53 protein-coding genes (2 of these 53 only partly in view) are annotated in these 56,319 nt (G+C 70.8%); 24 read left to right on the forward strand and 29 right to left on the reverse strand.

The annotated features are described in order from the left end of the window. Nucleotides 1-1,142: the 5' portion of a S9 family peptidase gene (locus LXN57_RS32965; protein ID WP_251802111.1), read on the reverse strand. The gene continues 889 nt to the left of window position 1, outside the view; only the first 1,142 of its 2,031 coding nucleotides appear in the window; the start codon lies at nt 1,140-1,142; its stop codon lies beyond the left edge, outside the window. 59 nt (nt 1,143-1,201) lie between these two features. Between LXN57_RS32965 and LXN57_RS32970 the strand changes: the two genes are divergently transcribed. Continuing rightward, complete coding sequence (locus LXN57_RS32970) at nt 1,202-2,122, forward strand: aldo/keto reductase (protein ID WP_251802112.1); 921 nt, start codon at nt 1,202-1,204, stop codon at nt 2,120-2,122. On the opposite strand, the gene LXN57_RS32975 is transcribed toward LXN57_RS32970, so the two are convergent. Next, nucleotides 2,119-4,092, reverse strand: coding sequence for a S9 family peptidase (locus LXN57_RS32975; protein ID WP_251802113.1), 1,974 nt, complete (start codon nt 4,090-4,092; stop codon nt 2,119-2,121). The two genes, LXN57_RS32970 and LXN57_RS32975, sit on opposite strands and share 4 nt — an antisense overlap. A 157-nt stretch (nt 4,093-4,249) precedes the next feature. On the opposite strand from LXN57_RS32975, the gene LXN57_RS32980 reads away from it, so the two are divergent. Continuing rightward, nucleotides 4,250-4,828 (forward strand): DUF4352 domain-containing protein, encoded by a 579-nt coding sequence (locus LXN57_RS32980; protein ID WP_251802115.1) that lies wholly within the window; start codon nt 4,250-4,252, stop codon nt 4,826-4,828. Here LXN57_RS32980 and LXN57_RS32985 read toward each other — a convergent pair. After that, the gene (locus tag LXN57_RS32985) at nt 4,815-5,333 is read right to left on the reverse strand and encodes an HAD family hydrolase (RefSeq protein ID WP_251802116.1); all 519 of its coding nucleotides are present in this window, start codon (nt 5,331-5,333) and stop codon (nt 4,815-4,817) included. The two genes, LXN57_RS32980 and LXN57_RS32985, sit on opposite strands and share 14 nt — an antisense overlap. Before the next feature lie 72 nt (nt 5,334-5,405). On the opposite strand from LXN57_RS32985, the gene LXN57_RS32990 reads away from it, so the two are divergent. From LXN57_RS32990 to LXN57_RS33000, 3 genes are read left to right on the forward strand one after another with little or no spacing between them, the layout of a single operon-like run. Continuing rightward, nucleotides 5,406-6,086 (forward strand): response regulator transcription factor, encoded by a 681-nt coding sequence (locus LXN57_RS32990; protein WP_251802118.1) that lies wholly within the window; start codon nt 5,406-5,408, stop codon nt 6,084-6,086. Further along, nucleotides 6,079-7,407, forward strand: coding sequence for a HAMP domain-containing sensor histidine kinase (locus tag LXN57_RS32995; RefSeq protein ID WP_251802120.1), 1,329 nt, complete (start codon nt 6,079-6,081; stop codon nt 7,405-7,407). Before LXN57_RS32990 ends, LXN57_RS32995 begins: the two co-directional genes overlap by 8 nt. Before the next feature lie 35 nt (nt 7,408-7,442). Next, complete coding sequence (locus LXN57_RS33000; protein ID WP_251802121.1) at nt 7,443-7,877, forward strand: hypothetical protein; 435 nt, start codon at nt 7,443-7,445, stop codon at nt 7,875-7,877. A gap of 37 nt (nt 7,878-7,914) precedes the next feature. On the opposite strand, the gene LXN57_RS33005 is transcribed toward LXN57_RS33000, so the two are convergent. Continuing rightward, nucleotides 7,915-9,630, reverse strand: a complete 1,716-nt coding sequence (locus tag LXN57_RS33005; RefSeq protein WP_251802122.1) for an MOSC and FAD-binding oxidoreductase domain-containing protein — start codon at nt 9,628-9,630, stop codon at nt 7,915-7,917. Between the two features lie 44 nt (nt 9,631-9,674). Beyond that, a complete protein-coding gene (locus LXN57_RS33010) occupies nt 9,675-10,421 on the reverse strand; it encodes a class I SAM-dependent methyltransferase (protein WP_251802123.1) in 747 nt (248 codons plus the stop codon). Nucleotides 10,422-10,534: 113 nt separating this feature from the next. Here LXN57_RS33010 and LXN57_RS33015 point away from each other — a divergent pair, with 113 nt between their 5' ends. After that, nucleotides 10,535-11,047 (forward strand): hypothetical protein, encoded by a 513-nt coding sequence (locus LXN57_RS33015; RefSeq protein WP_251802126.1) that lies wholly within the window; start codon nt 10,535-10,537, stop codon nt 11,045-11,047. 206 nt (nt 11,048-11,253) lie between these two features. Here the strand turns inward: LXN57_RS33015 and LXN57_RS33020 are convergent, their stop codons facing one another. From LXN57_RS33020 to LXN57_RS33040, 5 genes are all read right to left on the reverse strand, one after another. After that, on the reverse strand, nt 11,254-12,750 hold the full coding sequence (locus tag LXN57_RS33020) for an ATP-binding protein (protein WP_251802127.1): 1,497 nt from the start codon (nt 12,748-12,750) through the stop codon (nt 11,254-11,256). Between the two features lie 14 nt (nt 12,751-12,764). Further along, nucleotides 12,765-13,766, reverse strand: a complete 1,002-nt coding sequence (locus tag LXN57_RS33025; RefSeq protein ID WP_251802128.1) for an NAD(P)H-dependent glycerol-3-phosphate dehydrogenase — start codon at nt 13,764-13,766, stop codon at nt 12,765-12,767. An 83-nt stretch (nt 13,767-13,849) separates the two neighbouring features. Continuing rightward, the gene (locus LXN57_RS33030) at nt 13,850-15,820 is read right to left on the reverse strand and encodes an ABC transporter permease (protein ID WP_251802130.1); all 1,971 of its coding nucleotides are present in this window, start codon (nt 15,818-15,820) and stop codon (nt 13,850-13,852) included. A 26-nt stretch (nt 15,821-15,846) separates the two neighbouring features. After that, on the reverse strand, nt 15,847-17,277 hold the full coding sequence (locus LXN57_RS33035; RefSeq protein WP_251802131.1) for an extracellular solute-binding protein: 1,431 nt from the start codon (nt 17,275-17,277) through the stop codon (nt 15,847-15,849). A gap of 139 nt (nt 17,278-17,416) precedes the next feature. Further along, a complete protein-coding gene (locus LXN57_RS33040) occupies nt 17,417-18,187 on the reverse strand; it encodes an IclR family transcriptional regulator (protein ID WP_251802132.1) in 771 nt (256 codons plus the stop codon). A 76-nt stretch (nt 18,188-18,263) separates the two neighbouring features. Here LXN57_RS33040 and LXN57_RS33045 point away from each other — a divergent pair, with 76 nt between their 5' ends. The 3 genes from LXN57_RS33045 (at nt 18,264) to LXN57_RS33055 (ending at nt 21,138) form a co-directional block, all read left to right on the forward strand. Beyond that, nucleotides 18,264-19,103 (forward strand): fumarylacetoacetate hydrolase family protein, encoded by an 840-nt coding sequence (locus LXN57_RS33045; RefSeq protein WP_251802133.1) that lies wholly within the window; start codon nt 18,264-18,266, stop codon nt 19,101-19,103. A gap of 84 nt (nt 19,104-19,187) precedes the next feature. Beyond that, the gene (locus LXN57_RS33050) at nt 19,188-20,369 is read left to right on the forward strand and encodes an SGNH/GDSL hydrolase family protein (RefSeq protein ID WP_251802135.1); all 1,182 of its coding nucleotides are present in this window, start codon (nt 19,188-19,190) and stop codon (nt 20,367-20,369) included. Nucleotides 20,370-20,460: 91 nt separating this feature from the next. After that, a complete protein-coding gene (locus LXN57_RS33055; RefSeq protein ID WP_251802137.1) occupies nt 20,461-21,138 on the forward strand; it encodes a DUF899 domain-containing protein in 678 nt (225 codons plus the stop codon). Nucleotides 21,139-21,177: 39 nt separating this feature from the next. Here LXN57_RS33055 and LXN57_RS33060 read toward each other — a convergent pair whose 3' ends face one another. The 7 genes from LXN57_RS33060 to LXN57_RS33090 all read right to left on the reverse strand — a co-directional run bounded on the left by LXN57_RS33060 (nt 21,178) and on the right by LXN57_RS33090 (nt 29,060). Beyond that, complete coding sequence (locus LXN57_RS33060; RefSeq protein ID WP_251802228.1) at nt 21,178-22,920, reverse strand: putative glycosyltransferase family protein; 1,743 nt, start codon at nt 22,918-22,920, stop codon at nt 21,178-21,180. Nucleotides 22,921-23,188: 268 nt separating this feature from the next. Beyond that, nucleotides 23,189-24,058, reverse strand: a complete 870-nt coding sequence (locus tag LXN57_RS33065) for a DUF1963 domain-containing protein (protein ID WP_251802139.1) — start codon at nt 24,056-24,058, stop codon at nt 23,189-23,191. A gap of 36 nt (nt 24,059-24,094) precedes the next feature. Continuing rightward, nucleotides 24,095-25,480 (reverse strand): S28 family serine protease, encoded by a 1,386-nt coding sequence (locus LXN57_RS33070; protein WP_251802140.1) that lies wholly within the window; start codon nt 25,478-25,480, stop codon nt 24,095-24,097. Nucleotides 25,481-25,489: 9 nt separating this feature from the next. Beyond that, nucleotides 25,490-26,512, reverse strand: coding sequence for a 4-hydroxy-2-oxovalerate aldolase (dmpG, locus tag LXN57_RS33075; RefSeq protein WP_251802142.1), 1,023 nt, complete (start codon nt 26,510-26,512; stop codon nt 25,490-25,492). A gap of 64 nt (nt 26,513-26,576) precedes the next feature. Next, complete coding sequence (locus LXN57_RS33080; RefSeq protein ID WP_251802143.1) at nt 26,577-27,497, reverse strand: acetaldehyde dehydrogenase (acetylating); 921 nt, start codon at nt 27,495-27,497, stop codon at nt 26,577-26,579. After that, on the reverse strand, nt 27,497-28,267 hold the full coding sequence (locus LXN57_RS33085; protein WP_251802144.1) for a 2-keto-4-pentenoate hydratase: 771 nt from the start codon (nt 28,265-28,267) through the stop codon (nt 27,497-27,499). Before LXN57_RS33085 ends, LXN57_RS33080 begins: the two co-directional genes overlap by 1 nt. Nucleotides 28,268-28,316: 49 nt before the next feature. Continuing rightward, nucleotides 28,317-29,060, reverse strand: a complete 744-nt coding sequence (locus LXN57_RS33090; protein WP_251802146.1) for an IclR family transcriptional regulator — start codon at nt 29,058-29,060, stop codon at nt 28,317-28,319. A 24-nt stretch (nt 29,061-29,084) separates the two neighbouring features. Here LXN57_RS33090 and LXN57_RS33095 point away from each other — a divergent pair, with 24 nt between their 5' ends. From LXN57_RS33095 to LXN57_RS33115, 5 genes are all read left to right on the forward strand, one after another. Then, nucleotides 29,085-29,495 carry a TIGR03618 family F420-dependent PPOX class oxidoreductase gene (locus tag LXN57_RS33095; protein WP_251802147.1) on the forward strand — a complete coding sequence of 137 codons (411 nt, stop codon included), beginning with the start codon at nt 29,085-29,087 and terminating at the stop codon, nt 29,493-29,495. A gap of 48 nt (nt 29,496-29,543) precedes the next feature. Continuing rightward, nucleotides 29,544-30,698, forward strand: coding sequence for a sensor histidine kinase (locus LXN57_RS33100; RefSeq protein WP_251802148.1), 1,155 nt, complete (start codon nt 29,544-29,546; stop codon nt 30,696-30,698). A gap of 8 nt (nt 30,699-30,706) precedes the next feature. Next, nucleotides 30,707-31,357, forward strand: coding sequence for a response regulator (locus tag LXN57_RS33105; protein WP_251802229.1), 651 nt, complete (start codon nt 30,707-30,709; stop codon nt 31,355-31,357). A gap of 126 nt (nt 31,358-31,483) precedes the next feature. Next, the gene (locus tag LXN57_RS33110) at nt 31,484-32,188 is read left to right on the forward strand and encodes an ABC transporter ATP-binding protein (protein ID WP_251802149.1); all 705 of its coding nucleotides are present in this window, start codon (nt 31,484-31,486) and stop codon (nt 32,186-32,188) included. A gap of 5 nt (nt 32,189-32,193) precedes the next feature. Then, nucleotides 32,194-34,578 (forward strand): FtsX-like permease family protein, encoded by a 2,385-nt coding sequence (locus LXN57_RS33115; protein WP_251802230.1) that lies wholly within the window; start codon nt 32,194-32,196, stop codon nt 34,576-34,578. A 287-nt stretch (nt 34,579-34,865) separates the two neighbouring features. On the opposite strand, the gene LXN57_RS33120 is transcribed toward LXN57_RS33115, so the two are convergent. Next, complete coding sequence (locus LXN57_RS33120; protein WP_251802150.1) at nt 34,866-36,815, reverse strand: GAF domain-containing protein; 1,950 nt, start codon at nt 36,813-36,815, stop codon at nt 34,866-34,868. A 266-nt stretch (nt 36,816-37,081) separates the two neighbouring features. After that, nucleotides 37,082-37,447 (reverse strand): glycosyl hydrolase, encoded by a 366-nt coding sequence (locus tag LXN57_RS33125; protein ID WP_251802151.1) that lies wholly within the window; start codon nt 37,445-37,447, stop codon nt 37,082-37,084. A 346-nt stretch (nt 37,448-37,793) separates the two neighbouring features. Here LXN57_RS33125 and LXN57_RS33130 point away from each other — a divergent pair, with 346 nt between their 5' ends. Then, nucleotides 37,794-38,003, forward strand: coding sequence for a dodecin (locus LXN57_RS33130; protein ID WP_251802152.1), 210 nt, complete (start codon nt 37,794-37,796; stop codon nt 38,001-38,003). 74 nt (nt 38,004-38,077) lie between these two features. Here the strand turns inward: LXN57_RS33130 and yidC are convergent, their stop codons facing one another. Then, nucleotides 38,078-38,857: a membrane protein insertase YidC gene (gene yidC / locus LXN57_RS33135; RefSeq protein WP_251802153.1), complete on the reverse strand. Its 780-nt coding sequence runs from the start codon at nt 38,855-38,857 to the stop codon at nt 38,078-38,080. A gap of 78 nt (nt 38,858-38,935) precedes the next feature. Continuing rightward, nucleotides 38,936-39,193, reverse strand: coding sequence for a DUF6412 domain-containing protein (locus LXN57_RS33140; RefSeq protein ID WP_251802154.1), 258 nt, complete (start codon nt 39,191-39,193; stop codon nt 38,936-38,938). Between the two features lie 72 nt (nt 39,194-39,265). Here LXN57_RS33140 and LXN57_RS33145 point away from each other — a divergent pair, with 72 nt between their 5' ends. Together LXN57_RS33145 and LXN57_RS33150 are read left to right on the forward strand one after the other, a co-directional pair. Continuing rightward, the gene (locus LXN57_RS33145; protein WP_251802155.1) at nt 39,266-40,408 is read left to right on the forward strand and encodes an endonuclease; all 1,143 of its coding nucleotides are present in this window, start codon (nt 39,266-39,268) and stop codon (nt 40,406-40,408) included. 112 nt (nt 40,409-40,520) lie between these two features. Continuing rightward, nucleotides 40,521-41,711, forward strand: a complete 1,191-nt coding sequence (locus tag LXN57_RS33150) for an epoxide hydrolase family protein (RefSeq protein ID WP_251802156.1) — start codon at nt 40,521-40,523, stop codon at nt 41,709-41,711. Between the two features lie 68 nt (nt 41,712-41,779). On the opposite strand, the gene LXN57_RS33155 is transcribed toward LXN57_RS33150, so the two are convergent. Further along, nucleotides 41,780-43,306 (reverse strand): beta-N-acetylhexosaminidase, encoded by a 1,527-nt coding sequence (locus tag LXN57_RS33155; RefSeq protein WP_251802157.1) that lies wholly within the window; start codon nt 43,304-43,306, stop codon nt 41,780-41,782. A gap of 99 nt (nt 43,307-43,405) precedes the next feature. Between LXN57_RS33155 and LXN57_RS33160 the strand changes: the two genes are divergently transcribed. Further along, complete coding sequence (locus LXN57_RS33160) at nt 43,406-43,912, forward strand: hypothetical protein (protein WP_251802158.1); 507 nt, start codon at nt 43,406-43,408, stop codon at nt 43,910-43,912. A gap of 203 nt (nt 43,913-44,115) precedes the next feature. Here LXN57_RS33160 and LXN57_RS33165 read toward each other — a convergent pair whose 3' ends face one another. After that, on the reverse strand, nt 44,116-45,927 hold the full coding sequence (locus LXN57_RS33165) for an immune inhibitor A domain-containing protein (RefSeq protein WP_251802159.1): 1,812 nt from the start codon (nt 45,925-45,927) through the stop codon (nt 44,116-44,118). 127 nt (nt 45,928-46,054) lie between these two features. Between LXN57_RS33165 and LXN57_RS33170 the strand changes: the two genes are divergently transcribed. From LXN57_RS33170 to LXN57_RS33180, 3 genes are all read left to right on the forward strand, one after another. After that, the gene (locus LXN57_RS33170) at nt 46,055-48,403 is read left to right on the forward strand and encodes a hypothetical protein (protein ID WP_251802160.1); all 2,349 of its coding nucleotides are present in this window, start codon (nt 46,055-46,057) and stop codon (nt 48,401-48,403) included. Nucleotides 48,404-48,486: 83 nt separating this feature from the next. Further along, complete coding sequence (locus tag LXN57_RS33175) at nt 48,487-48,846, forward strand: hypothetical protein (RefSeq protein ID WP_251802161.1); 360 nt, start codon at nt 48,487-48,489, stop codon at nt 48,844-48,846. A 291-nt stretch (nt 48,847-49,137) separates the two neighbouring features. Beyond that, nucleotides 49,138-49,368 (forward strand): hypothetical protein, encoded by a 231-nt coding sequence (locus tag LXN57_RS33180; RefSeq protein ID WP_251802162.1) that lies wholly within the window; start codon nt 49,138-49,140, stop codon nt 49,366-49,368. Between the two features lie 22 nt (nt 49,369-49,390). Here the strand turns inward: LXN57_RS33180 and LXN57_RS33185 are convergent, their stop codons facing one another. From LXN57_RS33185 to LXN57_RS33195, 3 genes are all read right to left on the reverse strand, one after another. Further along, a complete protein-coding gene (locus LXN57_RS33185; protein WP_251802163.1) occupies nt 49,391-50,293 on the reverse strand; it encodes a DUF5996 family protein in 903 nt (300 codons plus the stop codon). Between the two features lie 245 nt (nt 50,294-50,538). Further along, the gene (locus LXN57_RS33190) at nt 50,539-51,282 is read right to left on the reverse strand and encodes a hypothetical protein (RefSeq protein WP_251802164.1); all 744 of its coding nucleotides are present in this window, start codon (nt 51,280-51,282) and stop codon (nt 50,539-50,541) included. A 174-nt stretch (nt 51,283-51,456) separates the two neighbouring features. Next, nucleotides 51,457-52,014 carry a hypothetical protein gene (locus LXN57_RS33195; RefSeq protein ID WP_251802165.1) on the reverse strand — a complete coding sequence of 186 codons (558 nt, stop codon included), beginning with the start codon at nt 52,012-52,014 and terminating at the stop codon, nt 51,457-51,459. Between the two features lie 94 nt (nt 52,015-52,108). Between LXN57_RS33195 and LXN57_RS33200 the strand changes: the two genes are divergently transcribed. Both LXN57_RS33200 and LXN57_RS33205 read left to right on the forward strand, forming a co-directional pair. Continuing rightward, a complete protein-coding gene (locus LXN57_RS33200; RefSeq protein WP_251802166.1) occupies nt 52,109-52,951 on the forward strand; it encodes a phosphatidylinositol-specific phospholipase C/glycerophosphodiester phosphodiesterase family protein in 843 nt (280 codons plus the stop codon). Between the two features lie 381 nt (nt 52,952-53,332). Beyond that, on the forward strand, nt 53,333-54,079 hold the full coding sequence (locus LXN57_RS33205; protein WP_251802167.1) for a DUF6082 family protein: 747 nt from the start codon (nt 53,333-53,335) through the stop codon (nt 54,077-54,079). Here LXN57_RS33205 and LXN57_RS33210 read toward each other — a convergent pair. The 3 genes from LXN57_RS33210 to LXN57_RS33220 form a co-directional block, all read right to left on the reverse strand. Continuing rightward, nucleotides 54,030-54,341, reverse strand: a complete 312-nt coding sequence (locus LXN57_RS33210; RefSeq protein WP_251802168.1) for a hypothetical protein — start codon at nt 54,339-54,341, stop codon at nt 54,030-54,032. The two genes, LXN57_RS33205 and LXN57_RS33210, sit on opposite strands and share 50 nt — an antisense overlap. An 86-nt stretch (nt 54,342-54,427) precedes the next feature. Continuing rightward, a complete protein-coding gene (locus LXN57_RS33215) occupies nt 54,428-55,111 on the reverse strand; it encodes an SDR family NAD(P)-dependent oxidoreductase (protein WP_251802169.1) in 684 nt (227 codons plus the stop codon). Nucleotides 55,112-55,114: 3 nt separating this feature from the next. Next, nucleotides 55,115-55,861 carry an SAM-dependent methyltransferase gene (locus LXN57_RS33220; protein WP_251802170.1) on the reverse strand — a complete coding sequence of 249 codons (747 nt, stop codon included), beginning with the start codon at nt 55,859-55,861 and terminating at the stop codon, nt 55,115-55,117. Between the two features lie 55 nt (nt 55,862-55,916). On the opposite strand from LXN57_RS33220, the gene LXN57_RS33225 reads away from it, so the two are divergent. After that, a protein-coding gene (locus LXN57_RS33225) for an SAM-dependent methyltransferase (RefSeq protein WP_251802171.1) crosses the window boundary here: on the forward strand, nt 55,917-56,319 show its beginning. It continues 413 nt past the right edge of the window; only the first 403 of its 816 coding nucleotides appear in the window; it begins with the start codon at nt 55,917-55,919; the stop codon falls past the right edge of the window.

The following is a 56,319-nucleotide window of genomic DNA, read 5'->3' on the forward strand; positions in this document are numbered from 1 at the left end:
GCGTAGACCCAGCGCCCGTCCGGCGACACGTGCGGATCGGTGTACGCGGCGTCGTCGGCAGTGAGCCGGGTGACCTCGCCGGTCGTGGCCTCCACCCGCCACAGCGGGCAGCGGCCGTTGTCGTCGGCCGCCACGATCAGCGCAGTGCCGTCCGGCGTCCAGCGCGGGCTGTGCGGCCACCGGTCCCAGTCAGTCGTCAGCGACGTGACCGGTCCACCGTCGAGCGGCGCCAGCGCCAGCCGGATGCCGCCCGGGTCGTCCGCTGAGGACCACTGCCGTACGACGAAAGCCACCCGGGCGCCGTCGGGTGACACCCGCGGCGACACGTAGTCGTAGCCGGGGTCGTCGGCGAGCATCCGCCGCTCGCCGGTCGCGACGTCGATGACTGCCAAGGCCGAGCGCTGCGCCCCGCCCGGCGCCGCCACCTGCCAGGCGGCGACCACCTTGCGCCCGTCCGGCGTGACCTCCCAGTCCCCTCCGGTGTCCAGCGCCCGCCCGACATGACCGGTCACGTCCCGCAGAACGTCGCCGTCGCTGAGCGACAGGACGCCGTCGTCGAGCGACCCGGCGACCAGGCGCGGCCTGTCCGGCCCGAGGTCGTGGTCCCAGAACCGCACCGGGAACTCCTCGTGCAGGATCGCCGAGACCCCCGCCGCCTTGCGCCGCTCCCGTCCGGAGTCGCCGGCGGAAAGCACCGCCGAGCCCGCCACGAGCGTCCCCGCCGGGCTGACCCGCACCCCATGAATCCCGCCGGGCAACTTCGCCAGGACGTACGCCTCACCGCCGGCCACCGGCTGCAGCCACAACGCGGCCGTGCCGTCGTCGTCCGCCGCGGTCCACGACAGTTCGGAAGGCGCAGGCGCGGAAGAGTCGGGCGGCGCGGGCCGGGCCGAGGTGAAGAGCAGATCGCCGGCCGGGGTGAAGCCGGCGCCCGACTCGCCCTTGTCGCTGCGCGTCAGCTGCCGGGCCGGGCGCTGACCGGCCGGGTCGACCTCCCACAGCCCGGTGCGAAAGCGGATGCCCTCGCGGTCGGGCGTTCCCACGCCGACGACCAGCCGGCGCCCGTCGGGCGAGAGCCACAGCCCGGCCAGTCGCGGCAGACGAACGTACGCGTCGGGGTCGTGAAAGGCATCGGCGCTCATCCACGTCTTTGTATCACCGACTTGACTTCGAGCGCGCTCGAAGGACCATCATCGCCGGCATGACGGAGATCGTGCTGGGGGCCATGCTGTTCGGAACGCGGATCGGCGAGCGGGAGTCGTTCGCGGTGCTCGACCGGTTCGTCGAGGGCGGCGGCCGGTGGATCGACACCGCGAACAACTACGCGTTCTGGCTGCACCCGTCCGGGTTCGGTGGCCAGAGCGAGCAGGTGATCGGCCGCTGGCTGGCCGCGCGGCCGGGTGTGCGCGACCGGGTGCTGATCAGCACGAAGGTGGGCGCCGAGCCGACCGATCCGGCTCGCGGCCTGGACGCCATGGAGGGGCTGTCGGCGCCGGTCATCCGCTCGGCGCTGACGGGCAGCCTGCAACGGCTGGGCACCGACCGCGTCGACTTGTACTGGGCACACGTCGAGGATCGCTCGGTGCCGCTCGCCGAGACCGCCGGCGCCTTCAGCGACCTGGTCGCCGAGGGCCTCGCCGCGCGGCTGGGCGCCTCGAACACCCCCGCGTGGCGCGTCGAGCAGGCGCACGGCCTTGCCGAGCACAGCTGGACGGCGTTGCAGCTGCGCCATTCCTACGTTCAGCCGCGGCCGGGCGCCGCCCTCGAGTCGTCGGCGCACCGGCAGGTGTTTCCGGAGACCCTCGACTACGTGCGGACGGCCGGCCTGGACCTGTGGGCGTACTCCACGCTGATCAACGGCGGGTACGGCCGCCCGGACCGGCCGCTCGAGGAGGCGTACGCGCACCCCGGCACCGACCGGCGGCTCGCCGCGCTCACCGAGGTCGCCGCCGAGCTCGGCGCCACCGCGAACCAGGTGGTGCTGGCCTGGCTGCTGGGCGGCGACCCGCCGGTGTGGCCGATCGTGGGCGCCAGCACGCCGGAACGCCTCGACGAGGTGCTGGCCGCCCGCGACCTGAAACTCGACCCCGGGCAGCGCCGCCGCCTCGACGAGGCCAGTTAGCCGAGCAGTTCCGGCCGCTGCCACTTCTCGCCGAGCACGTGGTGGCCGAGGAACGCGAGCACCGTCTCGTACCAGACCTTGGCGTTGCCGGGCTTGAGGATCCAGTGGTTCTCGTCGGGGTAGTACAGGAACTTGTGCCTGCCCTCGGATCGCAACAGCAGGTCCCACCACAGGCGCAGGCCCTCGCCGATCGGCACGCGGTAGTCCTTGTCGCCGTGGATGACCAGCATGGGCGTGGTGACGGCGTCGGCGAAGCGGTTCGGCGAGTGCTCGGCCAACCGCTCCGGCGTCAGCTCGCGCAGCCAGTAGAAGGCCAGGTCGGTCGTGGTCATCATCTGGTCGAGGGCCCACAGTGAAGCGTGCGTCACGATCGCGTCGAAGCGGTCGGTGTGCCCGGCCACCCAGTTCGCCATGTAGCCGCCGAACGAGCCACCCATGGCGGCGGTGCGCGTGGCGTCCAGATCCGGGCGCTCGAGCGCGGCGTCGGTGATCGTCATGAGGTCGGTGTACGGCTTGTCGCCCCACGTTCCCCAGCCGCGCTTGATGAAGTCGAGCCCGTAGCCGGTGGACAGGGCCGGGTCGGGCATCAGGACGGCGTAGCCGCGCGCCACCAGCAGCCACGGGTTCCACCGCCACGACCAGGTGTTGTACGAGCTCAACGGTCCACCGTGGATCCACAGCACCAGGGGCGCCGGTTCGCCGGTGCCGGGCGGCAACGCGAGCCACGCGCGCAGCGGGCTGCCGTCGGCGGCTTGCGCCGTCACTTCCTCCAGACGGCCCGGTACGTCGAGAGTGGGGGCCGGGCTGGGCAGAAGCTCGATCTCGTAGGTGGACAGAGACACCCGCACGGGGTGCGGCGCGCTGCTGACAGTGCTTCGCAACGCGTACACGTAACGCCCGTCCGGCGACATCCGAGGGTCGGTGTAGACGCCGTCGTCGTCCGTCAGGCGTGTCACCGCGCCGGTCGCCGCGTCCACGCGCCACAGCGGGGAACGGCCGTTGTCGTCGGCCGCCACGACCAGCGCGGCCCCGTCCGCCGTCCATCGTGGACTGTGCGGCCAGCGGTCCCAGTCCGCGGCCAGAGCCTTCACCGGCCCGCCCGCCACCGGAACCAGGGCCAGCCAGATGTCGCCCGGGTCGTCCGCGGAGGACTTCCGCCGTACGAGCATCGCCACCCGCGACCCGTCCGGCGACACCCGCGGCGAGTTGTAGCCGTTCGCGTCGTCGCCCGCGATCTGCCGGCGTTCCCCGGACGCCAGGTCGATGACCACGACCGTCGACCGCTCCGACCCGCCGCCCTCGGACACGAGCCACGTCGCGACCACGCTGCGGCCGTCGGGCGTCAGTTCCCAGTCCCCCTCGGTGTCCAGCGCCCGCCCGGCATGCCCGGAAACATCGGTCAGCTCGGGATCGGGCAGCGATCCGGCGAACAGCCGCGGCCGGTCCGGCCCGAGGTCGTGATCCCAGTACCGCACCGGGTAGCCCTCGTGCAGGATCGCCGAGACCCCGGCCTTCTTGCGCCGCTCGCGCCCCGCGTCGTCACCCGAGGGCAGCACCGCGGACCCGGCCACCAGCGTCCCGTCCGGTCCGGCCTGCACACCGTGCACACCGCCGGGCAGCTTGGCGATCACCCGCGCGTCCCCGCCGGCGGCCGGCAGCAGCCACAGCGCCGCCTTCGCGTCCTTGTCGTCGTCGCCGTCGTGCCCGGGCCGGGCCGAGGTGAACAGCAGGTCGCCGTCCGGTGTGAACGCGGCCGCCGACTCCCCTTTGACGCTGCGGGTCAGACGCCGGGCGGGCTGCTCCCCCGCCGGGTCGACCTGCCACAAAGCGGTGGAGTAGCGGGCATTGTCCTTGTCCGGCGTGCCCACGCCGACGACCAGCCGGCGCCCGTCGGGCGAGAGCCACAACCCGGCCAGTCGCGGCACCCGGACGTACGCGTCGAGATCGGTGAAAGGATCGGCTGCGCTCATCGGGCCTTTCTATCACCGACAGCGGCCCGGCCGGGTACCACTCGATCGAGGTGGCGTGGCGGGGTGACGGCTGACGCCAATCGGACGAATCGGTGGCCAGACCGCGCCCGGTGACTCACAGTGAGTGGGTAGACACACCGGCGCGTGGAGTGATCCGATGCCGCACGACCCTCGACCTCGATTCCGGCTCAACCCGCTGCTCGCTGCCCTCTTCGCGGTCATCGCGGTGGTCGCGCTGTTCCTCACCGGCGTCGCCGCGCAGCAACTCGGCAGCGGGGAGCCGGTCGCCGCAGCCGAGCCGACCAGGACTGCGCCCACGACCCGGCCCGCCCAGCCCGGCCTCGGCGACAAGGTCCGCGACGGCAAGTTCGAGTTCGTCGTCTCGCGCCTCGACTGCTCCCGCGCCACGGTCGGCCCCGAGCATCTCACCCGCACCGCCGAGGGCAGGTACTGCGTGATCAGCCTGTCGGTCCGCAACATCTCGGACGCCGCCCGCTACTTCCTGGGTCAGGCCCAGAAGGCGTACGACGCCACCGGCACCGCCTACGGCGACGACACCATCGCCGGGGTCTACGCCAACCGCGACACCCAGACGTTCCTCGAGAAGCTCGACCCCGGCGAGCGGGTGACCGGCAAGCTCGTCTTCGACGTGCCCCGGACGGTCAAGCTGACGACCCTGGAGCTGCACGACTCCCCGCTCTCCGGCGGCGTGCAGGTCGCTCTCACGCGGGCGTGAGAAGGCCGAGGCTCTCCAACGTCCGGGCGAAGCCGTCGTCCTCGACGGACGCGGTCCGGTGGGTCGCTGCCGCCAGGACCTCGGCCGGGGCATCGGCCATGGCGGCGATCGGCCCCCGATGGGTGTTCGGTCGCATGACCTGGTAGGCCGCGTTCATGCGCCACTGGCGGTTGTCGAAGGCCGCCATCGCGGCCGCGGGCAACTCGCGGGTCAGGAAGCCGATCAGATCGGTCATCGTGTCGCGCGGCAACCGCTCGCACCAGGCGGGAGTCGCAGCGCCGGGCACCCAGCCGACGGCGCCGCTGCAACAGACGGCGAAGGCCAGGTGCGGCGCCAGTTCTTCCAGCGCGGTCACCCCGGCGGGCGTGCGGGCGGTGGCGGCCAGCAAGGGCACGCCTCGCTCGGCGAGGGTGCGCGCGGCCAGCAGCGTCGCGTCGCTGACCGTGCCGTCAGCTCGAACGACCGTGCCGTCGAGATCCGTCACTACCGCATCGAACGCCGCCACCGCTGGACAGTAGCGCGAGGCCCATACGTTCCCCGAACATCGCGGACCGCTTCGAGCGGGCAGAATGGGCCGGTGACGGAGAAAGGGCTGGTGCTGGTCGTCGAGGACGAGCGGCCCATCGCCGACCTGCTGCGGCTCTATCTGAGCCGGGACGGTTTCGGGGTGAACGTCGAGCACGACGGCGCCGCGGGGCTGGCGGCGGCCCGGCGGATGCGGCCGGTGGCCTGCGTGCTCGACATCGGGCTGCCGTCGATGGAGGGCACCGAGATCTGCCGGCGGCTGCGCGAGGACGGGGACTGGACACCGGTCGTGTTCCTGACCGCGCGCGACGACGAGGTCGACCGGATCCTCGGGCTCGAGCTGGGCGGCGACGACTATCTGACCAAGCCGTTCAGCCCGCGCGAGCTGGTGGCCCGCGTGCGGGCGCTGCTGCGGCGCGCGGCCGGTCCCGGTGAGGGCGAGCGCGTACGCACCCTGGGCCCGGTCTCGCTCGACCCGGCGCGCCGCTCGGTGACCGTCGCCGACCGGCCGCTCGTGCTCACGCCCACCGAGTTCGACCTGCTGGGGCACCTGCTGCGCCGCCCCGGCCGGGTCTTCACCCGCGAGGAGCTGCTGGCCGGCGTGTGGGGTTACGCGTCGCACGCCGGCACCCGCACCGTCGACGTGCACGTCGCCCAGCTGCGCGCCAAGCTCGGCGACGCGGCCGGTCTGATCCGCACCGTCCGCGGCGTCGGGTACACCGCCGATGCTTAGGACGCTGACCGGGCGGGCCGTCCTGGTCACGGCGGCCACCGCGGTGATCTCGGTGATCGTGACCGCGCTGGTGGCGCTGCCCATCGCCGTACGCTCGGCCAACAACGCGGGCCGGGCCGACCTGGCCGACAAGTCGGCGATCGCGGTCGAGCTGCTCACCACCGAGCGGTTCGCGGCGCGGCAGCGGATCGTGGCGCGGCTGCGGGACGACGGCATCTCGGTCTATCTGGTCCGCCGCGGCGTCGCCGACCGGCCGGGCCTGCCGCCGCGGGTGCTCGAGCAGATCGCGGCCGGCTCGACGGTGGACACCCGCGGCGTGGTCGGGGGTGAGTCCGTGTTCATCGCGGGGCGGCCGTTGAGCGGCAACGACGCCGGGGTCGTGCTGACCCGGGCCGCGTCCTCGGGAACGATCGCGCGGGTGCTCGGCGGGGTGTGGGTGGCCCTGCTGGCCGGTCTGGCCGGCGGGATCGGCGCGGGCGCGCTGCTGGCCCGGTTCATCGCCCGTCCGTTGCGGCAGGCGGCGCTCGCGGCCGGGCGGATGTCGGCCGGGGACCGGTCGGTGCGACTGGCCGTGCGCCCGCCGGTCGAGGCGGCCGAGCTGGCGACCGCCCTCAATCAGCTGGGTGCGGCCCTGCAACGCAGCGAGGGCCGGGAGCGTGAGTTCCTGCTGTCGGTCTCGCACGAGCTGCGTACGCCGCTGGCCACGATCCGCGGCTATGCCGAGGCTCTGGCCGACGGAGTTGTCGAGGGGCCCGAGGGTGGCGACACGATCCTGCGCGAGGCCCAGCGGCTCGACCGGCTCATCTCCGACCTGCTCGCCCTGTCCCGGCTGGAGGCCGGTGATCTGCCGGTCACCGTCGTCGCCGTGGACCTCAACGAGCTGGTCGACGCGGCGGCGCAGGCCTGGCGGCCCCGCTACGGGCCGCAGTTGAGCGCCGAGCTGCCGGCCGAGCCGGTGCTGGTCGACACCGACCCCGACCGGATCCGGCAGGTCATCGACGGCCTGTGCGAGAACGCGCTGCGGGTCGTTCCGGCCGGGACGCCGCTGGTGCTGGCGGTCCGCGCGGGCGAGCAGGGCGGCGTGGTCGAGGTGCGTGACGGCGGGCCCGGCTTCACCGACGAGGACCTCGGGGTGGCCTTCGAGCGGGGCGCGCTGCGGCAGCGTTACCGCCACGAACGCCCGACCGGCAGCGGGCTCGGCCTGGCTCTGGCCGCGCGCCTGGTGACCCGGCTGGGCGGCACGATCGCGGCCGGGCACGCCCCCGAGGGCGGCGCGATGTTCACGGTGACGCTGCCTTACACAGCCCGAACAAAACCCTGACCCGTTCCGCGTACGCCGGGTCGAGGCTTCCAGTCATGACACGTACCCGCATGACATTGACCCTGACCGCTCTGGGCGTGACCGGCGTGGTGGCCGCGGTCGCCGTCGGGGCGGCCGTCGCCACCCCGGCCGACGCCGCCGACGACACGTACGCCCTGGCCGCGCTCGAGGGTGACCAGCAGGCCGGCGCCAAGCCGGCCCGGGCCTACCTGCGCAAGAACACCCTGCACGGCGAGGTCGTCGTGACCGGCAAACAGGGCACCCGCACCCTCGTCGTGCAGCGCGGCACGGTCACCGCCACCGACGACAAGACCCTGAGCGTGAAGTCCACCGACGGCTTCACCCTGACCTGGACCAAGGGCGACAAGTTGCGGCTGCGCGGCACCCTGAAGACCGGCGCCGAGGTCGGCGTGGCCGGCGCCGAGGACGGCAGCGCGACCGTCGCCCGCCTGGTCGTCGTCAAGCCTTGAGGGCGTCCAGGTCGCGGACAGGAGAGAAGGGGACGATCTACAGGTCCAGCACGATGTCGCCCTCCGGGCGGGTCGAGCAGATCAGCACGTTGCCCTCGGCCGGCGGGTCGACCGGGTCGGTGGTGTAGGTGACCTCGCCCGACAACAGGCCGGATTCGCAGTTGTGGCAGACGCCGACACGGCACGACCAGCGGACCGGGACGTCGCACGCCTCGGCCAGGTCGAGCAGGCTGGCCGATTCCCGCGGCCAGGGCACGGTCAGGTCGCTGCGGGCGAAGGACACCGCGGGGCCGGTGCCCGGCTCGCCCGCCGGCGGGTGCGGTGGGCGGGTGGGCTTCGCCTCGATGCCGGGGGTCAGGCCGGGCGCCGCACCGAAGATCTCGGTGTGGACGCGGCAGCCGGCGAGAGCGGCGGTCACGTCGCTGAGGAAGCCGGCGGGGCCGCACACGTAGGCGTCGCCGTCCTGCGGCAGGTTCAGGGCGTGCAGCGAGCCGGCCGACAAGCGGCCGGCGAAGTCGTAATCGCCGGGCTCCTGCGGGCGCGGGTGGCTGAAGCAGACGTACGAGTGGGCGTTCGGCAACCGGGCCAGCAGGGCCCTCGCCTCGGCCGCGAAGGGCTGCTCCCCGCCGTTGCGCGCGGCCTGCACCCACCACACCTCCCGGGTCGACGCCTGGTCGGCCAGCGCGTGCAGTATGGCCAGCACCGGGGTCGCCCCGACGCCGGCGCTGACCAGCAGGACCGGCCCGTCGCCCGGGGTCAGCACGAACGTGCCGCGGGGTGCGGCCGCGTCGATCAGGTCGCCCGAGCGGACGCCGGTGTGCAGGTAGGCGCTGGCCCGGCCGTGCGGCTCCTGCTTGACGCTGATGCGGTATTCGGGGCCGCCCGGCGCGCCGGAGAGCGAGTAGCTGCGTACCAGGCCGGACTTCAACCGTACGGTGAGGAACTGGCCCGGCAGGGCCGCGGGCAACGCCGTGCCGTCCGGGTCGGCCAGCCGGATCGAGGCGATCGTCGAACTCTCCGGTTCGACAGCGGTCACCCGCAGCGGCCGGAACCCGGCCCAGGCCGGCGGGGGCGAGGCCGCGACCAGACCCGCGTTGCCGCTCGAGGACGCCGGCTCGTCGAGCATCGCCCGGAACGAGCCCTGCCAGCCCGGGCTGAGCGCGGGGATGCGCAACGCCTGCTCGATCCGCTCCCGGGAATGGCCGGGCAGGTAGAGCAGAGCGTCGACCTCGGCCACGGTGAGCGCTTCGGGACCGTCGGCGACCTTGACGATGTCGTCGCCCGCGCGCACCTCGCCCTCGCTCAGCACCCGGAAGTAGAAGCCGGGCCGGTGGTGCTGCACGAGCAGGGCCGGCATCCGCGGATCGTCCATCCGGATGCCGACGCGATAGCAGGTGACCCGGGGCTGGGTCACCTCGAACAGCGCGCCACCGATCCGGTAGCGGTCGCCCACCCGCACCTCGTCGTCGGCCAGCCCGTCGACCGTGAAGTTCTCGCCGAACTGTCCCGGCACAAAATCGTCCCGGCTCAGAAACTGCTGCCAATACCGGTACGAGTCGAGCTGATACACGAACACGGCCCGCATCTCACCGCCGTGCCCGCCCAGATCCCCCTGCCCGTCCCCGTCGAGGTTGAGACGACGCGCCATGACCGCCCCGTCGACCGGCGCCTTCCAGATCCCGGTGTGCACAGTGCGCCCGCGCCACAGCACATCCTTGGGCAATCCGACATTGACCGAGCGAAGCGTCGCCATCCCCTCATGTTCCCACCCGGTCGAGGCACCGGCGCCGCCTTGGTTCAGGGCGCGCCGGCGGTGGCGAACACGCGGCGAAGCGAGTCGAACGTCGCCAGCGAGCGCCGTCCCTCGGCCTGGAGCGACCTCACCGCCGGGTCCGAGGCATCCGCCGCCACCGCGTCTTCCCACATCGCTCGCTCAACCTCGCGCCATTCGGGCTTCTCTTGCACCTCCACCCCGAGGAAGCCGGCCTTCGTCAGGTCTCGCCGCAGATCCACCGCACGAATCCGCGGCGGGACGCGCTCGTCCGACGGGTCGATGGCTTCCCAGCAGGTCATGGCGAGTCGACCGCCGGGCCTCAGCAGCCGGCGGAACTCGAGCAGCGCGGCGAGCGGTGGTTCGGCGAATTGCACGGCGTCCACACACATCAGGCCGTCCGCGGCGGCCGTGGGCAGGCCCGTCGCCAGAAGAGTCCCCGTCTGGAACTGGCCCCGCCCGGCGGGCAGCCGGCGTGCGCCGTTCTGTTTCGCGCGTTCGATGGCCACGGCTGAGAAATCCACCCCGGCCACGCGTGCGCCGGTCCGTCGGGCGACCTCGACGCCGTACCCGCCCCGCCCGCAGGCGATGTCGAACAGCAGGCCACCCGGCGCCAGGCGCAATTCCCGGGTCAGCTCGCCGATGCCCGGCCAGGAAAGGGTGCCCGCGTCCCCCAGTTCCGCCGGCAACCCCATGGCACGGGCGATGATCGCGTCCCGAGCGGGCGAGGCCATGTCCGCGTACCACTGATCGAAATACGCGCTGTCAGACATGGTGGCACCGTACCGGGTCCGTGCCGGCGCCAGCCCTGGCCGGCCTGGGCATCGGCACGACGTTCGCCGTGCAGCCCTTGTGGTGACGCCCCGGCGCGAGGACTCTGTGGACGGTGTGGACGACTGAGAAATGGCGCGCGGTCCTGCTCGACTTCCTCGAGAGGGCGGGCTGGTCGGCCGGTGAGATCTTCTTCGCGACGCTGCTCGCCGGGGGCACGGCCGTCTCGGTGGCCACCCTTCCCTGGGCGTACGCCCTGACGCTGGCCTTCAGCGCGGCGGTCTCCTCGGTCATCCTCACGGCGCTGCAATACCTGGCCAAGAGGACCGACCTGACTTTCTGGCCCGACCTGATCGTGCGCATGGGCAAGACATTCCTGGGTTCACTGGCCGCCTCGGTCGCGGCCGCCACCGTCTTCGACATCACCGCGTTCGACTGGGGCACAGCCCTCAACGTCGCCACCGTGACGACGCTGGCCGCGCTCGGCAAGGGCCTGCTGGCCCGCCAGCAACCGGCGCCGGCGGCCACCCCGCCCGAGCCCACCGCCGACGCCCCGCCCGCACCCGAGCCACGCCTGACCCCGTCCACGTTGCCCACCGACAAGTACGTCGCCGCGGTCACCCACTGACCGGGCCCGTCCCACCGCGTCAGCTCGGGAACGCGTCGAGCGGGAAGTTCTCCCGCTCCACCCCTTCGACCGCCCAGGCGCACAGGCCGACCACGAGCGCCAGCAGGACGCCGGGATCCACGCGATCCTCGACTCCCAGCCCGACATGTCGGTGGTCGGCGAGGCCGAGAACGGCCTCATCACTCCGGGCCGCCGCCCCCGACGGGTCAGGCCGACCACGCCTGGACTATGTCGTCGGGTCCCCAGACCAGATCCACCGCTCCGACAGGAAGGTCGGCTCCCGAGCGGCTGACGACGACGAGGCCGCTGACGCCGGGTTCGAATCCCGGAATCAGCGGAGCGTGCCGTTGCAGATCGTCCAGGTGGCGCCGGTCGAAGGGCCCGTCCTGCCATTTGAACGAACCGGCGAACGCGATACGGGATGCGATCGGGGCACGATCGGCTCCGACCAGGTCGATCTCCGGGTTGGCTTGCCGGTTCCACCAGCCGCCGACTTCCCACGTGTCGCTCCACGGCAGTCGCCCGTCGCCCGCGGCGATGGCGAGCGCATCGCGGATGATCGGTTCCACAGCGTTCCCGCGCCACGACGACCAGCGGGCCTCGAGCGTGGTGCGGGCAGCTGCCGTCCGGTCGCGGAGGACCAGTTGATGGACGTCGCGCAGGATGGCCAGGTACAGCCGCAGGTTGCTGTCGGCGATCCGGTACTGGGCCAGTTTGCTGGGCTTCGTGGACAGCGGCCGGTCGACGGCGAGGATCTGCTTGTCGTCGACGAGACGGTGCAGCAAGGGGGAGAGCGTGCCCGAGCTGACCGGCCCCGCACGGTCACCGGCGGCCGCAGCGATGTTGCTGAATGTGCGGCCACCGGTCCCACCGACCGCTTCCAGAACGCGCTTCGCGGTGTCAGGGGCGGGGAACTCGGATGCCAAGGACTGCTCGGGAACGGTGAACAACGCCGAGGTCTTGTTGGCGATCTCCGCAGTCAGGAAATCGCCCGGGAGGGCTCCTGGCGACCATTCCAGACAGATGCCCGGTAATCCACCGGTGATCAGGTGGGCATCGATGGCGTCCGCACCGCTCAGTCCGGTCACGGCAGCAGTTTCAGCAAGATTGAAGGGACCGAGGATCATGTTGGCGGCCCGGCCGTAGAACGGCCGGTCGTATTCGGTGAAACGCTGCATCATATGCAGGTCGCTGCCGAGCAACAGCAGCAGAACGGGCTTTCGGGAAAGGAGCCGGTCCCAGGTGACCTGCAGATGCCCGCCGAAGGTCGCGTCCTGCTCAGAGATCCAGGGCATCTCGTCGAGCACAACTATGCTCGGGGTGTCGGGAAGCACTCCGGCCAGGACGCGCAGCATGTCTCCCCAGCTGCCTGACGGGGGCTGAGACGGTAAGAGGTCGCGGCCGGCCGGGGTGAGCAGCGGCGAATCGCGCAGGGCGCCGAGGAATTGACCGGCGGACTCAGTGCTCGACGCGCCTTTGACGGCGGTGTAGAAGCAATAGGGCAGACCCGAGCGGTCGCAGAGTTCTTGGACAAGTCGCGACTTTCCGACCTGCCGGCGCCCGCGGATGGCGACGGAACGGCCCTCGCCCGTTCGCTGGATGCGCTCGAGGTTCTTGGTCAGCAGATCGAGTTCCGCACGCCGGCCCACGAACATCGGCGCCCCCGAAGCTAGATCGCATCTTACTTCGGGCCAGTCTGCCAAAACCTGATCGGGGATCAGCCGGGCTCGGACTCGTGGCCGGCCGGGTGGGTGCGCAGCAGGCCGTCGTAGGCGTGTTCGGCGGTGATGTCGCCGGTGATGACGCGGTGGATCGTGCGGGTGATGGGCATGGCCAGGTCGAAGCGGTCGGCCAGCTGGACCGCGGCGTGCACGGTCTTGACGCCCTCGGCGACCTGGCCCATCTCGGCGAGGATGTCGTCCAGGCTGCGCCCGCGGCCGAGTTGCTCGCCGACGTACCGGTTGCGGCTGTGCGGACTGATGCACGTCGCCACCAGGTCGCCCATCCCGGCCAGGCCGGCCAGCGTGCTCGGCTCGCCGCCCATCGCGACCGCCAGCGTGCTCAGCTCGGCGAGCCCGCGGCTGATCACCCCGGCCCGGGTGTTGTCGCCGACGCCGAGGCCCTGGGCGATGCCGGTGGCGATCGCCACGACGTTCTTCAGGGCCCCGCCGATCTCGCAGCCGATCACGTCGTGGTTGGTGTACACGCGAAGCAGGCCGCGGCGGAACACCCGCTGGATCTCCGCGGCGACGGTGAGGTCCTCCGTGGCGATGACGGTGGCCGCCGCCATGCCCGCCATGATTTCCTTGGCCAGATTGGGCCCGGTGAGGGCGGCGGCCGGATGGCCCGGCAGCACGTCCTTGATCACTTCGGTCATCCGCAGCAGCGAGTCGCGCTCGAGTCCCTTGCTGAGGCTCACGACCGGGATCCACGGATGCAGGTTCGGCCGCACCTGCTCCAGAGTGGCGCGGAACGCTCCCGTGGGCACGCCGACCACGAGCAACTCGGCGTGCGCGGCCGCCTCGGCGAGGTCGGCGGTGGCCCGAAGCCGGTCCGGGAGCGGAAACCCTTCCAGGTACCGATCGTTGGTGTGCTTGGCGTTGATCTCGTCCGCCGCGGCCGCGCTGCGCGCCCAGATCAGCGATTCGTGGTCCCGCCGGGTCAGGACGGACGCGACCGTCGTACCCCAAGAACCCGCGCCCAGCACGGTGATCCGCATGGTTTCCCTCTTCCGGCCTGCCCAGCGTGAGGCCACCGGGTGCGAGTCGAGAATACGGTGGCCGGCCCCCTGGTGGGTGCCGGTCAGCCCTTCACGGCGCCCGCGGTGAGGCCCTCGGTCAGGAAGCGCTGGCCGAACGCGTACATGACGACGACCGGGATGCTGACGAGCAGCGACGCCGCGGCGAGCTGACCCTGGGGCACGACATCCCCGGCGATCATGGACTGCATCCCCACGGGCAGCGTCTTGAACTCGTCCTTGGTGATGAAGACGAAGGCGAACAGGAACTCGTTCCAGGCGTTGGTCAGGGTGAACAGCGCGACCGCCAGCAGGCCCGGCTTGGCCAGGGGCAGCACGACCCGACCGAACGCCTGGACGCGGGAGCAGCCGTCGACCAGCGCGGCCTCCTCCAACTCGGCCGGGATCGACGAGAAGTAGCCGGCCAGCAGCCAGGTGGCGAACGGGATGGTGAAGGTCGGGTACGTCACCACGAGCGACCACAACGAGTCGGTGAGCCGCACCTCGATGAGCAGCTGGTACAGCGGGATGAACAGCAGCGCCCCGGGCATCACGTAGGTGAGCAGCACCGTGACGGTGAAACCCTGCGCCCCGCGGAAACGTAGGCGGGCCAAGGCGTACCCGGCCAGCACCGCGCAGATCAGAGCGACCACAGTGGACGCTGCGGACACCAGGATGGTGTTGAGGTACCAGCGCCCGAAGGGCTGGTTGGTGAACAGGGCGGTGAACTGCTCGAGGGTCCACGGGGTCGGCCACAGGTCGTTGACGCGGGTGACGACCTGACCCTCGGTCTTGAAGGCCGTGACGGCGATCCAGTACATCGGGCCCAGCACGAACGCCAGCAATCCGAACGTCGCGACACTGCGGCCCACATTGGACACCGCCGACGACGTACGGCGTCCACCCCGCGCCTGAATCCCGGAGACCACGCGACCGACCCCGGCCGCGATCAGCAGGAGCACGCCGAGCAGCACGGCCGCCTTCCAGAAGATCTGCGGCGAAGCCCAGGCCAGCGCGATGGTGACCAGCGTCGTGAAGACCCACGGCAGCGCCTTGCGCAGGGCTCCGGGTGGTCGGTAGGGCCGGTTGACCAGATCCGGCCGCAGCAGCCGGACCAGATAGAACACCAGCCCGCCGATGATCGGCAGCATGACCAGCGTGACCGCCGCCCCGGCGCCGAACTGGAGCTGCAGGATGGCCTTGGAGTAGGCGACGAGCACGTAGGGCGCCGTCACGTCGCCCGGCCCGCCCTGGGTCAGCAGCCAGATGAGGTCGAAGTTGTTGAACGTCCAGATCGACGACAGGGTCACGGTCACCGTGATCACGTGCCGCAGTCCGGGCAGCGTCACGTGCACGAACCGCTGCCAGGCCGAGGCGCCGTCGATCGTCGCCGCCTCGTACTGGTCGCTCGGGATGGCCTTGAGGCCGGCGAGGAAGCAGATCGTGAAGAACGGCACGCCCTTCCAGACGTTGACCAGGATCACCGACGGCATCGCCAGCGACGTGTCGGACAACCAGCCCGCGGGCCAGCTGTCGATCAGGTGCGCCGACGCCAGCAGCTGTCCGATGCCCGAGGCGCCGAGCAGCGTGTTGACGCTGCCGAAAATCGGGTCGAGCAGCGAGCGCCAGCTGAAGGCCGTCACGACCGTCGGCACCACCCACGGCACGAGCAGCAGCCCGGTCAGCAGGGCCCGGCCACGACGCTGGTTGTGCAGCAGCAGAGCCGCCGCCAGCCCGAGCACGACCTTGAAGATCTCCGCGTACGTGGTGAAGACGAACGAGTTGATGACACCCGTACGGAACTGGTCGTCGCCGATCAGCGCGGAATAGTTGTCCAGGCCGACGAACACGCTCTCGGAGCCGTGCCGTTCCGTGGTGCTGGTGATGATCGACCGGCCGATCGGCAGGAGCACGAGCACCCCGACGAGGACGGCCGTCGGCGCCAGGAACAGCGTCGACAGCCGCCAGTCACGTCCCAGCCGCCGCTGGGCCGGCGTGAGGGAGCCCGGCCCCGGCGGCGGGGACGCCCGCTTCACCGGAGCCGGACCTTGGCGAACCGTCCTCACTGGGGCAGGCCCTGCTGGCTGAAGATCTGCACCATCTTGTCGTGGGCGGCCTTCACGGCCTGCGCGGGCGCTGTTCCCTGCACGACCTGCTGCATCATGTCGGTGAGGACGTAGGCCGCGACGACGGCTTGCTGCCCGGCGCTGGCCTTCTGCGGGAACTCCAGGCCGTTCTTGGTCTTCAGCGGCAGCGGCTGCTGCGACAGCGTGCGCACCATGCCGAATGCCGGGTCACCGCTGGTGAAGTACGGGTCGGCGTCCCACACCTTCTCCCAGGCCGGCATGACCAGGCCGGGCGCCTCCTTCGACACCCCGACCAGGGCCGGCGCGGTGATCAGGTATTGCGCCAGCAGCTTCGCCAGCGGGGCGTTCTTGGCGCCCTTGAAGACGGTGAAGCCCTGCGACTGGCCGAGTAGCAGCGACTTGTCCGTGGCGGGCCCGATGCAGTCGGAGAAGACGTGCGTGTTCTCGTAGACCGGGTTCTTCTTGGTCTTGGAGTCGGCGTAGACGCTGAAACTGTTGCGGGTATAGCCGAGCACGCCGGCCAGCCAGTTCTCGTTGTTGGTGGTGTCGGTCCAGCTGGCCACGCCGGGCGGCAGCATCGACTTGTACTTGGGGTTGGTGTAGATGTCGCCCAGGAACGCCACCGCCTGCACCGTCTCGGGCGAGTCGAAGGTGACCTTCCGGCCGTCGTTGGCGGCGATCGCCCCGCCGTACGAGTTGATCAGCGCCTCGATCATGCCGTTGCCGTCACCGGACCGGTTGACCGTCATGCCCCAGCCGTACCGGCGCTTGCCCGGGTCGGAGATCGCCAGGCACAGGTCGCGCAGTTCCTCCCAGGTGTAGACGTCCTTGGGCGCGATGCCCTTCTCCTGCATCCAGTCCTTGCGCAGGAACGACCCGATCCCGATGAAGTGGTAGGGAATCGCGTACCACTTGCCGTCGAAGACGCAGAAGTTCTTGGCCTCCGCGCAGGGCTCGCCGTACTTGGCCGTCAGCGCCTCGACGACGTCCGTCACGTCCTCGAGGTCGCCCAGCGCATGGAACTGCGCGATGAACCGCGAGTCGGTCATGAAGGCCATGTCACGCGCCACGCCGCCCTTGACCTCGGCGTCGATCTTGGCGACCACGTCCCCCGCGTCGGCCTGGACCAGACTGTTCTCGATCTTCGAGCCGGTCGCCTCGGCGAACTTCTTGATCGAGCTGTCGAGCGCGTCGTTGGCCGCCGTCGAGTACAGCTTCTGCGACAGCAGCCCCATCGAGGTGCCCTTCAACGACGCCGCGGCGTCGAGCAGATCCTTCGGAACCTCCGGCTGCACGGAGGTGGACGATGAGGAGGTGCCGCCGCAAGCGGCCAGGCCGGCCGCGCCGAGCACCCCTACACCCATTCCCAGAAAATCGCGCCGGGTCCGCAAAATGTTGCCCCCCACAGTGTCGCCTCCTTGACTCGCGCCGTTCGAAATACCGAACTCTGTTCGAGATATCGTATGGAGTGGACGCGACGCTAGAGCAGGACCGTGAGGGGTGTCAATGTTTCGAAGCGGTTTCTGGCCCGGAGCGGCAAGCGGGCTATCGGGGCGGCGCCGACCAGCCCATCCGGGCCGACAGCGTGGCCGCCCCCTCGCGGACGAGCTCGGTCCACTCCACATGGGCCTGCGGGGTCCAGCGGATGATCGGGGCCGAGACGCTCATCCCGGCGATGACGACGCCGCGGTGGTCACGGATCCCCGCGGCGACGCAGCGCATCGCCGTGTCGGACTCGCCGGCGTCGACGGCGACACCCTCGGCCCGTACGCGCTCGAGTTGCTCGCGCAGGCGGTCGGGGTCGGTGATGCTCTCCGGCGTCATGCCCGGCAGCACGCCCTTCGACAGCACGGCGTCCAGGGTCGCCCGGTCCAGGTCCGACAGCAGCACCTTGCCGACCGCCGTGCAGTGGGCCGGCAGCCGCCGCCCGACCGCCGAGACCATCCGGACGGGGTGGGTGCTGTCGACCTTGACGAGGTAGATGACGTCGGCGCCGTCGAGCACGGCCACGTGAACCGCCTCGTTGCAGGCGGCAGCCACGTCCCGCGTGACGGACTGCGCCTCGCGGACCAGATCGAGCCGGCCGGCGAACGCTGCGCCGAGCTGAAAAAGCGGCATACCGAGCCGGTACTGCACCGGCTGACCGGGCATAGAGATCAGATAAGACCGGTCGACGAGCGTGACCAGCAGCTCGTGGACGGTGGTGCGGGGCAGGTCGAGCCGCTCCATCACGTCGCGGGCCGACAGCTGGGGGCGCTCGAGAAACAGTTCGAGGATGTCGAGCGCGCGGACGACCGCCGGTACTGCACGAGGCATTCCCAGAGCGTAGCCGCGCCGTCCGGGCGTCCCCGTTCCGGCCTGTTTGCGCACCTCACACACCTAGGATGGTCAGATGTCGATGTCCCTGTACCGCCTGCGGAACGGCAACGAGTCGCGCTGGGCGGTGCGCGCCGACGGCGAATGGCGTGAGCTCGGCATCACCCTCGCCGACCTGCTCGCCCGACCGCTCGACGAGGCCCGATCCGCGCTCGAGGCAGCCGCCCGCGTCATACCCGGCGGGGACGCCCTCCCGCCCATCGACCACCAGGAGGTGTGGGCGGCCGGCGTCACGTACCTGCGCAGCCGCGACGGCCGCAAGGAGGAGTCCGGGCACGGCTCCCTCTACGACGACGTCTACGACAGCGACCGCCCCGAGCTCTTCCTCAAGTCCAGCCCGTGGCGGGTGGTCGGCGACGGCGACGCCGTCGGCATCCGCGCCGACTCCGGCTGGGACGTCCCCGAGGCCGAGATCGGCCTGGTGCTCAACTCGGCCGGCGAGATCTTCGGCTACACCCTCGGCAACGACATGAGCAGCCGCTCGATCGAGGGCGACAACCCGCTCTACCTGCCCCAGGCGAAGATCTACGACCGCTCCTGCGCCCTGGGCCCGGCCATCGTGCCGAGCTGGGCCATCCCTCCCGGCCCGTTCGAGATCGGGCTGCGAATCCTGCGCGAGGGCAAGGAGGCCTACGCCGGCACGACCTCGACGTCGTCGATGGCCCGCAGCTTCGAAGACCTGGCCGGCTGGCTGTTCCGGGCGCTGACCTTCCCGGCCGGCGCGGTGCTGCTGACCGGAACCGGCGTCGTCCCGGACGCCGGCTTCACCACCCAACCGGGCGACACCATCGAGATCACGTCCCCGGCCCTGGGAACCCTGACCAACCCCGTCATCGCCGTCGGAAAGGACGGCTGACGCGGCGTCTGAAACGAGGCAAGGCACCCGTGCTGCACCCGCGGGATGACCGGGTGCGCACCCGCACGGGCCGATGGCTTCGGTGTGACGATCCGCATCGCCGGCCGCCTCGGCGGCCTCACTCTCACCGTCGTCGCGGTCCTGGCCGCGCTGTCGGGGCCGGTTGCCGCTACCGCCGGGCCGGATTCCGTGGCTGCTGCTGTGCCGGGTGCGGCCGATCCGGCGTACGCGCCGCTGAAGGTCATGCCGTTGGGTGACTCGATCACCTGGGGCAGCGGGTCGGCGGACTCCCGGGTCGGCAACCGGACCGGCGCGACCACGGCCAGCGGCTACCGCATCGACCTGCAGAAACGGCTCGAAGCCGCGGGCCTGGACGTGGACTTCGTCGGCTCCCAGCAGGCCGGACCGCAGGGGTCGGATCGCGACAACGAGGGCCACCCGGGCTGGCGCATCGACCAGATCGCCGCGAACGTCGACGGCTGGCTGGCCGCCTACCGGCCGGACGTCGTCCTGCTGCACCTCGGCACCAACGACATGGCCCAGAACCGGAGCGTCAGCGCCTCGGCCGCCCAGCTGTCCGCGCTGATCGACCAGATCCGCGCCGGCCGGCCGGACGCCGACATCTTCGTGCAGCAGCTCGTCCAGGGCCACGTCGAGCCGTACCGGAGCCGGATCGCGGCCTACAACGAGCGGATCCCCGGCATCCTGGCCGGCAAGGACGCCAAGGTGTACCTGGTCGACCAGTCGTCGATCGGGGGGCTGTCGGAGTTCGACAGTCTGCACCCCAACGACGACGGCTACGCCAAGATGGCCTACAACCTCTACCGGGCCATGGCCACGGTTTACCCGGGCGGCGACACCTGGCCCGCCGGCAGCAACCCGTACGCGGTCACCGCCACCACACTGTGCTTCCGGATCAACCAGACCGTGGCCGGCAGGAAGACCTGGCGCGCCGCCTGCAGCCGCTGGACCAGGCGCCCCACCGGGTGGCAGCGGCCCGGCACCGTCACCCAAAGCTACCGGGTGCACGTCCCGGCGCACTACACCACCAGGAAGATCACCGGCGCCGCCAAGGTGTGGGTCGCCGGCCGGTACGCGACCGGGACCGTCAAGCCCAGGGCGCGCACGTGGGTGAAGGCGCACTACGAGACCCGGAGGATCACCAGGATCGTCCGGGTGCTCGTCCAGGCGCGCTACGAGACGCGCACCCGCGTCGTGACCGCCTGGCTGTCCGACGACCCGTACGTCACCAACGCCGGCCGGTAGGACACGCCGATCCGCGGATCACCGATGAGTTCGAGCGGCACAGTGAGTCTGACGACTACCGAGCGAACTCACCGAGAAGGAGACGTCGATCATGGCTATGCCACCCGTTGTCGATCTGGCGACCTGGCGCGAGGAACTGGCCGCGCTGCGGGCACGTGAGAAGGCAGCCACCCGCGAACTCGACGCGATCGCCGCGCGGAGGCGGCGGCTGCCCATGATTCGCCTGCCCGAATACACCCTGGTCGGGGCCGAGGGTCCGGTCCGGCTGGCCGACATCTTCGACGGCCGGTCGCAGTTGATCGTCTACAACCACATGTGGAACCCGGGCGCCGAGTGGCAGTGCGGCGGCTGCACCAGCTTCACCTCGGTCTTCACCCGGCTGGGCTTCCTCGACAACTACGACGCGCGATTTGTGGTCGTCACCCAGGGCCCCATCGAGGACGCGCTCGCCTACGCCGCCCGGGTCGGCAACACGATGACGTGGTACTCCACCGCGGACAGCCCGTTCGGGGCCGACGTCGACGCGCCTCCCGGCGGCGGGTTCGCGCTCAACGTCTTCCTGCGCGACGGCGAGACCGTCTATCGCACCTGGCACACCAGCGGTCGCGGCGTCGAGCAGCTCACCCACACGTTCGCCCTGGTCGACACGTTGCCGTACGGGCGCCAGGAGGAGTGGCAGGACTCTCCCGAGGGGTGGCCGCAGGCACCGGCCTACAGCGGCTGGCTCGACTCCCCCGACGTCGCCCGGCTGTACGGCCCCGCGTCCTGAACCATCCGGGCGAGCTCCGTCGAACGTTTCTGTGCGGCGTCAGCCGAGCCGGTAGAGCAGGGCGCCGTCGATCTCCTCGCGCGTGATGCCGAGGCCGTCGACCGGGCGGTTGGGCACCCCTTCCCACGGGGTTCCGCTCAGCCACTCGGGCAGGACGACGACCGATTTGATGCCGGCCGCCCGCAGCGAGGCGATGCTCGTCGAGTCCGGGAACGTCATGCTGCTCGAGCGGATCCGCTCCTGGCCGGACGGGACGAAGGTGACGATCCCGTTGGGGATGCGCGGGAACCCGTTCGTGGACCACAGCATGATGGACATCTCGAGGCTGCCCTCGCTCGGCAGCACGAGGGTCGGCTCCGACGCGACGCCCATCGCGGCCGGGTATCGCAGCACCTCGGGGTGGGGGCTTCGGTTGACCCCGTCGACGACGACCAGCGCGAGCGGGATCACCAGGGCGAGCCGCAGAACGACGAACTTGCCGCGGGCCAGCACCGACCGCGCGGCGACGGCCTTGGGCCAGGGCGCGGCGGCGCGCACCTCAGTGACGAAGGCGCTGACCGCGCCGGCGGCCAGGATGGCCATCACCAGCGTGGTCCAGATCATTATTCGCCCGGGGGTCCGCAGTGCCGACCAGCCCGGCAGGTGTTTGGAGAGAGTCAGATAACCCGGATCGCCGTGCCAGGGCAGGGTCGCGCCGAGCGTCAGCAGCACCGCCACGGCCAGGCCAATGGCCAGCAGGATCCGGTGGCGGACCCGGAACACCGAGAAGAAGATGCCCGTAGTGGCCAGGATGATCAGGGCTATGCCGGGCAGCAGGGCCATCTCCGGCGGCCACGACAGCTCAGCGCGGGCCGTCGCGTGCCGGGCGCCGTACAGCCAGGACGACTCCGGCGCGATGAAGAGGCCGCGCCAGGCCGGCGAGTACATCTCGGTCCAGGCCAGCGACCGGTCGGCCTGCGGTTGGAGCTCCACGACGCGGGAGTAGGCGAGTCCCAGGTACAGCGTGGCGGCGCCGAAGAACACCCCGCCGACCAGATCGGCGGCCAGCAGCCGCCGCCCGAAGACCGGCCGGCCGCGTCGCCACCAGGCCCAGCCGAAGAGCGCGGCGACCACCAGGCAGACGGCGACCATCACGTACGCGAAGACGAGCCCGATGGCGAGGCCGAGGGTGATCTGCCAGGCGCCGACCAGCCAGCCGGCCAGCGCCCACCCCGGGCTGTGCCTGTCCGGGCGATGGCCCCGGCGCAACGACCAGCCGTGACCGCGAGCGATCATGGCGAGGCTCAGTGCGATGCCGCCGGTCGAGATGACGTTCAGGTGCCCGACATGGGCGAGCCGCCACGGCGAGAACGCCCACGCGATCCCGGCCACCGCCGCGCCGAGCGGATGCGCGCCCAACTGGCGGGTCAGGGCGTACGCACCGACGAAGGCGAGCGCGTGCAGCAGGACGTACAAGAGGTTGTAGCGCAGCACGGCCGCATCCATGCCGGACCCGATCATCCCGAACGGCGCGTAGCCGAGGACGGTGTCGGTGAAGGCCAGCGAGTTCGGATCGGGGTAGAACGTGTTCGAGTCCCACAATTGCGAGGGATGGTGCAGGAGCGCGTTGCCCATCCAGGCGATCTGCCAGGCGAACATGGCCGGATCGCCGATGTCCCCCGGCACGGTGTGTTGCGGATCGCGCATCGTCGGCCAGGTCAGCGCCACGGCGAGCGCCAGCCCGCCGAGGACCACCAGGATCCACTCCCGGCGCGACCAGAGCCGTTTCGCCGCGTTCAGCACCGGCCCGGACCTCTGAGCGCTTCCACCCGCCGCCGGCTCGTCACGGTCGGCCGCGGTGGCGACGTCCGGTGACGCGCCTACGATTCCGCTCACCCCAGCCCTCCCGACACCGAGACATTGTCGCACATCAATGTCACCCTTCGCCGCACGACGAGTTCGGCGATCCGGGGGTCACCGCCTGTGCGCCATCGGCGGCACGAGAGTACGCCACGGTGTCCGCGCGGCGGGGCCGGCGGACTCGTCATGACCAGGCTCCCGGCCGTGCGCCTTACTCGCTGAACCGGGTCACGGACAGCGCCTTGTCCAGCCGGCGGGCGGCCAGGTCGTCATGGCGGATCACGAAACTGCCGGAGTAGCACTCGTCGGCCAGGGAGAAGTCGGCCAGCGCAATCCACTCGCTCGTCAGCTGGTGTTTCTCCTTCTCGACGTGGGAACTCCACTTCGCCACCGGGATGACGATCTCGCCGGCCTTCTCGCGACCCGCGAGGGTCTGTTCCGCGATACTCGTGATCACGTCATCGTCGACATACCCGCCGATGAAGGCGCTGGCGAGTCCTTCGCCCGGCGGCCAGAGGGTGTCCGCCAGAGCAGAGAGCTCGTCCAGGCGTGGCAGGTCGCGCTCGAGGTCACTGAGCAACTGCTGCTGGAAGGGCGACAGGTCGTCCTCGTCCTCGTCCGTCTCGAACCACGCGGGCAGCTGCGCGACGAGCGTGGCGCCCACGTCGTACTGCTCGCCGGCCGCGTAGTTGGCGGGTGCGTCCGCCACCTCGGTGTCGGCGCCGGTCGGCACGTACACGACTCGCGCGTAATCCTGTTCCCCGGCGGCAGCGGCCACGTGATCCCGCTCGTGATCCAGGAAGAACAGCAGCGAGCCGTCTGCCGGGAGTCCGAAGCCGTCCGCTCTCGGCAACGACGCGCAGGCGACCGAGAAGACGAACGGCAGCGGACCGGCCCCGGCTGACGGCCAGTCCATGCCGACCGGCAGCCGGGGCAGCCCACCGAACTGCCCGGCCGGAGTGCCGCCCGAACCCCCGCTCAACCGGATCGACAAACGGAGGTGCTCGGTGAATGCGGTGACCTCGTCGTCCGGGATGCCCAGCTCGAGCGCCGCCCGGCGAAACTGCCCCTGATGATCCATGGGCGACGATGATGCCACGAACGAGCCGGGGTGGGGTCAGCCGAGCCCGCGGCGGGGCTCCAGCATGTCGTCGAAGGGCAGGTCGGCGGCGGGGCGCTGGGTGAGGGTGGCGGCCGGGACGCCGGCCCAGCGGCGCAGCGTGGCGGTGGCCTCGGCCGCGTCGTCGGGGTTCAGGCGGGAGATGTTGGCGCCGTGGTTGGCGCCGGGGGCCACGTACAGGGCCGAGTCGCGGCGGCTCGGGGTGAAGCGTTCGGCGCCCCACGGGTCGTTCTCGCCGTAGACGAACATCATGCGCTGCGAGAGTGTGCGGACCCAGAGGTCGACGTCGAGCATCGGCAGGGGGTTGTGCGAGCGGCGCAGTTCCGGCGGCAGCGACGAGTTGGCCGTGTAGAGCGCCGGGTAGCGGCGCAGGTTACGCAGGTGGTCGAAGCGCAGGGACGGCCAGCCGAGCTGGGTGGCGGCCTGGTAGTAGTACGGCCAGTAGAACTCGAGGCCCTGGTCGGTGTAGAACGACCAGCCGGCGACGCCGTTGATCCAGTTGAAGAGCTCGTCGTCGGTGGCGGTCGCGGCGGGCACGCCCGCGCAGTCGGCGGCCACGCTGTACTGCCAGAAGGCCCACACCGTGTCGAGCACCGTCATCTCGAACGAGCGGTCGGCCGTCCCGATCGTGCGGTTGAAGGTCCAGCCGTTGGCGGCGGCCGCCGCGGCCACGCGGGGCACGAGGCGGTCGCGTCGCTTCAGCGCTTCCTTCTGTACGCCGTCGAGCGCGCTGCGGCAGGCCGCGTCCCCCACCGTACGGAAGAAGCGGTCGTACGCGCCGTCGAGGTCGTTGAGCGAATCGTTGGGCGCCACGTAGGCCACCACGCCGTCGATGTCGTTCGGGTAGAACCGCCGGTGGTAGACCGACGTCATGCCGCCCTTGCTGGCCCCCGTCTGGATCCACTTCGCCGAGTAGACCGACTTGAGCGCCTGCACGATCCGGTGCTCGTCGCTGGCCTCCTGCCAGATGGTCAGATCCGACCAGTCGGCCGGGCTGGGCCGCGACGGCGTGAAGAAGCGGTGCTCGACCGACACCTGGTTGGCGTCGAGCAGGCGGGTCGGCTCGGTGCGCCCGGGCTGGGGGTTGGCCGCCAGCCCGTACCCGCCGGTGGACAGCACGACCGGCGCGTCGGCCGACCGGTGCAGCAGCGTGAGCCGCTGCTCGTACGTCCCCTGGCCGGGATGCCGGTGGTCGGCCGGCTGGCGGTAGGTGAGCACGAAGAACCGGTAGCCGGTGGGCTGGCTCTCCGAGACGACGGTCAACCCGGGGATCGCCTTCAGGCGGTCGAGCAGGTCGTCCGCCGCCTGGGCCGGAGACGCCACCACCAGGCCGGGCAACAGCAGGGCAACTACGGAACCAAGGACCGCCAGCAGACGACGCATTGACGCATGCTAATCGATTTCGGCCGGCCCCGCGGACACCAGATCCAGGGCGATGTCGACGATCAGATCCTCCTGGCCACCGACCAGGCCTCGCCGGCCCACCTCGACCAGCAGATCGCGCACATCGACGCCGTACCGCCCGGCCGCCACCTCGGCGTGGCGCAGGAACGAGCTGTAGACGCCCGCGTAGCCGAGGGTCAGCGTCTCGCGGTCGACCCGCACCGGCCTGTCCTGCAGCGGGCGCACCAGGTCCTCGGCCGCGTCCTGCAGCGCGAACAGGTCGCAGTGGTGTTCCCAGCCCTGCAGGTCGGCGACCGCGATGAACGGCTCGATCGGGCAGTTGCCGGCCCCGGCCCCAAGCCCGGTCAGTGAGGCGTCGACCCGGTAGACACCCTCCTCGACGGCGACCATCGAGTTGGCCACCGACAGCGACAGGTTCTCGTGGGCGTGGATGCCGATCTCGGTTTCCGGCTCGAGCACGTCGCGGTAGGCGCGGACCCGCTCGCGGACGCCGTCCATCATCAGCCGGCCGCCCGAGTCGGTGACGTAGACGCAGTGGGCGCCGTACGACTCCATCAGCTTGGCCTGGGCCGCGAGAACCGGAGCGGGCGCCATGTGGCTCATCATCAGGAACCCGCTGACGTCCATGCCCAGCCCACGCGCGGTGGCGATGTGCTGCGCGGCCACGTCGGCCTCGGTGCAGTGGGTGGCGATGCGGACCGAGCGCACCCCCAGCTCGTACGCCTTCCTGAGCTCGGCGATCGTGCCGATGCCGGGCAGCAGCAGCGTCGTGAGGCGGGCGCGGCTGATGTTGGCCGCCGCGACCTCGAGCCACTCCCAGTCGGTGTTCGAGCCCGGCCCGTAGGTCAGGCTGCCGCCGGCCAGCCCGTCACCGTGCGACACCTCGATGCCGTCGACGCCGGCCGCGTCCAGGGCCGAGACGATCCTCGCCACCGAGTCGAGTGCCATCCGGTGCCGTACGGCGTGCATGCCGTCCCGCAGCGTCACGTCCTGCACGAAGATCTTCGTCATGACTGAGCCTCCTGGGCGTGTTCTCCTGGCCCTACGACCACTTCGTTCACTCCGGTGCAGTCGATCACGCCGCGATCCTCTCCGCCGCGGCGATGGCAGCCGAGGTCATGATGTCGAGATTCCCGGCGTACGCGGGAAGGTAGTGAGCGGCTCCCTCGACCTCCAGGAACACCGACACCTGGTGGGTCGCCGCGGCCGAACCGACCAGGGTGTGCACCGGCTGGTCGTCCGGGATCGGGTTGATCTGCACCTGCTGCTTGAGCCGGTAGCCGGGCACGTACCCCGAGACCACCTTGACCATCTCCTCCACCGATGCCTTGATCGCCTCTCGCGTTCCGGCCTCGGGCGCGTCGACCAGGCACAGCACGGTGTCCCGCATGATCAGCGGCGGCTCGGCCGGGTTGAGCACGATCAGCGCCTTGCCGCGGCCGGCCCCGCCCACCTGCTCGATGGCCTGGGCGGTGGTCTCGGTGAACTCGTCGATGTTGGCCCGGGTGCCCGGTCCGGCCGACTTCGACGCGATGGAGGCCACGATCTCGGCGTACGGCACCGGGGCGACCCGCGAGACGGCGGCGACGATCGGGATGGTGGCCTGACCGCCGCAGGTGACCATGTTGATGTTGCGTACGCCGGCCTGCAGGTCGAGGTTGACCGCCGGCACCACGAACGGCCCGAGGGCGGCCGGCGTCAGATCGATGAGAATTTTCCCGTACGGGGTGAGCTTGGCGGCATTGGCGACATGGGCGCCGGCCGAGGTGGCGTCGAAGACGATCGCGATGTCGTCGAACCCGGGCATGGCGATCAGCCCGTCGACGCCCTCGGCCGTGGTGGCGACGCCCAGCCGCTCCGCCCGCGCCAGCCCGTCCGAGGCCGGGTCGATGCCGACCATGGCCACGATCTCGAGCGTCGCCGAGAGGCGCAGAATCTTGATCATCAGGTCGGTGCCGATGTTGCCCGAACCGATGACAGCGACCTTCGTCGGCATCAGACCTCCCCGAAGTTGGCCGCGACCATGCCCAGCCCGGACAGCGTCGCGGTGACCTGCATGCCCGGCACCACCGGCACCATCGGCCCGAGCGCGCCCGAGAGCACCACCTGGCCCGCCCGCAGCGGATCGCCGTGGTCGCGGGCGGCGGCGGCCAGCCAGGCCAGCGCGGCGAGGGGGTCGCCCAGGCAGGCGGCGCCCGAGCCCTTGGAGACGACGGCGCCGTCCACGCTCATCTCCATCTGGATGTCGACCGGTCGCAGCGCGTCGAGCCGCACCCGCCGGTCGCCCAGCACGAACAGGGCGCTGGAGGCGTTGTCGGCGACGGTGTCGGCGATGCTGATGTCCCAGCCGGCGATCCGGCTGTCGACGATCTCGAGCGCGGGCGCCATCTCGTCGACCGCGTTCCACACGTCGCCCGTCGTGAAGTCGCCGGTCAGGTCGGCGCCGAGCAGGAACGCCACCTCGGCCTCGACCCGCGGCTGCAACAGGCCGCCGACCGGCACCGGGTCGAGCGCGCTGACGTCCATGTCGTCGAAGAGCACGCCGAAATCGGGCTGGTCGACCCCGAGCTGCTTCTGCACGGCGGGCGAGGTCAGGCCGACCTTGTGGCCGACGATCCGGGCCGTCCGCAGCCGCAGCTCGGTGAGTTCCCGCTGGACGGCGTACGCGGCCTCGATGTCGTCGGCGCCGAGCAGGTCACGGACGGGCGGGCACGGGGTCTTGGTGCGCGCCGCGTCGAGCAGGCGTTGCGCCGCGGGTGAGGTCATGTGCCGACCATGCCTGATTCCGGCCGCCGCGGCCTACCGAAGAGTTCCGCTAGGCGGAACTTTTCCGCCGGGCGAGCATGGCCGCGATGCCCGCGGCGGCCGCCTTCACCGAGCCGGCGTGCTGCTGGGGGCGGAAACGGGTGGCCGGGCCGGCCACGCTGACGGCGGCCACGGCCAGGTCGTCGGAGTCGAGCACGGGGGCGCCGACGCAGACGATCCCGACCGCCGATTCCTCGGCCTCGAAGGTCACCCGGGTCGCGGCCGCCTCGTCGAGCTGCCGCCGCAGGATCAATGGCGACGTGACGGTGCGCGGCGCCAGGCGGGCCAGCGGCGACGCGAGCACCTCGGCCCGTACGGGATCGGGCGCGAAAGCCAGCAGCGCCTTGCCGATCGCCGTGGCGTGCAGCGGCATCCGCCCACCCAGCCGCGAGGGCGCCCGGGCCTGCCGGTGGCCGCCGATCTTGGCCACGTAGACGACCTCGGCGCCCTCCCGCAGGCCCAGGTGCACGGTTTCATGCGTACGTTCGTAGAGGTCCTCCAGGAAGGGCGTGGCCACCTCGAGCAGGCTGCGCTCGACCGAGGCGCGCATGCCGAGGGCGAACAGGTAGCCGCTGAGGTGGAACCGGCCGTCGCCCGCCCGGTCGAGCAGCCGCGCCTCGACCATCTCGCCGGTCAGCCGGTGCAGCGTCGCCTTGGCCAGCCCCGTACGCCGCTGCAGCTCGGCGAACCCGAGCCCCCGGTCGTCGGCGCCGAAGGCGTCGAGGATGGCCGACACCTTGGCGATCACCGTCATACCTTCGAAGCCTAAGCTGCTGGGATGTCTACGACTCCTATGCCGCAGCCGGTCATCGACATGTTGCGCCTGCCCAACCCGGCCGTCATGGCCACCGTCGCCGCCGACGGCCGCCCGGTGAGCGTCGCCACCTGGTACCTGCTCGAGGACGACGGCCGCATCCTGCTCGGCCTGGACGCCAAGCGCGCCCGCATCAAGCACATGGAGAAGGATCCCCGCATCTCGCTCACCGTGCTGGCCCAGGACGACTGGTACACCCACGTCAGCCTGCAGGGCAAGGTCGTCTCCATCGTCCCCGACGAGGGCCTGCGCGACATCGACCGCCTCTCCCGCCACTACGGCGGCGAGCCGTACGCCAACCGCGAGCGCCCCCGCGTCAGCGCCCAGGTGGAAATCACCCACTGGCACGTCTGGGGCAAGCTCCGCACCCAGTAGAGGTGGCGGTGGAGACCAGGCGTGACACGCAGTCATTACTCTCGCGGTATGCCGAGTCTCTTGCGCCGCCTGGATGCCGGTCTCCTGCTCGATCTGGCGGTGTCGGGCTCGATGGTGGCGCTGTCCACGTGGTGGTGGCATCAGTTCCGGCTGGGTGGGCTTCTCTACGGGCTGCTGGTCGGGGCGGCACTCCTGTGGCGCCGGCGGCGGCCTGTCCTCGTACTCGTCGTGGTCGGCCTGCTGGCTGCCTTGGCCGCGCCCATCGAGGTCGACGGGACGAGCCTGCACGAGGGCATGCTGCTGGTGTCGCTGGCTGTGGCCACCCACGCCGTGCTGGCGTACGCCCAGTCCCTGCGCACCGCGGTGGCCTGCGGGCTCGCCGCGCTGGTCGGCGCCGCCCTGCTGCTCGAGAGAGCGCCGGTCGAGCCGCGCAGCGTCGCCGCCACCGTCGTGGATCTGCTCGGCTACGCGGCTGTCGTGTGGGCGGCTGCCCTGAGCGTCCGCTTCTACCGCCAGCAGCGGGTGACGGCCGAGGAACGCCGCCGGAACACCGAACGGGAGCGGGAGCAGCTGACCCGCATCGCCGTGGCCGAGGAGCGGGCGCGGATCGCGCGGGAGCTGCATGACATCGTCGCCCATTCGCTGTCGGTGATTGTGCTTCAGGCCAACGGCGGCGAGTACGCCTTCGAGCACGACCCCGGCCGGGCCCGCGAGGCGCTGCGCACGATCGGCGCGACCGGGCGCGACGCGCTCGAGGAGATCCGGCAGCTGGTGCGGATCCTGCGCGGCGACGGCGACGACCAGCCCGGCGGCGACCACGCCGTCGCCTCCGTGGTGGAGCGGGCCCGCGCCGCGGGCGTGGCGGTCGACCTGGTTGTGGACGGCTCCGCGCCCGAGGTGCCCGGCGGCGTCGCGCTGGCCGTCTATCGGATCGTCCAGGAATCGCTGACCAACACGCTCAAGCACGCGGGCCCGGCGCCGGCGGCGACTGTCCGCGTCACCTACCGGGCCGGTGCGGTCGAGTTGGAGGTCACCGACACCGGCGCGGGCGGGATGACGGCCCCGGCCGGCGGGCACGGGCTGGTCGGCATGCGGGAACGGGCCACGCTGTACGGGGGCACGTTCGACGCGGGGCCGTCGCTGGCCGGGGGCTGGCGGGTGCGCGCCCGCATCCCGCTGGCGGGCGAGGCGGTGCCGGCTTGATCCGGGTCATGCTCGTCGACGACCAGCACCTGGTCCGGGCGGGTTTCCGCATGGTGCTCGACTACCAGGACGACCTCGAGGTGGTCGGCGAGGCGGGGGACGGCGCCGAGGCGCTGCGCCTGCTGCGTACCACCGAGGCCGACGTCGTGGTGATGGACCTGCGGATGCCGGTGCTCGGCGGGGTGGCCGCGACCCGGCAGATCTGCGCGGCCGGCCCGCGGCCCCGGGTGCTGGTGCTGACCACGTTCGACACCGACGAGGAGGCGTTCGCCGCGTTGCAGGCCGGGGCGAGCGGGTTCCTGCTCAAGAGCGTGCCGCCGGACGAGTTGCTGACGGCGATCCGCGTGGTGGCCGGGGGCGACGCCGTGGTCGCGCCGCGGGTGACCCGGCGGCTGCTCGACCGCTTCGCCGGCCGGCTGGTGCCGCGGGCCGACTCCGCGGCGGCGGCGCCCGACCTGACCGACCGCGAGAAGGAGGTTCTGCTACTGGTCGCGCAGGGCCTGTCCAACGTCGAGATCGGTGGCCGGCTCCAGGTCGCCGAGGCGACGGTCAAGACCCACATCGGGCGGATCCTGGCCAAGCTCGGTCTGCGCGACCGGGTCCAGGCGGTGGTTTTCGCGTACGAGTCGGGCCTGGTCCGCCCGGGCCGCGATACCTGAGTCGCAGCCGCCGGGCCCGGGTACGACTCAAGTCGTACGCGCCGAACCAGCACCACGACGGACGCCGCGCCGCCCGCCCGCCCCTAGCGTCGGGATCACTGATCATCGACGTGCAGGAGAACAACCGTGCCAGCTCTGCAGGCCATCGGCCTGAGCAAGGTGTACGGCGCCGGCGAGACCGCCGTGGCCGCGCTCGACGGCGTGGACGTCACGTTCGAGGCGGGCCGGTTCCACGCCATCATGGGGGCCTCCGGCTCGGGCAAGTCGACGTTGCTGCACTGCCTGGCCGGCCTCGACCAGCCGTCGAGCGGGGTCGTCCGGATCGGCGACGTCGACCTGACCACGCTGAACGACGAGAAGCTGACGCTGCTGCGCCGCGACCACGTGGGCTTCGTGTTCCAGAGGTTCAACCTGCTGCCGGTGCTGTCGGCCCGCGAGAACATCCTGCTGCCGCTGGCGATCGCCGGGCGCCGGCCGGACAAGCAGTGGTTCGACCGGGTGGTGGCAGCGGTCGGGCTGACCGACCGGCTCGGTCACCGCCCCTCGGAACTGTCCGGCGGGCAGCAGCAGCGGGTCGCCGTGGCCCGCGCCCTGATCACACGGCCCTGGGTGGTGTTCGCCGACGAGCCGACCGGCAACCTGGACTCGCAGTCCGGCGCCGAGGTGCTGGGGCTGCTGCGCGACGCGGTGACGCTGCTCGGGCAGACCGTGGTGATGGTGACCCACGACGTGCACGCCGCCGCGCGCTGCGACCGGGTGGTGTTCCTGCGCGACGGCCGGTTCGCCTACGCCGTCGAGGATCCCACCGCGCTGCTGGAGGGGTCCCGGTGACCGGCATGGTGGGGCTGACCCTGCGTACGGCCCGGGCCCACCTGACCCGGTCGCTGCTCTCGTCGCTGGCCGTCGTCCTGGGCGTCGCGTTCGTGGCCGGCAGTCTCATGTTCACCGACGGCCTCGCCCAGGCCATGACCGGCCGGGCCGCCGAGCAGTACCGCGCCGTCGACGTCGAGGTGACATCGGGCGAAACCGCGGCGTCCTCGGAGACCGACGACATGCTCGACCGGGTGCGCGCGGTCGACGGCGTCCGGGCGGCCGACACGGCGTGGACGCTGTACTCCGTGGGCCTGGCCGCCGCCGACGGCCGGAAGGTCGGCGGCGATCACCGGGTGGTCGGCGTGCCCGCCGATCCCGCCCTGCGCTCGCTCACGGCCGGCCCGGGGCGGCTCCCGTCGGCCTCCGGCGAGGTCGCTCTCGACGAGCGCACCGCGGACCGCGAGAACCTCCGGATCGGCGACCAGCTGCTGATCAGCAACTCCGGTCAGGAGGCCCGCCGGTACACCGTCGTCGGCCTGACCGCGGCCGGGGCGGACGCGGGCGCCCTGCTCGCCCTGACGACCGCCGACGTCGAAGCGATCGCGGGCTGGCCGTCGACCACGATCATCGTCGACGCGGCGCCCGGGGTCACCGACGAGGAGCTGGCGGCCCGGATCGCGGCCGCGGTCGGCGCCCAGGCCCTCCCCCACGACGAACTGGTGCGGCAGGCACGGGACGCCGCGGTCGGCGACGCCGAGACGTTCCGCAACGGGCTGATCGGCTTCGGCGTGATCGCGGTGTGCATGGCCGCGTTCGTCATCGCCAACACGTTCACCATCCTGCTGGCCCAGCGCACCCGGGAGACCGCCCTGCTGCGGCTGATCGGCGCGACCCGCCGCCAGGTGTTCCGCTCGGTCCTGGTGGAGGCGGCCGTGATCGGCTTGGGCGGGTCGGTGCTCGGCCTCGGCGGGGGCTTCCTGCTCGCGTACGGGCTTCCGTCCGCCCTCTCCGCACTCGGGGTCCCGGCCGGGGTCGCCCCGGTGCTCACCGTCCGGACGGCGATGGTGGCGCTGGCCGTCGGCGCCGGCGTGACGGTGGTGTCGGCGTTGCTGCCGGCCCGGCGCGGCACCGCCGTCCCGCCCGTGGCCGCCCTCTCCGACGCCGCCGTGCAGGTCGCCCGCGCCACCGGCCGGGCCCGCCGGATCGGGGGAACCGCGATCTTCGCCGCCGGCCTGGCCGGCCTCTTCGCCGCCACGGCGGTCCACCAGATCGCGGTGGTGATCGGCGGCACGCTGCTCACCGTGACCGGGTTCCTGTTGCTGAGCCCGATCGTGGTGCCGGCCCTGGTCCGGATCGTCGCCCGGCCGCTGGGCGCGCTCGGCGGGGCCACCGTCTCGCTGGCCCTGCTCAACGCCGTCCGCAACCCGCGCCGCATCGCCACCACGACCAACGCGCTCGTCGTCGGCGTGACCCTGGTCGGCACGTTCACGCTGATCGCCCGGAGCGCCGAGGCCCCGGCCGAACGACGCGCCGACGAGAAGATGTTCGCGCAGTTCCTGATCAGCGACAGCGCGGGCCTCGGCGCTCTGTCGCCCGCCCTGATCGACGCCCTGCGCCGGCAGCCGGAGATCGGCGCCGTCCACCCCGACTACCAGGCCTTCGACAACGACACCGGCCTCGAGATCCACACCGGGGCACCGCGCCCGGGCACCGCCGTGGTCACCGCGGACGCGGACGTCGCCGCCGGCGGCACCATCAAGATCAACGGACGTACGTTCGAGGTCGCGTCGATCGCCCCCGGCACCCGGACCGCCTGGCTGACGCCCGAGGACATCACCGCGATGTTCGAGACGCCCTGGCTCGCCGACGTGCAGGCCGACCCAGCCGCCGGCGTTTCCACCGGCAACGCCCGCACGGCGATCGACCGCGCCCTGGCCGCCTTCCCGGCCGCGGTCGCCTACGACCGCGACGAGTACGCCGAGCGGCTCAACGCCAGCCTGAACGAGGCGCTGGGCGTGGTCACCGCCCTGCTCGCGCTGGCGGTCCTCATCGCGCTGGTCGGCGTGGCCAACACCCTGACGCTGTCGGTGGTCGAACGCACCCGCGAGAACGCCCTGCTGCGGGCGATCGGCCTGACCCGCCGCCAGTTGCGCCTGACCCTGGCCACCGAGGCGCTCGTCATGGCCCTGACCGGCACCCTGATCGGCGTGGCGGTCAGCGTCGCCATCACGCTCTCGGCCCTCGGCTCGGTCGAGATGCACGGCTCCGGCCTCGCCCTGACCATGCCCTGGGACCGCCTCGGCGTGCTGCTCGCGGTGGCTGCGCTGGTCTCGCTGACCGCCTCGATCCTCCCGGCCCGCCGCGCCGTCCGCCTGCCCACAGCCGAGAACCTGGCCGCCGACGGCTGATCACCTTCGGCTGGAACGCCGGCGTCGCCACCACCGGCCCGCGCCCGCAGCGGGTCCTCATCCTCGGCGTGCAACTGCTGCGGGCCATGCTGAAGCAGATCGTGCACGACTGACAGCTCGCTGGGGGCGGTCAGCTGAGATGTTGCCGCCATCCCGGTCGCTGTCGTGGACGGTCGCCGCCAGCTTGATGTTCTCGATCGACTCCCGGTAGCGGCCCTGACCGCCGGCAAGTTCGGCCAGGTCGAGGTGGGTGTGTTGGTCTTGGGCGTGGTGCGGACGGCTGACCCTTATGCGCCGACGAGGTCGCGGGTGACGGCGGCTTGTTCGGTGAGGACACCGCTGATCATGGTTTGGGTCTCGTTGATTCGGTCGACGATCTGGGCGATGGCGGCGAGGGCTTCGACGACGGTGGCCGCGTCGGTTTGGATCGCGGTGACCAGGTTGCCGACGTCTTCAGTGGCGCGGCCGGTGCTCATGGCGAGTTCTTTGACCTCGCCGGCGACCACGGCGAAGCCTTTGCCGAGCTCCCCGGCGCGGGCGGCTTCGATGGTGGCGTTGAGCGCGAGCAGGTTGGTCTGGGTGGCGATCGCGGTGATCACCTTGACGACGTCGCCGATCTTGCCGCTGGACTCTTCAAGCCGCCGGACGGAGGCATTCGCGCCGACTGTCATCGTCTGCGCTTCGACGGCCACGGTGGTGGCCTGCACAACGTTGCGTTCGGCCTCCTCAATCGAGGTGACCAGCTCCGCGCCGGCAACGCTGACCCGGTTGGTCTCCTCGATGCGTTGCATCGCTTCGGCTATCAGGAACACCGCGTTGCGCAGCGCGTCGGTGCGGCTGTCCGACAGTTCGTCGAGGACTTCGGTGGTGAAGAAGTCCATGGTGCCGATCACGGCGCCACGCACGATCAGTGGTAGCGCCACTCCGGATTTCACCCCGGCGCGTTGCGCGGCGGGCGATCGGACACAGTCGGTCAGATCGCCGAGGTCCCGCACGAACAGCATGTCCTTCTTACGCCAGGCCCGGCCGGCCAGGCCGACTCCTTCGGCGAAGCTGGCCTGTTCGGTGACCCGCCGAAACTCCTCTCCCGCGGTGCCGGACTCCACGACGAAATGCAGCTCGTTGTCGCTAGGGTCGATCTGCCAGTACGAGCCGTAGGCCCACCCGAACTCCCGGCGGATGGTGTCCAATGCTCGGCGGGCCGCGTCCGCGGCCGAGGCAGCGGCGGACACCTCCCGCAGCACGGTGGTCACGGCGCCGGCGTCGGCCGTGGCGGCGGCTTGGCGTTCGCCGTCCGCGAGTCGTTCCAAACTTTGCGACACGAGCCGGCCGACCGCGCGCAGCGTGTCCAGCCGCTGCAGCGACGGGTTCAGCGTCTGGGTGGCGAAGAAGTCCATCGTGGCGACCACAGCGCCGTCCTCGAACAACGGGAAACACACGCCGCTTTTCACCCCGGCTCGCTGCGCGACCGGTGCCCGGACGCAGTCCGCAAGCTGGCCAAGATCAGCGACGAAGACCAGGTCCCGGGCCCGCCATGCCCGCCCGGCCAGCCCCACGCCTTCGGCGAACGACGCGGACAGGGTCACCTGCCGAAACTCCGGGCCGGCGTCACCGGACTCCGTCACGAACCGTAACGCCTTCACGGCGCGGTTGACCCGCCAATACGAGCCATACGTCCAGCCGAAACTGCCCCGGACCGCGTCCAACGCGGCCCGGGCCGCGCCTGCGGCGGTATCTGCGCCGGCCAGCGCGTCCAGCACCTTTATGATCGCGGCGGTGTTCTCCTGCGACTCGGTTGCTACCGCCTGTGCCAATGCCTGGGCCGCCGTGTTCTGCCCACCGAACCAGCCCATCGGAGCCCCCTTCACCACGCCGGGGCGGATCCCACCCGGCACTACTCTCATCGGCCGACAAAGCGCTGCCTGAGGGATAACCCAGCTTTGGCCGTCCGCCAAGCGGCGGGTCCTGTGGGCTCTCGCCCCATCCGGTCCACGACCGACCAAACCCGCAAATTCCCCCAGCTCAAACGGCAGATAGCTGGCATACTGCATCGAACACGGACGGCTTCGGGTGAGGACACCCGAATACTGGAGCGCGGCGACATTCACCTGCGCGTGCACGACCCCGCCCTCGGCGATGGCGTCGCCGAGCTCACCGATCCCGATCCCGGCCTCGGCATCCCCGCACACCGCGGTCTCCTCGGATTCGGCGACGGCGCGCCCGCCCCCGGCGTGCACCGCTCGTCCATGGGCCTGGATTCAGCGGTACCGCTTGCTGTAGGTGACGACCGACCCGATCGCGTACGGCGTGTTCGGCGCCCACGAGGCCACGCCGGGTGTGGTGGGTGGCGTCGTGGACGGGGTGTGGTCGGCGGCTGCCTGGTCGGGGTGGACAGGGGCGTGGTGCTCGGCCGGGGTGGTGGTCGCGTCCGGTATTCGCCCAGATAGAGCTGACCGCCGGTCATCGGCAGCACGTTGATGTCGACCACCATCTCGTGCTCGCCCTAGAACCCGGTCGCGTACGCGCCGCCGGAGCCCCACACGATGGCCGTGTAGTTGTGGCCCCAAGGTGGCGGGGAAGTTCTCGTTGCGTACGTCGAACCAGTACTCGTTGGTCGTCGCGGCTGCATGGTGTGGATCCAGATGCCGGCGTCGCGCACCACGTTGTTGCCGATGGCCTGGCCCCATTGAATGAGCGCGTTGGCGAGGTTCTGCCCCTCGGCGGACGACTCCTGGTTGTTGCCGGCGCCGAAAGCGCCGTGCCAGGAGGCCCAGTCGTGGCCGGCGTAGATGTCGAAGTCGTGCAGGTACGGGAATCGGGTGTCGTTGCGGTCGTAGTTGTTGGCGACGCGGATCAGCAGGTCGACCATGCCGCCGTACCGTCCGGCGGCGGCCCGGTTGGGGTCGAACTTGGCCAGGGTGGCTGCCGCCCGCCGCGGCCGCGGCGATCTCCGCGATCCGGGCCTCGCGGCCCGGGCCCTTGCCGGTCCAGTCCGTGTCGTCGCCGCGGAAGTCGGCCGGGTTGTTGAGTTCGTTGCTCAGCAGCGTGGTGGTCTGGGTGAGATCCGCGGGTAGAGCGCGATGACCGTGCGCGTGTTGCCGCCCGCGCCTCGGTGTAGCTGCCGGCGGGGCAATCGGCCGGGAAACGCCGGGTTTTCCCGCACACGTCACCGGTCTGGTTGAGTGGGCGGGAGATCCCTCAGCGAGGAGGCTGTCATGACCAATCACGTCTACCGGCTCAGCGAGGTCGTCGGGAGCAGTCCCACCAGCATCGACGACGCGATCCGCACGGCCGTCGCCAAGGCTTCCCAGACCGTACGGAACATCGAGTGGTTCGAGGCGCAGGAGATCCGCGGTCAGGTCGTCGACGGCGAGGTCGCGCACTTCCAGGTCCGGCTGAAGATCGGCTTCCGGGTCGAGGACTGACGCCGCCACCGGCCGGCCCCGACGGCGCGGGACCGGCGCGGGACCGGCGCGGGACCGGCGGGCGGGACCGGCTGTCAGTCGGCGGGCGCCGGCGCCTTGACGGGCGGGTGCCGGCGGATCAGCCATGCCTGCTGCCCCAGCGCGAACACGTTCTGAGTGGTCCAGTAGAGCAACACGCCCACCGGGAAGATGACGCCCGAGACGAGCAGGGAGAGCGGAATCCCGTACGTCATCAAACGCCGGATCAGGAGCTGCGTGGGATCGCCGGTCGGGCCGCTGTTCGCCATCGACAGCCGGGTGGTGAGGAACGTGGTCTTCACCATGGCCGCGATCAGGACGGCGGCCACGATCATGGTCACGCCGCCGCTGCTGAAGCTCGAGGCGAGCGGCGCCCCCAGCAGCAGCGCGTGCGAGGCGTCGTGGAACTGCGTGGCCGTCCAGCCGTAGAGCGTCTGGGTGGCCGGATCGGTGATCTCCGGCCGCAGGTGGCGCAGCACGTGGAACAGCGCCAGAAAGACGGGGATCTGCAGGAGCAGGGGCACAAAGCTCGCGTACGGGCTGACGCCCTCACGCTTGTAGAGCGCGGACACCGCGGCGCCCAACGTCATGGCGTCGCCCTTGTGCTTCTGCTGCAGCTCCCGGATCTCGGGCTGCAGGCGCTGCATCGCCAGCTGGGAACGGTATTGCCGGACGTAGAGGGGCAGCAACGCCACCCGGACGGTCACCACGAGGAAGACGATGCCGAGCACCCACGACCAGTCGGTGCTGAGGAATTCCGGGGCGCCCAGCAGGGCGTCCCAGACGGAGTGCCAGAAGATCAGAAGCGCGGAGATGCCGGAATAGAAGATGGACACGACGGGACGACCCTTCGATGCGACGGATGGGGCATCGTGGGGCGGTCGAGCGTGACTGACCAGGCGTTTCGCCTGGGATCACACGGCCGCCCAGGGCCGTGCGGTGGGTCCTCGCGGGCGGGTGCGGCCCGGGGCGTCGGGGTCGCGATGACGGGGCACGCCGGCGCGCTCGGCCTTTCGCTGGAAGGCCCGGCCCGTCTCGCCCGGTGTGGCCGTGGCGGTGCCCCACAGAAGCACCAGCAGGCCCGCGGCCGCGGCGGCTATCAACAGCAGCGCGGACGGACCGGCGTCGGTCAGGGCGATGACCACGCACCAGATCGCGTCCAGCCACGTCATGACGAGAACCGTACACCCGTATGACAAGGCCGATATGGCCCCGATTCACCCCCGGCTTCCTATGCTGAGGCCATGTATCGACGCGTTGCGATATCTTCCGTCGCGCTCCTGGCGCTGACGATCACGCTCGTGCGGGCGCCGGCCGGTTCGGCCGCCGCCACGCTGACGGTCGCGCAGGCGATCAGCAGCCAAAGCGGCACCGGCACGGTCCGCGGCTACGTCGTGGGCGAACCGACCGCCACCACCACGGTGCGCACCAGCAACTTCACCGGCGACACGGCCGTCGCGATCGCCGACAACAGCGGCGAGGCGGGCACCAGCCGCATGCTCTACGTGCAGGTGACCAGCGCGTACCGGTCGTCGTTCGGGCTGCGCAGCAACCCCGGCCTGCTGGGCGACCCGATCACCGTGACGGGCACGCTCACCGCGTACTTCTCGCATCCGGGCCTCAAGTCCCCGACCGCGATGAGCGCCGGCGGCACGACGCCACCGACCACGCCGGGCACGCCCACCACTCCCCCGCCGTCCGACTCGTACTACGCGTCGGCCGCGGGCAAGAGCGGGGAGCAGCTCAAGGACGCGCTGCACACGATCGTCTCGCGCGGAGTGACCACCCTGTCGTACGACGCGGTCTGGAACGCCCTGAAGGCCACCGACCAGGACCCGGGCAACGCGAACAACGTGATCCTGTTGTACTCGGGAACCAGCCGGTCGAAGTCGCTCAACGGCGGCAACAGCGGCAACTGGAACCGCGAGCACGTCTGGGCCAAGTCGCACGGTGACTTCGGCACAGCCGCCGGCCCCGGCACCGACCTGCACCACCTGCGCCCCGAGGACGTCGGCGTCAACTCGCTGCGCGACAACAAGGACTTCGACAACGGCGGCTCGGCGGTGGCCAGTGCTCCCGGCAACTTCACCGACGGCGACTCCTGGGAGCCGCGCAGCGCCGTCAAGGGCGACGTGGCCCGCATGATCTTCTATATGGCCGTGCGCTACGAGGGCGGCGACGCGTGGCCCGACCTCGAGGTCGACAACGCCACCGGCAGCGGCACGGCCCCGCGGATCGGCCGCGTCTCGGCCCTGTTGCAGTGGAACGCGCAGGACCCGCCGGACGCCTTCGAGCGCAACCGCAACCAGATCATCTACGCGTCGTACCAGCGCAACCGCAACCCCTTCGTCGACCACCCCGAATGGGCGTCGTCCGTGTTCGGCTGACGGGCCGCCGAGCCGGCGGTGTTCCCTCCAAAACGACGAGGTTCAGTCACCGAAAGTACGCGTAGCATCACTCGCGTCTGAGTGTCCGACCCACCCCGTTAAGGGGGAATACATGTCCGACAACAACCAACCTCGACCGTTCACACTAGACACCTCGGAAGAGAAGATCGCCGATTTGCACCGCCGGGTCGCGGCCACCCGATGGCCCGGCCCGGAACTGGTCACCGACCGTTCCCAGGGCGTGCAACTGGCGACGATGCAGGAACTGGCCCGCTACTGGACGAGCAGCCACGACTGGCGGGCCTTCGAGGCCCGGCTGAATTCGCTGCCCCAGTTCACGATCGAGATCGACGGCGTCCAGATCCACTATCTGCACGTACGCTCGCCGCACGAGGACGCCCTTCCGCTGATCATGACTCACGGCTGGCCCGGCTCGATCGTCGAACTGCTCGGCGCGGTCGGCCCGCTCACCGACCCGACCGCGCACGGCGGACAGGCCGAGGACGCGTTCCACCTGGTGCTGCCGTCCCTGCCCGGGTACGGCTTCTCGGCCGCGCCGATGGAGCTGGGCTGGGAGAACGGCCGGATCGCCGCCGCCTGGGCGCAGCTCATGACCAGCCTCGGCTACTCCCGGTACGTGGCCCAGGGCGGCGACGTCGGCGCGGCTGTCACCGACGCGATGGGCCGCCAGGGCCCCGACGGCCTGCTCGGCATCCACCTCAATCTGCTGGCCGGCGCGATCGGCCTCAAGGACCACCTGCCCGCGCAGTCCGAGGCCGAACGCCGGGCGCATGACAAGCTGGCCACGTTCACGACCGACGGCTTCGGCTACTTCCTGGAGCAGTCCACCCGCCCGCAGACGATCGGCTACTCCCTGCTCGACTCCCCCGTCGGCCTGGCCGCCTGGATGCTCGACCACGACACCGACAGCTACTACAAGATGTCGAAGGCCTTCGTCGACAAGGAGCAGACCGGCAGCCTCAGCCGCGACACCATCCTCGACAACATCACCCTGTACTGGCTGACCGGCACCGGAGCCTCGGCGGCCCGCTGGTACTGGGAGTTCGGCCGCTTCCTGGCCGCGGCCGGCGCGTCCGGCCACGCGCCCCCACCGGTTCAGGTCCCGGTCGCCTTCACCACCTTCCCGGACGAGATCTGGGCCGCCCCACGCAGCTGGGTCGAGACTGCGTACCCGGACCTCGCCTGGTTCCACGAGGCCCAACGCGGTGGCCACTTCGCCGCCTGGGAGGAGCCCGACCTGTTCACCGCCGAGCTGCGAGCCGCCTTCCGCCCGCTGCGCTGACCGGACCTCAGCCCGCCCAGTCGATCTGTGCCGCAGGTCGCCTCCCGCCCGCTGCCCTGACCCGGACCTCAGCCCGCCCAGTCGATCTGCGGGGAGGGATAGAAGCCGACGCCGCGGGCGGTCCAGCGGGGGCCGTAGGCGCCGAGTCGCGTCCGGAAGGATTCCCAGTCGCGCGACGGGGACCAGCCGAGCTCGGCGATGGCGGCCAGGCGGGGGAAGGCCATGAACTCGATGTCCTCGATGCTGCGCAGGGTCTCCGACCACAGCGGAGCCTCGACGCCGAGGACCGCGCTCTCGGGAACGCCGGTCACGTGGGCGCCGGGGTCCCAGTCGTACGCCGTGCGGACCTCGATGTAGCCGGCCCAGCTCAGCCCGAGCCGGGTCGAGGGGTCGTATTTCATGTCGAGGTAGGCCAGATTGGCGGGCGACATGATCACCTTGGCGCCGGCCGCGACCGCCGCGGCCAAAGTCGGATCGGTCGTGCTGGTGTTCCAGTACTGCGCGATCGCCGTGTGACTGGCCGGCGCCTGGGTGATCTCGTTCCATCCGTACGCGGTCTTGCCGTACTTGCCGACGAGCGGAAGCACCCGCTGCTGGAAGGCGATGTAGTCGGCCTCGGACGTGGCGTGGGCCTCGTCGCCGCCGATGTGGATCAGCGGCCCGGGCGTCAGCTCGGCCAGCTCGCGGATGACGTCCTCGACGAAGCGGTACGTGACCTCTTTGCCGATGCACAGCGAGCTGTAGCCGACCGCTGTGTCCGTGCGAGGCGGCGGCGCGACACCGTCGCAGGTGAGCTCCGGGTAGGCGACCTGGGCCGCGTTGACGTGCCCCGGCATGTCGATCTCGGGCACGATCGTCACGTAGCGGGCGGCCGCATAGCGTACGAGATCGCGGTAGTCCGCCTTGGTCAGGAAGCCCCCGCCCACACCGTCGACCCCCGTGCCGGCCGCGCCACCGACGGCGGTCAGCCGCGGCCACGAGTCGATCTGGATGCGCCATCCCTGGTCGTCCGACAGGTGCAGATGCAGATGGTTCACCTTGAACTGGCTGATCTCGTCGATGTACTGCTTGATCTCGGCCGGGGTGTGGAAGTGCCGGGCCAGGTCGAGGAAGGCCCCGCGATACGCGAACCGCGGCCGGTCGAGGATCTCCCCGCCCGCGACCGTCCACGGCGCTTCCAGGGGCAGCAGCTGACGCAGCGTCTGCACGCCGTTGAACAACCCGGAGTTCCCTCCGGACCGGATCGTGACGCCCTTCCGCCCGACGCTCAGCCGGTAGCCCTCACCACCGGTCCGGCCCGGCGCCAGCGTGATCGCCGGGGCATGCCGCGGCGCGTGCTTCACGACGGCGAGCCGATAGCCGGTGGCCGCGCGCACCGCTTCAGCCAGGCGATCAGCCACGGGCCGAGCCGAGGGCGGCGCCACGATGACCGTGCGGGCGGTGAGCCGGAAGGCCGGCCCGCCGGGCCGCACCTCCACCGGCGCCGGGATCACGCTGTTCAGCGCGACGGCCGGCGGCCCAGCCGCATCAGCCGGCGCGGGTGCGAGGACCAGCGGCAGCGCACAGGCGAGAAGCACAGCAAGTCGTTTCCGCATCCCCCGACCGTACATAGCCCATCGTCGATCTGTGAAGACTCCTGCCTGATTCCGGTGGACGCGGCGGAACCGCGAGACGCCGGGCGGTGTCTGCCAGGTATGAGAACCGTCGCCACCGTCGCCACCGTCGGTGCGGCTTTGCTGCTGGCGGGATGCAGCCCGTCCGGCGAGCCCGCACCGCCACCCACCTCTGCGCCCGCGCCCGCTGCGGCCTGCGGCTCGCCCGTACGCGATGACGCCCTTCCCGAGTGGGCCCGGGCCGGTTTCAGCGGTGACGGCGCCGGCGTCCCGCACGTCTACGGCGCGAAGGGTGACATCCTCGCCGTCGTCTTCGGCTCGCCCCTGAGCAGCCCGCCCGGGAACGGCCGCAGCAACAAGATCCTCTGGGTCTCCCGGCAGCCTGTCACGGGCGACCCGCTCGTCATCACGGCCCGGCGGGACGGCTCCGGTGAGCGAGCCGACCAGCAGGTTGCCGGCGGGCCCGGGCCTTCCGTCGTCGACGTGCCGCGCGCGGGCTGCTGGCGCTTCACGCTCACCTGGTCGGGGTACACCGACACGATGGATCTCGTCTACCGGACGCCCACGGCGGAATCACCGGGCTCTTGAGGCGCCTCGCCACGTTTATCAGCCGCAGCCGCTGGGAACTCCAGTCCGATGGCGAGCGGAACGGAAGAGCGGCGCGTCAGCGGGCCGCCGCGCAGGAGGTCCGCAGCGCGGCCCGAGGTGATCCGGAAACACTTCCCGGACATCGTGCTCGACCGCTGAGCGCGCCGGGCCGGAGAACACGGCCGGCCCGGCGCACCCGAGGGTCACGCCCGGGGCGGAGTGACCTTGACGGTCATCACCGGGATCAGACCCGTGATCTGGGTCTTCACCTCGAGCTTGACGCCCGCTCCGGCCACCTTCACCGAGTTCTGCGGGTTGGCCGCGTTCCAGTAGGCCAGCGGGTCGGAGTCGTCGAACACCGGCTTGGCCGCCTGCCGGGGGACCGAGACCGCGGCGCCGTTGCGGTGGAGGGTCACCGGGTCGGTCTTCTGCAGGCCGAACGTGGCGTCGAAGGGCTGGCGGCGGTTGCCGAGCAGCACGCCGTCGGGGAAGACGACCGGCGCCGGGCGCGCGTCGACCGGCAGGCTCAGACCCACACCGGGGTGGCGGCTCGTGTTGTTGTTGCCGGCGGCCGGGTTCACATACCAGACCAGCAGACCGTCCTGGTACGGGAACCGCTCCACCCAGTCCGGCCGGGTGTCCAGCCAACCGAACTGATACGGGCCGACCTTCAGCGTCTCGTCGTAGCCGGTGTACGTGCGGTACTCGGCGGCGTAGTACGAGCCGTCGGCCAGGGGCACCACGACCGCCTCGGGCAGCACGTCGCTCTGGCCGTTGGCGGCCGAGCCCAGGGTCACGTACTTGCTCTTACCGGGCTTGACCGTCACGAAGTTGGACCAGCCGAGGAAGATCTTCTCCCAGGCGCCCATGTAGCCGGGCGTCGAACCGATGGTCGGGGCGCCGCGGTTGAGCCACGAGCCGCCGGACATCAGGGTCCAGAAGCCGGTGCCGTTGTCGCCGCCGGCCGTGTCGTACAGGTCGGGCAGGCCCAGGTCGTGGCCGTACTCGTGGGCGAAGACGCCGAGGCCGCCGTTCTCGGGCTCGGTCGTGTAGTCGCCGATCCAGAGGCCGGTGTCGCCGATCGGCACGCCGCCGGCCAGGTTGCCCGTGGGGCCGCTGGCGCCGGCGCCGTCCGGGAACGCGAACCAGCGGTGCGACCAGATAGCGTCCTCGCCCTGGGCGCCGCCGCCTGCCTCCTCGCCCTCACCGGCGTGGATGGCCTGGAAGTGGTCGATGTAGCCGTCCGCCTCGTTGAAGTCGCCGTCCTTGTCGTAGTCGTCGCGGTCCCACACGTCGAACGTCTTCAGGTACGCCTTGATCTGCTCGGGCGTCTTGCCCGCGGCCACCTGTGACTCGTACCAGGCGGTGGCGGTGTCCTTGATGTAGTTCCAGTAGCCGTCGTCCTCGCCGATCTCGTTGCTGCCGTAGCGGGCCTCGTTGTAGGGCAGCTTCACCCAGTCGGAGACGTCACCGCCCACGGTGTACCGGCCGCCGGACTGCTTGTAGTAGAAGTCCGCCATCGACTCCTTGTTCTTGGCGAACAGAAGGTCCTTGTAGTAAGCCGGGGTGAAGTCGCTCCGCCAGATCGTCGTGTTGTCATTCGTACGGTTCGGGGCCGCGATCTGGTTGTGCAGCGGACCCGCCGTGCCGCCGGCCGCCGGGTAGGTGGCGTCGCCGAACTCGGTCAGGAAGGTGAGCACCGGGTCGGTCTTGGTCTCCTTCTTGCGGTACTCGACGAACTTGCCCTTTCCGAGCTTGATGACCTCGGAGCCGGTACGCTTCTCGCTCTTCACCTCGCCGGCGATCAACTTGGCGAGGGCCTCGGTGCGCTCGGCCTCACGCTGCTCGGCGAGCGGGTGAGGCAGGTTGTCCTCGCCGAGTGACGCGGTTGGTTCCACGTCGGCCGAGCGGGTCGCGACGTCGCCGGGTGCGGCGGCCGCGGGCATGGCCGTGAAGCCCGCCACCACCGCGAACGCGGAGACGGCGGCAAGCACGACAGTGCTCTGTTTCCTCAAGGGGTGTGCTCCTCTGCAGAGATGGACCCCCCTATCTCATACATCTCCATGTTTCTATTCAAGGCTTCTCACGCACTGGCGTCGCTCCCCTACCCTGGGTGTCCACTGAGTACGAAAGGGGGTGTCGATGCGCTACCAGCGGCTGCTGCGCTTCCTCCCGAGCGGCGATTCCCTGCTGCGCCTGGCTGCGGTGGTGCTGGCCGCGGTCATCCTGGGCCGGGCCCTGCTGTCCGGTTCGTCCGGCTGGCGGGCGGTCGTGTACGTGGTGGCCGGAGCATCCGTGTTGTGGGGCGTGCTCTGGATCATCGCCGAGGTGCGGAAGACGACGTCCCCGCCCACGTCCGAGGCCGACGCGGCGGCCAAGGCGGCCGCCGCGGCCAAGATCGCCGCTGCGGCGGTCGACGCGGCTGACGCGGCGGCCAAGGCGGCGGCCGCGGCCAAAGCCGAGGCCGAGGCCAGAGCCGTGGCTGCCGCCAGGGCTGCAGACGCGGAGGAGGCGAAGCCCGGGACCGGGGCCGCGAAGCGGAAGTCGCGCCTGCTCGACATTCTGACGGCGGGCAACCGGCCCGGGCTGGTTGCCGTGCTCGCCCTGCTGGTGCTGATCGTGCACGCCGCGATCACCGGCTACGTCGGGGTCGGCACCATCCTGGTCGCGCTCGGGCTGGCCGTCGTGGCCGTGCCGCTGACCGCCGACTTCAAACTGGTCGGGCTGCTCGGCGGCATCGCGGTGGTCTTCGCGCTGGCCACCGTGGTGGTCGCCGACATCTTCTCGGGCAGCTCCGAGGCGCGGGCGCTGGGCATCTCGGTGGCCGCCATCGTGCTGCCCATCGTGATCTCCGACAAGCTGGTCGGTCTGGTCAAACAGCCGGCTCTGAAACCGGCGCACCACGCCGTGCTGGCCGTGCTGACCCTGTTCCTCAGCTTCCTCGGCTATACCCGTGACGAGTGGCTGCCCGGCGTGGTCAACAACTGCTACACCCTGCCCACCTCCAGCGGCATCACCACGCTGCGGGCCACCGCCGACGGCCGATGCTACGGCCTGATCGACAGCGCCGACGCGGGCATGTTCGCGGCCTCGGCCTTCGGCAAGGACCCGGTCACGACCGAGCTGCAGCGCCGCATCCTCGAACGGAACAAGCCGCTGGAACCGGGCGACCTGACCGTCGTGTGGCTGGGCGCGCTCTCCTGCGAGCCGCTCAAGTCCGACCCGGCACGCTGCGCCGACGGCCGCGACTACCCCTCCGAGCGCGATCAGTTGCGGGCCTTCCTGTACGCCCAGTCGCACATCGCCGCCACCACGAAGCACAAGGTGCACGTGGTGATCGCCGACGCCGGCCCGGACGTCGCCCACGTCGACGACGTCGCCGCGATGATCGAGAAGCGCCGTCCCGCCCTGGGCGACCGGGTCGTCGTGATCGGCGGCGGCGACAGCCGCGACGACACCCAGCGCGCGATCAACCGCCTGCTCAAGGCCGGCATTCCGTTCATCGCCCCGAACCTGCTGGCCGACCAGGGCGCACCCGACCAGAAGTTCGTCAACAAGCCCGGCTACCTCCAGCTGGCGCCGCCGAACATGCAGTACGCCGCGGACGCGGCCAAACGGCTGGCCCACGCCTACCAGGACGGCTTCCGGCTCGACATCTACCAGGAGCCCAACCCGACCGACCAGTACACGACGTCGCTGGTCAACGATCTGCTCGCGGCCGTCGCGACCAAGCCCGGATCGTCCGCCCGGCACCTGCCGGCGCTCGAGAAGATCGACGACTCCATCTGCGAGTCCGACAAGACCACGCCGCCGACCGCGCTGTACTTCGCCGACCGGTGGACGCGCTTCGCCGCGTTCGTGCAGCGGGTCAACGACGTGTGCGGGCACTCCCGGCCCCGCCTGGTCATCGCCGACGTGTCGGTGAGCCGCTTCATGGCGAACTACCAGCTGCGGGCGGTCAGCAACGCGGACTGGGCGGTCAACTACAACGTCGGCGGCCCCGGCTGCGCCGATCTGACCGAGCAGGCGTACGGGGTGCTGACCCGCCAGATCGAGAAGGAGGGCGATCTCGTGGAGCTGAAGGGCCCGTTCACCTGCGCCGACCGCGCGGACAACATCTCCGACGGCCAGTTGCTCGACGCGTGCCCGCTGGACGCCGCGGCCAAGCTGACCAGCCAGCCCTGCGAGGCGAACGACCTGGGCACCTATCTGATCCCGGCCTGGGACGCGGTGCTGCTGGCCGACGCCCTGCTGCCGGCCACGCCCGCCGGCAATGACCTGACGCGCCTGAACCTGCCGGACTTCACACTCTCGAACGGCAAGAAAGCCACAGTGGTGCGCGGTGATCTGCACAGCCCGGCCATCGACGTCCGCATGTGGCACGGCAAGCCGCTGAACGACCCCCGCGTCATCTGGCAGCTGCCGACGCCGACCCTCCGCCTACCCGACGACCCGAAGCCCGGCGCCGCCGCGACCGGCCCGGCGGACTGAGCCCGATGTCCCTCCCGGCGGCCTGAATCGCCGCGCTGCTCCGATCGAGATTGATTGGGAGCGCTCCCGGGTATGGGCGCGTGATGCTCATGGCCCTGCTTCTCGACCTCGCGAACATCGTGGGCGGCTTCCTGCTCGCCATCAGCCTGCTGCGCCGCATCCCCCGCGCCGGCGACAACCTGGCCCGCGCGGCCGACCGGGTGGCCCCGTTCGGCTGGATCGTCGGCGTGGTGGCCCTGGTCGCCGGCGGCTACTACCTGCTGGTCCACCTCTTCGACGGCCCCCGCGTCTTCCACTACGAGATCGTCGGCATCCTCGTCGGCGTCGCCCTGCTGTGGGACCGCCTGACCCGCCGCAACGCCCCGCCGGCGCTGCTGCTGGCCATCTTCGGCCTGATCGCCATCGTCGTCGGCATCCAGGGCCTCTTCACCCCCGACGGCTGACGCCCACAGCCGTCAGACGCCGCCGGTGACGCCCGGCGTAGTGGCCTGCCCGAGTTCGGAATCCAGGGCCCCCACACCCCCGACGGCTGACGCCCGCAGCCGTCGGAGGCCCCCGGTGACGCCCGGCGCAGCCCCTCGCCCAAGTGGCGCAGCGAGAGCGCCCTTGCCGCGCCCCGGGCCGAGGAGGTCGCGATGCACGCCGGCGGCTGGGGATGCTCGGCGTCTGACGCGCCCGTCCGGCTCGACGACCTGATCAGAAAGGCGGACCGGCGTCCGACGTAGGCTGCCCGGGTGGGACAGATTGTGCCGTGGCTCGCCTTCGTCGCCGTCCTGGCGGCCATCCTGGGCTGCCTCGCGTGGCTCGCGGCCCGGACTCGTCGGAGTGGCGTGGGCCGCGACATCATGGGACCCGTGGACTTGATCTATCGTCCGCATACTCACCAGATCAACCACGAGATCCAGGCCCACGAGCAACGTATGGTGGCCCCGCCGGCGCCGGGCGATCCGTTGGAGCGCGGCTGACGCGGTCTCGGCGCAGACGTGGCTACCGTGACGTCTCCAGGGCAGGGCGGTCCCAGTGGGCCAGGTCGGCAGCGGCTTCGTAGGTCGTGCGGAGGAACTCGGTGAGCGCCGCGTCGGGGTCGGCTGCCTCGGCGACCGTCTCGTAGGGCAGGACGCACTCCTGCAGCGCCTTGTCGTAGTAGGCGGCCGTGCGCTCGGCATAGCCCGGAGGCTCCGGATACGCGTACGAATAGAAGGCGCCCTCTTCGCCACCGCCGGGCCAGAAGCCGAAGCTCGCCAGCTCGTGCGAGTAGCCCTCCCGCATCACCCACGGCGGGCAGTTGGGCGCGCCACCCGGATGCGGCGGAGCGATACCGCCGGAGAAGCGGGTGCAGGCCAGATCCATCGCGCCCCAGAAGAAGTGAACGGGGCTGCTCTTGCCCACGAACTCGGACCGGAACCGGCCCAGCACCCGCTCGGCCTGCAGCAGCTGACGCCAGAACAGTTGCGCGGCCGCACCGTCGTACGACTTGTGCTCGTGGTCGTCGGCGAAGGGGACCGCGCGCTCGACCTCGTTGGGGACGGCGTGAATCCGCGGCTTGACGCCGAGCGCGGCCAGGGCCTCGAAGGTCTCGCCGTAGAAGGTCGCGACCGACTTGGGCTCGAGGGTCACGTCGCGTGAGCCGCCGTCGCTGGTGCGCACGTGCAGGCGGTGGTCGAGGAAGTCGAACTCGAGATCGAACACACCACTGCCGTGCGGCACGGCCGAGGTGGTGAGCCCGCGCGCGCTGGGATAGAGCGTGACGTGCCACCAGTGGTTGACCGGCGGCGCGTACGCCATGCGGACCTTGCCGACGATCTGCGTCCACATGTGCAGCGTGTCGCGGGTGTCGGCCCAGTCGGCGACGCGTAGGCGGGGCCACGGTTGGATGATCGCGTTCTCCATCGCTCCAGCCTGCCAGGCCCGCACCGTGATCGGGCGGCCCTGTGGACAGCGAACGCGTGACGTGCGTGGCCCTGTGGACAACGCGCTACCCGTTCGGCTCAACTCTGGTTGAATCCAGCCTGCCCCGGGAGGGAGGGGGCTAGGGCCGGATCGGGCGGGCGCGTTCGAGGTGACAGCGGCCGGGGGTCGCTTCTCGGTGCACGGCGCTTCCAGCGGCGAGGTCACCCACGTCGACCCGGCCAGCGTTACCGGTGACCGGACCTGATCAGCGCCCACACGATCTTGCCGTCGAGCAGCGGGGTGGCGCCCCAGTGGGTGGCGGCCGCGGCGACGATGCGCAGCCCGCGGCCCGAGCCCGGTCGCATCACGGTGCTCGTCACCGGCGGGCCCTCGGGGCAACGAGGCATGGTGGTGCAGCCGTCCTGCACCGCGATCCGCAGATAGCGCCCGGTGTGAACGAGGGTCAGGTCGAATTCGCCGCCCGAATGCACGACCGCGTTGGCGGTCAGCTCGTTGGCGACCAGGCGGGCCGGGCCGTACAGCTCCTCGAGCCCCCAGGTCAGGCAGGCCTCGCCGGTCACGCCCCGGGCGATCGCCGCACTGCGCGCCTCGGGCCGCAGATGCCGGCGCACCCAGCGCGGAACGTTGGCGTGCACGGCCAGCGACGCCATGCCCCGGTCCTCGTACAGGGCCACGTAGGTCCGAAAGGCTTCCAGACCTTCCCGTACGCCCGGAGCCGCGTCGCAGAGCAGCACGGGCACTCCCCAGTGCAGCTGGGCGTCGTACGTCATCGTGGCGAACACGCTCAGCAGTGGATCGTCCTCGTGGCACAGCCCGGTCAGGTCGACGATCACCGCCGGCGGGCACTCGGCCGCGACCTTGGCGATCACCGTCCCGACCTCGGGAACGGTAGCGGGCGTCAGTTCGCCGTCGAGGCGTACAGTCGTGACCCCCGTGGCGAGATTCCGGTCGATCGCAGTTTTCAACATCGCAGCCCTCTGCTCGCACCTCCCCACCGGTAGCGCCCTCCACCAAACGCCCGCCGCCCGGCCCGCGCAATCCCTGGTCGTACGCCTATCGCCCGTTAGACGGAAGGTCACACCCCGGGCGACCTTGACGCCGCACGTGCTCTGGTGAAGCGGCGCCCGGACGCGTCCTCGTCCTCAGCGGGACAGGAAGCGGGCGACGGCGGCGGCCCAGTTCGCGCGGGCCTCGTCGTTCTGCTCCGGGCCCGGCAGGCCGATCTGGGTGGCCACGATCGAGGCCGTACCGTCGGGCTTGGGTTCGCTCGTGACGACGACCGAGGACCCGTCGCCGGCCTTGGTCCGCCACGTGATGCGGCGTTCGGTGCCGCTGATCTTCGGGTCGCCGGCGACCAGGCCGCTCACGAAGTCGTCCTGCGCGGCGAACCGCGACCAGGCGTCCATCAGTTCCTGCATGCCCAGCCTGGTGGACTTGCTGACACTCATCTGGAACGTGCCGTCGGGTCGCTGGCCCGGGATGCGACGGCCGATGAACTGCTCGTAGGCGACCGTCACGGCCTGCGTCCACCAGCCGAGCGGCTCGACGCCGGCGCCCTCGAGCTCGTAGTAGACCTTCAGCGCGATCTGCTTGTGGTCGAGGTCCTTGGCGCCGATCCCGTCCATGAACACGAGCCACTCGTCCCACGACCGGTTCGTCGCCCGCTCGACTGGCTTGATCCGCGAGTTCCCCGCCGCCATGCCGGCGATCCTAGCCTTTCACCGCACATTCACGGTCCGGGCCGGCACCCACCCATAGAGTCATCCTCGTCGATGACTGGACGGGAGAGGACGCATGATTCGCCGAATTCTGGCCCTGATCGCCGCGGTGTCCGCCACCCTGGCCCTGACGCCGGCGGCGGCGCAGGCACACGGGGTACGCCCACTGGCCCGCGCACACGCCCATAACGACTACGAACACGAACGCCCGCTGGCCGACGCCCTGGCGCACGGCTTCACCAGCGTCGAGGCCGACATCTACCTGGTCGGCGGCGAACTGCTCGTCGGCCACGACCCGGAGGACGTGGTCCCCGGCCGCACACTGCAGAGCCTCTACCTCGACCCGCTGCGGCAACGGGTCCGGGCCAACCACGGCCGCGTCTACCGGGGCAGCCCGATCTCGCTGCAACTGCTGGTGGACATCAAGAACACCGGCGCCGCGACCTACACGGAACTCGACCGGGTGCTCCGCCAGTATCGGAGCATTCTCACGGCGTACGCGTGGGGAAGGGTTTCCAAAGACGCCGTAACCGTGGTCGTCAGCGGAGACCGCCCCCGCGACCTGATGGTCGCCCAGCGGGTGCGGTACGCGTTCTACGACGGCCGCGCCGCCGACCTCAACTCGGGCGCCCCCGCCTCGCTGATCCCGCTGATCAGCGACAACTGGACCACCCTCTTCACCTGGCAGGGCACCGGCCCGATCCCGCCCGCCGAACGCACGAGACTGCGCCAGTTCGTCCGCGACGCCCACGCCGACGGCCAGCGCGTCCGCTTCTGGGCCACCCCCGACACCCCGGGCCCCGCCCGCGACGCCCTGTGGCGCGAACTGGTAGCCGCCGACGTCGACCACATCAACACCGACGACCTCACGGGCCTGGAAGCCTTCCTCCGCGGCCGATCATTCGCGGAAGCCGCTTGAGGAGCGCCGTTCACTGCAGGTGACGATAAGAATTCTTCTAACTCGCAATCTGGACCAAAAGCGTTGAGCGGTGCCGTGGGCGCGACTTGCGGCGCGCCCACGGGACGTATAAGGACCTACCGAATGGGTATGGATTTGAACAGCCCGAAGCTGGTGACTCTCCGCTTCAGCGGTAATATTTAACCGGGGCCAGGTCACTGCAACGCTACATTTCAGACTGCTAAATAGCCGTCTGCCAGGTAGCAGTTCATCATTTCACTCACGCCCCAGCCTGGCATCGAGGTCCGGCCGTGCCGCAAAATCGTGCTTACAGGCATGAGCGCTTTTGCTCTCTCCTCGCTGGGGGCGACAGAGCAAGGAGCGTTGCGGGAAGGACCGGCCATGAAAGGCGACGAGTCGGCGCGAGCCTTTCCGTGGGTTCGCTGGACGCTCTTCACGCTGTTGATCGGTGGCCTGATGGTGCCGACCGGCATCGGCCTGGCCGCTGCTGTCAGCCGCCGCGGCGACGATGACCTCTGGGCACGGTGGGGCAGCGCCGGCGAGGCGTTCGGCGCGATCAATTCGCTGCTGTCGGCGTTCGCGTTGGCGGCGTTGGTGATCACCTATCGGACGCAGTCGCGCGACTTGCGCGTCCAGCGTGTCGCCCTGGAGGACGCCGAGAAAGCGCTGCGGCGCACCGCCGACGTCGGTGTTCGGGGCCTGCACATGGAACTTATGAATATGGCCCTGGATGACGCGGCTTTGGCCGATGTGTTGCCGAACCACGGCGGCCAGGACGAAAAGTCCCGGCGACAGCACATCTACAGCAACCTGCTTCTCCAAAACGTGTGGCTGCAGTACACCGTCGGCATCGCCTCCGAGGAAGAGATGGTCAGCAACGTCCGGCACCTCTTCGCCAGCCCGAAGGTCCGCGACTACTGGGGCGCCACTACGACCACCAGAAACAACGTCTATGTGCAAGGCACCCAGGAGCAAACCCTGGCCAAGGTGGCCGACGCCATCTGGCGTGAATACCAAAGCGTGCTGGCCTGCTCCGTAGACACACCTTCGAGGGACCCGGGTGATCCACCGTCGAAGGTCACGAAAAGGGGAGATCCTTGCGGGCCGCCACAAGTGTCTCTCGACTGACGACCACGATTCGCTCGTATTGGGCGACGCCCGCGTCCTCGGGAAGGTGGTGCCTCAGCTCGTCGGTTCGATCGGTGCCGATGACGGCGAAGTTGCCGTCGGCCAGCTCGAACAGGTCGGGGCAAGTGCACTCGGTAGCGCTGCCGCGGGCACGCGGGGACGATCCCAATCGCCGCAGGATGGGCGAGGCCGGAAGGGCTCCGGTAATCGGTGATCCGGTCGTCAGCTCTTCGCGCACCGCATAGTTGTAGCGCATCGGCATGCGGGTTGGTGGGAAGACGCACCGACTCGCGGGCACAGCAGAGTCGTAGCGCATCGGCAGGCGCCACCTGATGCGGACCCTGCAGACTAGTACGTGGCTCGGCCGCCGCTTATGTCGTAGACGGCGCCGGTCGAGAAGGAGACCTTGTCGGAGGTCAGCCAGGCGATCAGCTCGGCTACCTCTTCGGGGCGGCCCACGCGCTTCATGGGGATGAGGCTGGTGATGTGGGCCAGGGCTGCGGGGTCGGTGTCGGCGTTCATCGGGGTTTCGATCACGGCGGGGGCTATCGCGTTGACCAGGATGCCGGTGGTGGCCAGTTCCTTGCCCAGGGACTTGGTCAGGGCCATCACCGCGGCCTTCGAGGCCGAGTAGGGGCTCATGTTGGGGTTGCCGTCCTTGCCGGCCATGCTGGCCAGGTTGACGATCCGGCCCCAGCCTCGGGCGAGCATGCCGGGGACGAATGCCTGGCACGTGTTGAACGTGCCGCGCACGTTGACGGCGAAGACCCTGTCCCAAGCCTCGGGGTCGACCTGCCACAGCGGGGCGTTCGGGCCGACCACGCCGGCTGAGTTGATCAGGATGTCGACCGGGCCGAGCTGGGCGGCGGCTGCTTTCACCGCGGCCGGGTCGGAGACGTCGGCTCGTACGTCCGCGCCTTCGCCCAGGTCGATCGTGTGGACCTGGATGCCGTCGGCGCGCAGGCGGGTGGCGGCCGCGGCGCCGAGGCCGCTGAGGCCGCCGGTGATCACCGCCGTACGGGTGGAAGTCACGCCCTATTTGATCGCGACGCCGCACACCACGTCGAGAGCCTTCGGGACGGGAACCGTGGGGCGCCACAGCGGGGCCGAGGTCACGCCGGGGTCGATCAGGGTCAGGCCGTCGAAGAAGCGGGCGAACTGGGCGTGACTGCGCAGGACGTACGGCGGATTGGCCTGCTCGTTCCAGATCTTCTCGGCCTCGCCGTGCTCGAGGCTGTGGGAACCGTCGAGCGCGATGAAATAGCTGCCGGGCGCGAGCGCGTCGAGGTAGGCCCGGACCATTGCGAGCGCGACGTCGTCGTCGGTCAGGTGGCCCAGCAGGCCCGACATGATCAAGGCGACCGGGCGGGAGAAGTCGAGCCCGGCCGCCTCCAGCACCCACGCCGTGTCACGGCCGTCGGCCTGCACGAAATGGGTGTTACCGGTCAGCAGTGCCTGAGCGTGAGCGAGCACGAGCGGGTCGCTGTCGACGTAGACGACGCGTGACTCGGGAGCGACCCGCTGTGCCACCTCGTGGGTGTTGTCGGCCGTCGGCAGACCGGCCCCGACGTCGAGAAACTGCCTGATGCCGGCCGTGGCAGTCACGTGGGTCACCGCCCGTACGAGGAAGGCGCGGGAGGCCCGGGCGTTGTCGACGATGTCGGGGAACGCCTCGCGGATCTGATCGCCGACCTGCCGATCCACGGCGAAGTTGTCGGTTCCGCCGAGCCAGTAGTTCCAGATACGCGCCGTTTGCGGCACGCCCGTGTCGAGTTCATCCATATTTCCATTGTGGACCGATGCGACGCGGCTGGGGAACAGGAGTTATTGTTCCGCTGTGGACCACACCAGCGCGGCTTCGGCGGGCCTGGACCCGACCGTGCCCCACCCCGCCCGGCGCTACAACTACTGGCTCGGCGGCAAGGACAACTTCGCCGCCGACCGGGCCTCGGGCGACGAGCTGCAAAAGCTATTTCCCAAGGTACGGCTGGGTGCGCTGGCCAATCGTGCGCTGCTCCAGCGGGCCACCCGCTTCCTGGCCGCCGAGGCCGGCATCCGCCAGTTCCTCGACATCGGCACCGGCCTGCCCACGGCCGACAACACCCACGAGGTGGCGCAGCGGGTCACGCCCGACGCCCGCATCGTCTACGTCGACAACGACCCGCTGGTCATGGTGCACGCCCGCGCGCTGCTCAACAGCAGCCCCGAGGGGCGTACGGCCTACATCGAGGCCGATCTGA

The organism is Paractinoplanes hotanensis, assembly GCF_023717965.1.
Lineage (GTDB): Bacteria > Actinomycetota > Actinomycetes > Mycobacteriales > Micromonosporaceae > Actinoplanes > Actinoplanes polyasparticus.

Coding starts and splice junctions, on each gene's coding strand:
- LXN57_RS32970 (WP_251802112.1), top strand. CDS start 1,202: ATGACGGAGATCGTGCTGGGGGCCATGCTGTTCGGAACGCGGATCGGC.
- LXN57_RS32975 (WP_251802113.1), bottom strand. CDS start 4,092: ATGAGCGCAGCCGATCCTTTCACCGATCTCGACGCGTACGTCCGGGTG.
- LXN57_RS32980 (WP_251802115.1), top strand. CDS start 4,250: ATGCCGCACGACCCTCGACCTCGATTCCGGCTCAACCCGCTGCTCGCT.
- LXN57_RS32995 (WP_251802120.1), top strand. CDS start 6,079: ATGCTTAGGACGCTGACCGGGCGGGCCGTCCTGGTCACGGCGGCCACC.
- LXN57_RS33000 (WP_251802121.1), top strand. CDS start 7,443: ATGACACGTACCCGCATGACATTGACCCTGACCGCTCTGGGCGTGACC.
- LXN57_RS33005 (WP_251802122.1), bottom strand. CDS start 9,630: ATGGCGACGCTTCGCTCGGTCAATGTCGGATTGCCCAAGGATGTGCTG.
- LXN57_RS33010 (WP_251802123.1), bottom strand. CDS start 10,421: ATGTCTGACAGCGCGTATTTCGATCAGTGGTACGCGGACATGGCCTCG.
- LXN57_RS33025 (WP_251802128.1), bottom strand. CDS start 13,766: ATGCGGATCACCGTGCTGGGCGCGGGTTCTTGGGGTACGACGGTCGCG.
- LXN57_RS33040 (WP_251802132.1), bottom strand. CDS start 18,187: ATGCCTCGTGCAGTACCGGCGGTCGTCCGCGCGCTCGACATCCTCGAA.
- LXN57_RS33045 (WP_251802133.1), top strand. CDS start 18,264: ATGTCGATGTCCCTGTACCGCCTGCGGAACGGCAACGAGTCGCGCTGG.
- LXN57_RS33055 (WP_251802137.1), top strand. CDS start 20,461: ATGGCTATGCCACCCGTTGTCGATCTGGCGACCTGGCGCGAGGAACTG.
- LXN57_RS33065 (WP_251802139.1), bottom strand. CDS start 24,058: ATGGATCATCAGGGGCAGTTTCGCCGGGCGGCGCTCGAGCTGGGCATC.
- LXN57_RS33070 (WP_251802140.1), bottom strand. CDS start 25,480: ATGCGTCGTCTGCTGGCGGTCCTTGGTTCCGTAGTTGCCCTGCTGTTG.
- dmpG (WP_251802142.1), bottom strand. CDS start 26,512: ATGACGAAGATCTTCGTGCAGGACGTGACGCTGCGGGACGGCATGCAC.
- LXN57_RS33080 (WP_251802143.1), bottom strand. CDS start 27,497: ATGCCGACGAAGGTCGCTGTCATCGGTTCGGGCAACATCGGCACCGAC.
- LXN57_RS33085 (WP_251802144.1), bottom strand. CDS start 28,267: ATGACCTCACCCGCGGCGCAACGCCTGCTCGACGCGGCGCGCACCAAG.
- LXN57_RS33090 (WP_251802146.1), bottom strand. CDS start 29,060: ATGACGGTGATCGCCAAGGTGTCGGCCATCCTCGACGCCTTCGGCGCC.
- LXN57_RS33095 (WP_251802147.1), top strand. CDS start 29,085: ATGTCTACGACTCCTATGCCGCAGCCGGTCATCGACATGTTGCGCCTG.
- LXN57_RS33100 (WP_251802148.1), top strand. CDS start 29,544: ATGCCGAGTCTCTTGCGCCGCCTGGATGCCGGTCTCCTGCTCGATCTG.
- LXN57_RS33105 (WP_251802229.1), top strand. CDS start 30,707: ATGCTCGTCGACGACCAGCACCTGGTCCGGGCGGGTTTCCGCATGGTG.
- LXN57_RS33115 (WP_251802230.1), top strand. CDS start 32,194: ATGGTGGGGCTGACCCTGCGTACGGCCCGGGCCCACCTGACCCGGTCG.
- LXN57_RS33125 (WP_251802151.1), bottom strand. CDS start 37,447: ATGGTCGACCTGCTGATCCGCGTCGCCAACAACTACGACCGCAACGAC.
- LXN57_RS33130 (WP_251802152.1), top strand. CDS start 37,794: ATGACCAATCACGTCTACCGGCTCAGCGAGGTCGTCGGGAGCAGTCCC.
- LXN57_RS33140 (WP_251802154.1), bottom strand. CDS start 39,193: ATGACGTGGCTGGACGCGATCTGGTGCGTGGTCATCGCCCTGACCGAC.
- LXN57_RS33145 (WP_251802155.1), top strand. CDS start 39,266: ATGTATCGACGCGTTGCGATATCTTCCGTCGCGCTCCTGGCGCTGACG.
- LXN57_RS33150 (WP_251802156.1), top strand. CDS start 40,521: ATGTCCGACAACAACCAACCTCGACCGTTCACACTAGACACCTCGGAA.
- LXN57_RS33155 (WP_251802157.1), bottom strand. CDS start 43,306: ATGCGGAAACGACTTGCTGTGCTTCTCGCCTGTGCGCTGCCGCTGGTC.
- LXN57_RS33160 (WP_251802158.1), top strand. CDS start 43,406: ATGAGAACCGTCGCCACCGTCGCCACCGTCGGTGCGGCTTTGCTGCTG.
- LXN57_RS33170 (WP_251802160.1), top strand. CDS start 46,055: ATGCGCTACCAGCGGCTGCTGCGCTTCCTCCCGAGCGGCGATTCCCTG.
- LXN57_RS33175 (WP_251802161.1), top strand. CDS start 48,487: ATGCTCATGGCCCTGCTTCTCGACCTCGCGAACATCGTGGGCGGCTTC.
- LXN57_RS33185 (WP_251802163.1), bottom strand. CDS start 50,293: ATGGAGAACGCGATCATCCAACCGTGGCCCCGCCTACGCGTCGCCGAC.
- LXN57_RS33190 (WP_251802164.1), bottom strand. CDS start 51,282: ATGTTGAAAACTGCGATCGACCGGAATCTCGCCACGGGGGTCACGACT.
- LXN57_RS33195 (WP_251802165.1), bottom strand. CDS start 52,014: ATGGCGGCGGGGAACTCGCGGATCAAGCCAGTCGAGCGGGCGACGAAC.
- LXN57_RS33200 (WP_251802166.1), top strand. CDS start 52,109: ATGATTCGCCGAATTCTGGCCCTGATCGCCGCGGTGTCCGCCACCCTG.
- LXN57_RS33205 (WP_251802167.1), top strand. CDS start 53,333: ATGAAAGGCGACGAGTCGGCGCGAGCCTTTCCGTGGGTTCGCTGGACG.
- LXN57_RS33210 (WP_251802168.1), bottom strand. CDS start 54,341: ATGCCGATGCGCTACAACTATGCGGTGCGCGAAGAGCTGACGACCGGA.
- LXN57_RS33220 (WP_251802170.1), bottom strand. CDS start 55,861: ATGGATGAACTCGACACGGGCGTGCCGCAAACGGCGCGTATCTGGAAC.